This is a genomic window from Lacinutrix algicola (genome assembly GCF_001418085.1).
Taxonomy (GTDB): Bacteria; Bacteroidota; Bacteroidia; order Flavobacteriales; family Flavobacteriaceae; genus Lacinutrix; species Lacinutrix algicola.
In genome coordinates this window covers 1-57,671 of record NZ_LIQH01000042.1, presented here as the reverse complement: position 1 = coordinate 57,671, position 57,671 = coordinate 1, and the positions used below count along the sequence as shown (strand labels likewise).

Annotated in this window: 64 protein-coding genes; 44 read left to right on the top strand and 20 right to left on the bottom strand. The window is 30.3% G+C overall.

Annotated elements, in window-relative coordinates; genetic code table 11:
* Positions 1–67: 67 nt before the first annotated feature.
* The 5 genes from ASC41_RS15465 to ASC41_RS15445 form a co-directional block, all read right to left on the bottom strand.
* Complete coding sequence (locus tag ASC41_RS15465; protein ID WP_055437562.1) at positions 68–748, bottom strand: Lipl32 family lipoprotein; 681 nt, start codon at positions 746–748, stop codon at positions 68–70.
* Between the two features lie 36 nt (positions 749–784).
* Positions 785–1,402, bottom strand: coding sequence for an SIMPL domain-containing protein (locus tag ASC41_RS15460; protein WP_055437561.1), 618 nt, complete (start codon positions 1,400–1,402; stop codon positions 785–787).
* A 38-nt stretch (positions 1,403–1,440) separates the two neighbouring features.
* A complete protein-coding gene (locus ASC41_RS15455; RefSeq protein WP_055437560.1) occupies positions 1,441–1,860 on the bottom strand; it encodes a hypothetical protein in 420 nt (139 codons plus the stop codon).
* Positions 1,861–2,234: 374 nt separating this feature from the next.
* Positions 2,235–2,879 carry a response regulator transcription factor gene (locus tag ASC41_RS15450; protein WP_055437559.1) on the bottom strand — a complete coding sequence of 215 codons (645 nt, stop codon included), beginning with the start codon at positions 2,877–2,879 and terminating at the stop codon, positions 2,235–2,237.
* 4 nt (positions 2,880–2,883) lie between these two features.
* Positions 2,884–4,980, bottom strand: a complete 2,097-nt coding sequence (locus ASC41_RS15445) for a tetratricopeptide repeat-containing sensor histidine kinase (protein ID WP_055437558.1) — start codon at positions 4,978–4,980, stop codon at positions 2,884–2,886.
* A 239-nt stretch (positions 4,981–5,219) separates the two neighbouring features.
* On the opposite strand from ASC41_RS15445, the gene ASC41_RS15440 reads away from it, so the two are divergent.
* From ASC41_RS15440 to ASC41_RS15305, 27 genes are all read left to right on the top strand, one after another.
* Entirely contained in the window at positions 5,220–5,939 is a 720-nt protein-coding gene (locus ASC41_RS15440) for a hypothetical protein (RefSeq protein WP_152971490.1), read from the top strand.
* A 160-nt stretch (positions 5,940–6,099) separates the two neighbouring features.
* Positions 6,100–6,582, top strand: coding sequence for a hypothetical protein (locus ASC41_RS15435; protein WP_055437556.1), 483 nt, complete (start codon positions 6,100–6,102; stop codon positions 6,580–6,582).
* A gap of 162 nt (positions 6,583–6,744) precedes the next feature.
* Positions 6,745–7,143 (top strand): hypothetical protein, encoded by a 399-nt coding sequence (locus tag ASC41_RS15430; protein WP_055437555.1) that lies wholly within the window; start codon positions 6,745–6,747, stop codon positions 7,141–7,143.
* Between the two features lie 184 nt (positions 7,144–7,327).
* A complete protein-coding gene (locus tag ASC41_RS15425; RefSeq protein WP_055434618.1) occupies positions 7,328–7,699 on the top strand; it encodes a transposase in 372 nt (123 codons plus the stop codon).
* Between the two features lie 35 nt (positions 7,700–7,734).
* A complete protein-coding gene (locus tag ASC41_RS15420; protein WP_160318803.1) occupies positions 7,735–8,550 on the top strand; it encodes an IS3 family transposase in 816 nt (271 codons plus the stop codon).
* 51 nt (positions 8,551–8,601) lie between these two features.
* Complete coding sequence (locus tag ASC41_RS15415; protein WP_055437554.1) at positions 8,602–9,114, top strand: RDD family protein; 513 nt, start codon at positions 8,602–8,604, stop codon at positions 9,112–9,114.
* A gap of 143 nt (positions 9,115–9,257) precedes the next feature.
* A complete protein-coding gene (locus ASC41_RS15410; RefSeq protein ID WP_055437553.1) occupies positions 9,258–9,959 on the top strand; it encodes a hypothetical protein in 702 nt (233 codons plus the stop codon).
* A 193-nt stretch (positions 9,960–10,152) separates the two neighbouring features.
* Positions 10,153–10,797: a hypothetical protein gene (locus tag ASC41_RS15405; RefSeq protein ID WP_152971489.1), complete on the top strand. Its 645-nt coding sequence runs from the start codon at positions 10,153–10,155 to the stop codon at positions 10,795–10,797.
* A gap of 40 nt (positions 10,798–10,837) precedes the next feature.
* Positions 10,838–11,368, top strand: a complete 531-nt coding sequence (locus ASC41_RS15400; RefSeq protein WP_055437551.1) for a hypothetical protein — start codon at positions 10,838–10,840, stop codon at positions 11,366–11,368.
* Positions 11,369–11,555: 187 nt separating this feature from the next.
* On the top strand, positions 11,556–12,125 hold the full coding sequence (locus tag ASC41_RS15395; protein ID WP_055437550.1) for a hypothetical protein: 570 nt from the start codon (positions 11,556–11,558) through the stop codon (positions 12,123–12,125).
* Positions 12,126–12,292: 167 nt separating this feature from the next.
* Positions 12,293–13,015, top strand: coding sequence for a hypothetical protein (locus ASC41_RS15390; protein WP_055437549.1), 723 nt, complete (start codon positions 12,293–12,295; stop codon positions 13,013–13,015).
* A gap of 157 nt (positions 13,016–13,172) precedes the next feature.
* Complete coding sequence (locus ASC41_RS15385) at positions 13,173–14,027, top strand: alpha/beta hydrolase (protein ID WP_055437590.1); 855 nt, start codon at positions 13,173–13,175, stop codon at positions 14,025–14,027.
* Positions 14,028–14,182: 155 nt separating this feature from the next.
* Entirely contained in the window at positions 14,183–14,653 is a 471-nt protein-coding gene (locus ASC41_RS15380) for a hypothetical protein (protein ID WP_055437548.1), read from the top strand.
* A gap of 176 nt (positions 14,654–14,829) precedes the next feature.
* Positions 14,830–15,549 carry a hypothetical protein gene (locus ASC41_RS15375; RefSeq protein WP_152971488.1) on the top strand — a complete coding sequence of 240 codons (720 nt, stop codon included), beginning with the start codon at positions 14,830–14,832 and terminating at the stop codon, positions 15,547–15,549.
* 741 nt (positions 15,550–16,290) lie between these two features.
* On the top strand, positions 16,291–16,782 hold the full coding sequence (locus ASC41_RS15370) for a glycine-rich domain-containing protein (RefSeq protein ID WP_055437546.1): 492 nt from the start codon (positions 16,291–16,293) through the stop codon (positions 16,780–16,782).
* Entirely contained in the window at positions 16,782–17,600 is an 819-nt protein-coding gene (locus ASC41_RS15365; RefSeq protein WP_055437545.1) for a hypothetical protein, read from the top strand. The genes ASC41_RS15370 and ASC41_RS15365 overlap by 1 nt, the downstream gene beginning before the upstream one ends.
* Positions 17,601–17,762: 162 nt before the next feature.
* Entirely contained in the window at positions 17,763–18,293 is a 531-nt protein-coding gene (locus ASC41_RS17210) for a hypothetical protein (RefSeq protein WP_055437544.1), read from the top strand.
* On the top strand, positions 18,268–18,579 hold the full coding sequence (locus ASC41_RS17205; RefSeq protein WP_055437543.1) for a hypothetical protein: 312 nt from the start codon (positions 18,268–18,270) through the stop codon (positions 18,577–18,579). The genes ASC41_RS17210 and ASC41_RS17205 overlap by 26 nt, the downstream gene beginning before the upstream one ends.
* A gap of 454 nt (positions 18,580–19,033) precedes the next feature.
* Positions 19,034–19,858 (top strand): hypothetical protein, encoded by an 825-nt coding sequence (locus ASC41_RS15350; protein WP_055437542.1) that lies wholly within the window; start codon positions 19,034–19,036, stop codon positions 19,856–19,858.
* 163 nt (positions 19,859–20,021) lie between these two features.
* Positions 20,022–20,531: a hypothetical protein gene (locus ASC41_RS15345; RefSeq protein ID WP_055437541.1), complete on the top strand. Its 510-nt coding sequence runs from the start codon at positions 20,022–20,024 to the stop codon at positions 20,529–20,531.
* A gap of 148 nt (positions 20,532–20,679) precedes the next feature.
* On the top strand, positions 20,680–21,609 hold the full coding sequence (locus tag ASC41_RS15340; RefSeq protein ID WP_152971487.1) for a hypothetical protein: 930 nt from the start codon (positions 20,680–20,682) through the stop codon (positions 21,607–21,609).
* Between the two features lie 157 nt (positions 21,610–21,766).
* Positions 21,767–22,630 (top strand): transglutaminase-like domain-containing protein, encoded by an 864-nt coding sequence (locus ASC41_RS15335; RefSeq protein WP_055437539.1) that lies wholly within the window; start codon positions 21,767–21,769, stop codon positions 22,628–22,630.
* A gap of 162 nt (positions 22,631–22,792) precedes the next feature.
* Positions 22,793–23,383, top strand: coding sequence for a hypothetical protein (locus ASC41_RS15330; RefSeq protein ID WP_055437538.1), 591 nt, complete (start codon positions 22,793–22,795; stop codon positions 23,381–23,383).
* Between the two features lie 446 nt (positions 23,384–23,829).
* The gene (locus ASC41_RS15320) at positions 23,830–24,420 is read left to right on the top strand and encodes a hypothetical protein (protein ID WP_055437536.1); all 591 of its coding nucleotides are present in this window, start codon (positions 23,830–23,832) and stop codon (positions 24,418–24,420) included.
* Positions 24,421–24,480: 60 nt separating this feature from the next.
* On the top strand, positions 24,481–25,254 hold the full coding sequence (locus ASC41_RS15315; RefSeq protein WP_241489682.1) for a YqjF family protein: 774 nt from the start codon (positions 24,481–24,483) through the stop codon (positions 25,252–25,254).
* 280 nt (positions 25,255–25,534) lie between these two features.
* Entirely contained in the window at positions 25,535–26,026 is a 492-nt protein-coding gene (locus tag ASC41_RS15310) for a CIA30 family protein (RefSeq protein ID WP_055437589.1), read from the top strand.
* Positions 26,027–26,229: 203 nt separating this feature from the next.
* Positions 26,230–26,955 (top strand): tRNA-uridine aminocarboxypropyltransferase, encoded by a 726-nt coding sequence (locus tag ASC41_RS15305; protein ID WP_262494974.1) that lies wholly within the window; start codon positions 26,230–26,232, stop codon positions 26,953–26,955.
* 58 nt (positions 26,956–27,013) lie between these two features.
* Here the strand turns inward: ASC41_RS15305 and ASC41_RS15300 are convergent, their stop codons facing one another.
* Together ASC41_RS15300 and ASC41_RS15295 are read right to left on the bottom strand one after the other, a co-directional pair.
* On the bottom strand, positions 27,014–29,167 hold the full coding sequence (locus tag ASC41_RS15300; RefSeq protein ID WP_055437533.1) for a TonB-dependent receptor: 2,154 nt from the start codon (positions 29,165–29,167) through the stop codon (positions 27,014–27,016).
* Positions 29,168–29,745: 578 nt separating this feature from the next.
* Positions 29,746–31,020, bottom strand: a complete 1,275-nt coding sequence (locus tag ASC41_RS15295) for an NAD(P)/FAD-dependent oxidoreductase (protein ID WP_055437532.1) — start codon at positions 31,018–31,020, stop codon at positions 29,746–29,748.
* 1,577 nt (positions 31,021–32,597) lie between these two features.
* On the opposite strand from ASC41_RS15295, the gene ASC41_RS15290 reads away from it, so the two are divergent.
* The 4 genes from ASC41_RS15290 (at position 32,598) to ASC41_RS15275 (ending at position 35,158) form a co-directional block, all read left to right on the top strand.
* Positions 32,598–33,281 carry a lysoplasmalogenase gene (locus ASC41_RS15290; RefSeq protein ID WP_055437531.1) on the top strand — a complete coding sequence of 228 codons (684 nt, stop codon included), beginning with the start codon at positions 32,598–32,600 and terminating at the stop codon, positions 33,279–33,281.
* A gap of 251 nt (positions 33,282–33,532) precedes the next feature.
* Positions 33,533–34,027 carry an RNA polymerase sigma factor gene (locus ASC41_RS15285; protein ID WP_055437530.1) on the top strand — a complete coding sequence of 165 codons (495 nt, stop codon included), beginning with the start codon at positions 33,533–33,535 and terminating at the stop codon, positions 34,025–34,027.
* Between the two features lie 2 nt (positions 34,028–34,029).
* Positions 34,030–34,674, top strand: coding sequence for a hypothetical protein (locus ASC41_RS15280; protein WP_055437529.1), 645 nt, complete (start codon positions 34,030–34,032; stop codon positions 34,672–34,674).
* A 4-nt stretch (positions 34,675–34,678) separates the two neighbouring features.
* The gene (locus ASC41_RS15275; protein WP_055437528.1) at positions 34,679–35,158 is read left to right on the top strand and encodes a hypothetical protein; all 480 of its coding nucleotides are present in this window, start codon (positions 34,679–34,681) and stop codon (positions 35,156–35,158) included.
* A 71-nt stretch (positions 35,159–35,229) separates the two neighbouring features.
* Here ASC41_RS15275 and ASC41_RS15270 read toward each other — a convergent pair whose 3' ends face one another.
* Together ASC41_RS15270 and ASC41_RS15265 are read right to left on the bottom strand one after the other, a co-directional pair.
* A complete protein-coding gene (locus ASC41_RS15270; protein ID WP_055437527.1) occupies positions 35,230–36,036 on the bottom strand; it encodes a lysophospholipid acyltransferase family protein in 807 nt (268 codons plus the stop codon).
* A 44-nt stretch (positions 36,037–36,080) separates the two neighbouring features.
* Positions 36,081–36,722, bottom strand: coding sequence for an NUDIX hydrolase (locus ASC41_RS15265; RefSeq protein WP_055437526.1), 642 nt, complete (start codon positions 36,720–36,722; stop codon positions 36,081–36,083).
* Between the two features lie 2 nt (positions 36,723–36,724).
* Here ASC41_RS15265 and ASC41_RS15260 point away from each other — a divergent pair, with 2 nt between their 5' ends.
* On the top strand, positions 36,725–37,441 hold the full coding sequence (locus tag ASC41_RS15260; RefSeq protein ID WP_055437525.1) for a peptidylprolyl isomerase: 717 nt from the start codon (positions 36,725–36,727) through the stop codon (positions 37,439–37,441).
* A gap of 10 nt (positions 37,442–37,451) precedes the next feature.
* On the opposite strand, the gene ASC41_RS15255 is transcribed toward ASC41_RS15260, so the two are convergent.
* From ASC41_RS15255 to ASC41_RS15245, 3 genes are all read right to left on the bottom strand, one after another.
* Entirely contained in the window at positions 37,452–38,051 is a 600-nt protein-coding gene (locus ASC41_RS15255) for a trimeric intracellular cation channel family protein (protein ID WP_055437524.1), read from the bottom strand.
* Positions 38,052–38,082: 31 nt separating this feature from the next.
* Positions 38,083–38,535, bottom strand: coding sequence for a DUF1569 domain-containing protein (locus ASC41_RS15250; RefSeq protein ID WP_055437588.1), 453 nt, complete (start codon positions 38,533–38,535; stop codon positions 38,083–38,085).
* A gap of 61 nt (positions 38,536–38,596) precedes the next feature.
* Entirely contained in the window at positions 38,597–39,322 is a 726-nt protein-coding gene (locus tag ASC41_RS15245; RefSeq protein ID WP_055437523.1) for an RDD family protein, read from the bottom strand.
* A 35-nt stretch (positions 39,323–39,357) separates the two neighbouring features.
* On the opposite strand from ASC41_RS15245, the gene ASC41_RS15240 reads away from it, so the two are divergent.
* From ASC41_RS15240 to ASC41_RS15210, 7 genes are all read left to right on the top strand, one after another.
* Complete coding sequence (locus ASC41_RS15240; RefSeq protein WP_055437522.1) at positions 39,358–40,320, top strand: stage II sporulation protein M; 963 nt, start codon at positions 39,358–39,360, stop codon at positions 40,318–40,320.
* Entirely contained in the window at positions 40,317–41,240 is a 924-nt protein-coding gene (locus ASC41_RS15235; RefSeq protein WP_055437521.1) for a hypothetical protein, read from the top strand. Before ASC41_RS15240 ends, ASC41_RS15235 begins: the two co-directional genes overlap by 4 nt.
* Complete coding sequence (locus tag ASC41_RS15230; protein ID WP_055437520.1) at positions 41,233–41,952, top strand: DUF4129 domain-containing protein; 720 nt, start codon at positions 41,233–41,235, stop codon at positions 41,950–41,952. Before ASC41_RS15235 ends, ASC41_RS15230 begins: the two co-directional genes overlap by 8 nt.
* Complete coding sequence (locus ASC41_RS15225; protein WP_055437519.1) at positions 41,945–43,138, top strand: DUF4350 domain-containing protein; 1,194 nt, start codon at positions 41,945–41,947, stop codon at positions 43,136–43,138. Before ASC41_RS15230 ends, ASC41_RS15225 begins: the two co-directional genes overlap by 8 nt.
* Positions 43,139–44,206, top strand: a complete 1,068-nt coding sequence (locus tag ASC41_RS15220; RefSeq protein ID WP_083477232.1) for an AAA family ATPase — start codon at positions 43,139–43,141, stop codon at positions 44,204–44,206.
* Positions 44,206–45,537 (top strand): DUF58 domain-containing protein, encoded by a 1,332-nt coding sequence (locus ASC41_RS15215; RefSeq protein ID WP_055437518.1) that lies wholly within the window; start codon positions 44,206–44,208, stop codon positions 45,535–45,537. The genes ASC41_RS15220 and ASC41_RS15215 overlap by 1 nt, the downstream gene beginning before the upstream one ends.
* Positions 45,538–45,661: 124 nt before the next feature.
* Complete coding sequence (locus ASC41_RS15210) at positions 45,662–46,981, top strand: OmpA family protein (RefSeq protein WP_055437517.1); 1,320 nt, start codon at positions 45,662–45,664, stop codon at positions 46,979–46,981.
* A 76-nt stretch (positions 46,982–47,057) separates the two neighbouring features.
* On the opposite strand, the gene ASC41_RS15205 is transcribed toward ASC41_RS15210, so the two are convergent.
* Positions 47,058–47,537: a Dps family protein gene (locus ASC41_RS15205; RefSeq protein WP_055437516.1), complete on the bottom strand. Its 480-nt coding sequence runs from the start codon at positions 47,535–47,537 to the stop codon at positions 47,058–47,060.
* A 115-nt stretch (positions 47,538–47,652) separates the two neighbouring features.
* Between ASC41_RS15205 and ASC41_RS15200 the strand changes: the two genes are divergently transcribed.
* Positions 47,653–48,591: a hydrogen peroxide-inducible genes activator gene (locus ASC41_RS15200; RefSeq protein ID WP_055437515.1), complete on the top strand. Its 939-nt coding sequence runs from the start codon at positions 47,653–47,655 to the stop codon at positions 48,589–48,591.
* A 67-nt stretch (positions 48,592–48,658) separates the two neighbouring features.
* On the opposite strand, the gene ASC41_RS15195 is transcribed toward ASC41_RS15200, so the two are convergent.
* The 7 genes from ASC41_RS15195 to ASC41_RS15165 form a co-directional block, all read right to left on the bottom strand.
* Complete coding sequence (locus tag ASC41_RS15195) at positions 48,659–49,654, bottom strand: transporter family protein (RefSeq protein ID WP_193786901.1); 996 nt, start codon at positions 49,652–49,654, stop codon at positions 48,659–48,661.
* The gene (locus ASC41_RS15190) at positions 49,632–50,678 is read right to left on the bottom strand and encodes a cytochrome-c peroxidase (RefSeq protein ID WP_055437514.1); all 1,047 of its coding nucleotides are present in this window, start codon (positions 50,676–50,678) and stop codon (positions 49,632–49,634) included. Before ASC41_RS15190 ends, ASC41_RS15195 begins: the two co-directional genes overlap by 23 nt.
* Before the next feature lie 58 nt (positions 50,679–50,736).
* Positions 50,737–51,543, bottom strand: coding sequence for an MbnP family protein (locus tag ASC41_RS15185; protein ID WP_055437513.1), 807 nt, complete (start codon positions 51,541–51,543; stop codon positions 50,737–50,739).
* Between the two features lie 72 nt (positions 51,544–51,615).
* Positions 51,616–51,939, bottom strand: coding sequence for a hypothetical protein (locus ASC41_RS15180; protein ID WP_055437512.1), 324 nt, complete (start codon positions 51,937–51,939; stop codon positions 51,616–51,618).
* A gap of 147 nt (positions 51,940–52,086) precedes the next feature.
* Positions 52,087–52,284 carry a hypothetical protein gene (locus ASC41_RS15175; RefSeq protein ID WP_055437511.1) on the bottom strand — a complete coding sequence of 66 codons (198 nt, stop codon included), beginning with the start codon at positions 52,282–52,284 and terminating at the stop codon, positions 52,087–52,089.
* A gap of 145 nt (positions 52,285–52,429) precedes the next feature.
* Positions 52,430–53,227, bottom strand: coding sequence for a TIGR00266 family protein (locus tag ASC41_RS15170; RefSeq protein ID WP_055437510.1), 798 nt, complete (start codon positions 53,225–53,227; stop codon positions 52,430–52,432).
* 59 nt (positions 53,228–53,286) lie between these two features.
* The gene (locus ASC41_RS15165; protein ID WP_055437509.1) at positions 53,287–53,751 is read right to left on the bottom strand and encodes a DUF4442 domain-containing protein; all 465 of its coding nucleotides are present in this window, start codon (positions 53,749–53,751) and stop codon (positions 53,287–53,289) included.
* A 141-nt stretch (positions 53,752–53,892) separates the two neighbouring features.
* Here ASC41_RS15165 and ASC41_RS15160 point away from each other — a divergent pair, with 141 nt between their 5' ends.
* The 4 genes from ASC41_RS15160 to ASC41_RS15145 all read left to right on the top strand — a co-directional run bounded on the left by ASC41_RS15160 (position 53,893) and on the right by ASC41_RS15145 (position 57,638).
* Complete coding sequence (locus ASC41_RS15160; protein WP_055437508.1) at positions 53,893–54,339, top strand: DUF4870 domain-containing protein; 447 nt, start codon at positions 53,893–53,895, stop codon at positions 54,337–54,339.
* Positions 54,340–54,423: 84 nt separating this feature from the next.
* Positions 54,424–54,768 (top strand): PadR family transcriptional regulator, encoded by a 345-nt coding sequence (locus tag ASC41_RS15155; protein WP_055437507.1) that lies wholly within the window; start codon positions 54,424–54,426, stop codon positions 54,766–54,768.
* On the top strand, positions 54,761–56,611 hold the full coding sequence (locus tag ASC41_RS15150; RefSeq protein WP_055437506.1) for a PspC domain-containing protein: 1,851 nt from the start codon (positions 54,761–54,763) through the stop codon (positions 56,609–56,611). The genes ASC41_RS15155 and ASC41_RS15150 overlap by 8 nt, the downstream gene beginning before the upstream one ends.
* A gap of 196 nt (positions 56,612–56,807) precedes the next feature.
* The gene (locus ASC41_RS15145; RefSeq protein WP_083477231.1) at positions 56,808–57,638 is read left to right on the top strand and encodes a GIN domain-containing protein; all 831 of its coding nucleotides are present in this window, start codon (positions 56,808–56,810) and stop codon (positions 57,636–57,638) included.
* Positions 57,639–57,671 lie beyond the last annotated feature (33 nt).

Genomic DNA, 57,671 nt, shown 5'->3' with positions numbered 1-57,671 from the left:
AAAAAAACACCTCTTCATTTTCATGAAGAGGTGTTTTACTTAAACTATGAATGTCTATTTTGTTTTTTTATAGTCCTTTTTTAAGTTCTTCAATAGTTTTAGCCATAACAACACCAGGTAATTTTACTGGAGCAGCAACTTCTGCTAAAAATGTTCCTTTAACTTCTCCTGTTTTGTAAGTTGTAAAACCAATACGGTATAAACCTGCAGTTAAAGCTTTTGTAGGGCTTCCTGCTTCACTTTTATATCTTAATAGAGAGTTGTACTTTCTTCCGCTAGGTTGCTTTGGCATTTCGCCACTATCATCATTACTAGCAAGTGTAGTCCAAGTAGCGTTTTTAGCACCATCTACTGTAATATCTTCTTTTTTGAAAATAGTAGAACGTTCTAAAGTAATGTAAGTATCAAAATAATCTTTAGAATCTTTATTTGCAGTATAATCTGCAGAGCTTATAGCATTCTTTACTTTTGTTTTAGCCACAGGAGATAACATTCTTACTCCTAATTCTGGAGCAACAGCAGGCACCCATATGTATATGTAAGAGAATTTTTTACCATCTACTATTGCGTCTTCATTGCCATCGGCAGCATAACCTAAGTAAGATATAACATCTGTATAAGGTACTTTAATTGTTTTTGGTCCAATCTTTTTCTCGATAGAACTTCCAAACTTTTTTAATTTTTGAGCTTCTGCATTAAAAAGACAACAGAAAGTAAATACTGATAATACTACTAATTTAATTTTCATGATTTGTTATTTATTATATTAATTTATTGATATTCATTATTTCAATTCGAAAGAAACTGTTATTACATGGCTTTGTACTTTAGAAGTACCATAACTCTGTGCATGTTGTTCGCTTGTGTTCTGGTCTACAAGACTCACAATTTCACCAACAGTTTTATTCATTTTTTTTGCTAAAGCTTCAGCTTTATCTCTTGCATTATCCATTGCTTTTTTAGCAAGCTTTACTAATTCGTCTTTAGTTAATTTCTTAGCTTCTATCTCTGTATTTGCTATAGATGTTCCTGCTAATTTTAGGTTTATAATTTTTCGAACCTCTTCTTTATTCGTTGTTTTTAAGAAGTAATATTCTGTTACTCTACCCTGTCCATAAGACGACGCAAACTCGTAATACGTACTTCTACGAAACCTGCTAAAATCTATACCCAAATCTCCTAATCTATTTATGTAATTGTTCTTTACCTCGCTTACAGAGGCTACCTCTACTTCGCCTTGTCCTTCGTAAACAAGTATTTGTTGTAGCGAGATTAAAATAGTGTAGCTATTGTCTTCCACACTGGTTTCGGTTTCACCAACCACGGTAATTGTATTTCTGTGTTCTTGCGCTATTGCCGATACAGAGAATAGCACAGCCAATAAAAAGATTAATTTTTTCATGATAATTTTAATTTATGTTTTAGTTTACCTTTTTGTTTTTAGAAGAATAATATTGAAGCAACAATCATCCATGCACCTACAAATAGACCTACTATTCCTAATTTCCCTTGTTTTGGTGCTAATTTCTCTCTAAGCGCGATTGCTTTTTCTTTAGCAGCTTCGTTTTTAGATAGTACAAACTTATTGATAAGGCTAAATCCTAACATAAACCCAAGAACCGCTTCTACAACACTTCCTGCTAATAATGTTACCCACCAGATTGGGAATGTTGTAAGCCATCCTAAATTTAAAATTGAAAAAATAATTCCCCAAACACCATAAAAGCAAAAGATAAGTCCAATCCAACCTTGGTAAGGTTCTATTTTTTCTAACAACTCTTTTGCGTTAGGTTTTTTTGATAATAATAAAGATGGTACTGCGATAATGCTTAATAAAATAAGTGTAATTCCGAAAGTCATAATTTTGTTTTTTAATGGTTAAAATTTGTTTGTTTTTTTGAATAAAAACACCTGTTGTTTTTATATTATTTACTTGTGGTGTTTGTTATTCTCTGGTACAAATTTATGACAGATAAGTCCTTTATTTAACCCTGTTTTTAGTGAAAATGAATACCCTGAAAACAGGGTGTTTGCATTTTAAACACTAACAATCAATAATTTATAATTGAGTTTCGTTTTATTTTTAAAATAAAATAATAAAGAATAGCCAAACCAGAAAAAGTCTATTTTCTAGTAAACCTCTGGTGTACTTGCTTTTAAGAAAAAAGCAATAAAAAAGGGCGCTATTATAAAATAGAACCCTTAAAATATAGTTGTTAAAAAACAGGTGTTTATTATGACGATACGTAGCCTTTTTTAATGGCATATTTGGTAAGACCGGCAAGGTTTCTAACATTTAGTTTTGTAATCAGGTTTTTGCGGTAACTTTCTATAGTATGTTTACTTAAAAACAATTTATCTGCTATTTCTTGGGTGGTAAATTCTTCCGCAATTAGCGAAATCACTTCCACTTCTCTTTTTGTTAGTTTAATTTCTTTTTCTTTATTCTTTTCGAACTTATTTTTAAGGTAGATATCTTTAATCTCTTTAGAGAAATACTTCTCACCTCCTAAAATAGTTGCTATGGCTTTTAAAAACTCTTCTTTTTGAGCGTTTTTTTGAAGATAGCCATCTACATTACTTTCTATAAGCTCGTCAATAATTTTCGGATCATTATGCATACTAACCACCAGTGTTTTTATATTTCTGTTAGTTTTTTTTATCCACTTATTTAAAGCAATACCATCTACTTCAGGCATAGTGACATCGGTAATTACAAGGTCTATTTTTTCTTCGGTATTTATTGTAATGTATTTTTTAACATGTCCGCCATGCTTTGCCGTAAATAGAATGTTGTAATTACTTTCGGTTTTTAAAATACTTAATAAACCATCTAAAAACATTTTATGATCGTCGGCTATAATAAGGTTATGCTTCATTTATTTATGCTTTTAATGGGATTTCTATATGGATATTTGTGCCTCTATTCGCTTTAGAATCGATATGCAATATGCCATTATAATTTTCAATTCTATTCTTAATATTTGTTAAACCTATACCTAATGTGGTTTTCGACACATCGAACCCGATACCATCGTCTTCGTAAACAAAAAACAGACATTCGTTTAAAAGGTCTAATTGTATATCTATGGTTTCCGCTTTAGCGTACTTAAGTGTATTGGTGGTTAATTCTTGAAAAATAGAAAACAATTCGTTTTGTAAAATCTTGTTTAGGCTGTTGATATTTTCTTCGTCGTAAAATGAAACATTAAAGCTTATCTCACTCGCTTCCTCTACCGTATTAATGTATTCTTTAATTAGAAAAACAAACTCATTCTCTCTGATTTTTTTCGGTAATAAATTATGAGATATATTTCTTACTTGCTCGTAAGTATCGTCTAACTGACTGTAAATTAATTTTAACTTATCTGGATGATTAGAAAGCTGACTGAATTGTAATTTTATGGCCGCCAAATTACCACCAACACTATCGTGCATTTCTTGAGCAATCTTTTTACGTTCTTGATCCTGTCCTCTAACAGAAGCTTTAATTAGTTTTAATTCTTGGTCTTTTTTTAACGAAAGTACTTGTTGCTCGTTAATCTCTTTTTCTTTTAGATTAAGTAAACTTTGAGCCTGCAATTTTTGATAGTAGATAATTAAAAGTCCAGCAATAGGAACTAATAAAATGAAAAAAGCCACAAGAACAATGTATTTAATAGTCTTTTCTCTATCTAACTCTACTGCTTTTAAAGCTTCTTTTTCTTTTAATAATGCAATTTCATTTTTACGTTTTTCTACACCGTTTTGTAATTGCAATACCTGGTTTTCGGTTTGCTTTGCAATTATAGCTTCTTGGAGTTTATACTTTTCTATATCTGCATCTTTATTTTTTATATTTAAACTCTTATTTAGGTTTTCTATCTGTAATTGCTTTATCGTTTTTTCTTTTTCTAGCGTTTTAAATTTAACTTCTAAGTTATTAATCTCATTTTTTGTTTGCGAATTCTCGATAGAATCTTTTATCTTGTGATAGTGTTTACCGTAGCTATAAGCACTGCGATAATCGCCTTTTCTAATCGAGAGGTTTTCTAACATAAGATAGCTATTCATCTCAATATCTAAATTTCCCAAATTCACAGCTTTAATTAAAGCATTAGAAAAAATTAACAATGCTTCTTTGTCTCTTTTTTCATTGAATAATACAGTACCTATTTTACCTAAAATAATCAGTTCTAAATTATAAGATCTATTCTCTCTACTTATTTTCTTTGCTTCGTAAAAAGCCGTAAGGGCTTTGTCTGTTTCGCCTATACCTAAATAATTATCTCCTATATTAATAATAACATTTACTAAGGCTTGTTTTCTATGGGTGTCTTTCTCGCAAATGGCTTTTGCTTTCTGTAAATAGTTGTTAGCCTTTTCGTAATTAGAAAGTGACGAATAAATAAAACCTAAATTGATGTAACTTCCTAAAATAAGTTCTTCATCGTTAGAAAACTTTATACATTTATTAAAGAGTTCTAAAGCTTCTTTCGTTTTACCAAGTGTAACATAATTACTTGCCAGGCCATGCAAATGCGTGTAGTACAAGTTTGTTTCCTTATGTTTTTCACTAAGCTCTGCTCCCTTTAAATGCCACTTTTTACTTTCTTGATATAAACCTTTGTTTTTGTTATTTAAAGCAAGTAATTGATAAGATAATATGGTTAATCGCACACCTAAAGAATCTTTAATATTCTTTTTACTTTTAAGTGCTTTGTGTGTGTAATAAATAGACGAATCATTTGCTACATATTTATTATGGTAGTATGCCAGTAATAAATTAGTATTCGTTATGGCTTTACTAGATTTAAAAGTCCCTAATAATTTATGGGCTTGTTGGTATGCTTTTTTATCAGAACCATTATTATAATAGTAAAAAAGCTCATCTACTTTTCTCTCTTCACTTTCAATAATAGGCGATGCAGTTTGTGCTGTACCAATAGAAGTATAGCATACAAACAGAAAAGAAAAAAAGTATCGAAACTTTAAAAACATGCACAAATGTAGGAATTGCAAACCTTATAAGCATCCCCGAAAACAGGGATTTATAAGTTTTTTTTACAAAGTATAAAATACACAGTTCTGCATTTTTTTTTGTTATCTATTAATCTTAGCTTGCTGATATTAATAATTAAATTAATGAGGAAAACCGTAAGAATTGAATAATAGTTATGGTTTTCTTTATATATAAATATATGGTTAATAGTGACTATATATAATTGTTGCCATCAAGCTTGAAAAGAACATTAAAAACATACAAGTTATTTTTCTTGACATTAATTATGTCACTTCTTTTTGGTTGCAATAATCCCAAATATTCAGATGCGAAAATTGAAAAACAAGCTGAAAGAATTGCTGAGCAACTGAGCGAAAAAGATGTGAATATCTTTGAAAATTGGCGTTTCGAATATCGAGGTAAAGGCGAAATATGGAGAAAAATTAAAAATAACAGAGTTGATTTTCGCGCGTACTATTTTAAAGAAAATGATAGTGCCTCATTTATGATTTTTCCTAAACATTTGAAATCAACGGAATATCCAATTCTCGTTGATATTGACACTTCGAAAATTAAATCGAATATTTGGATAACTAAACTAAATAATGGCCAAATTAAAGTTAGTCCGTCATTTATGATTCAAGACGATTCTATTAAAAGAGAAGAATATAAAGAAACAGAACTATATGGAAATAAAAATCCTTTTAACGACCTAAAAAGACTTAGTGATTTAATTGATAAGTTCGGAATTGTTAGTGTTCGTCATAATGAATATGTCGGTGGTTATATTGAATTTTATTTAACTTACGAAGATGTTCTGACTTTCGTTCCAAATAATCCAAGTGTCAACTCGATTTATAAAAATGTCTGGAAAGACAATCTTGAAAGCGGAATAATGATTAATAAAAATTGGAATTTAAGAAAACTTGACCAACCAATACAACCAATTCAGCGATAGTAAGCCAGATGGCAACACCGTATATAATTTATTGCTGGCTTCTCGCCTACTTACGAAAGTCCTCTCGGACTTTCTTGGTCGGTAATTATTTACTAAATTAGTTGCTTAAAACACGCAACAAACCATATACAACAACGTTAGCACCAATTTGAAAACAACAATGAGAACATCAATATTTTTAGTTTTAATTTTAATCGTCTTTTCTTGTCAAAAGAAGAAATCTGAAATAACTCAAAGTGCGGAATTGAATACTGAAACGGAAATTATCAAATCCGAAAAATTAGTAATTAAGGACACAATTGTTTACTTAAGTGGAGATAATGATTTGGCTCTAATAAAACTGACTTTAATTCCAAATGGAACTTTTGATTTTTATATGAGCATTTATCCGGAACCAATGCACGACTCTGAACCTGAATCTGACATTATAAACGCAAACGGAATTTGGAGCGGAAATGAAAAAACTGTATTGCTGAACTTTGCGGAACGAAAAAAAGACACGTTGAATTTAAATGACCTTTTTGACTCAAATTATAAAGAAGGGAATGAATTTAAAGTTATTGACCAAAATACGGTTGAAATCGACTATACTTTGGAAAAATTAAATATTTGGGGCATTAGCTGTCACAAATCGGAAAAATAAAAACTGGTGCTAACACCGTATAAAAATAATTGCGGTTTAGTGCTTAATCAAAAGATCGTTGCGTGTTTGTAACGTCTGAATTTCCTTCGGAAATTCCTCGCATACAAACCCGCAACTATTCTTATACATCAACGTTGCCAACAATATGAAAAACCGAACGGAATGAATAAAATTTTTACTTTAATATTGATTTTTACTTTCGGATTAAGTTATTCTCAATCGAAAAAAGAACAAAGCGGAATTAAAAATGACTCAATCTTTATCGGAAATTGTGAAAGCGGAACAAAACGAGCAATAAAAGACGCCGAAAATAAAATTTATAATTCTTATTCTTATGGTCTAAAAATAAAAAAGGAAGACGACTGGAAATTCGATGAGTTTTATGAAAAATATATGGAATCGAAATATGGAATTTTGATTATTGATGGAGGTTGTTTAATTACACCTGATTCAAAATGTTACACGGATAAAATGAAAGAAATAATTACAGCGGAATTTGGCTCTGACATATTTAAAAAATCGAGAGAAGAAGCGAAAACAATATATAATAAAAGAGAATAAATACTGTTGGCAACACCGTATATAATTTATTGCTGGTTCTAGCCTGCTTACGAAAACCCTCGCGGATTTTCTATTCGGTTTTTATTTGCTAAATTACGTTCTTAACCACGCAACAAACCATATACAACAACGTTACCATACATTTTGACCCGTCCTGAAATAAGGCTACATAATTTTAAACATTATGTATAGAAATGACAAAGTAATTAGACGTTACAGTGAACCTTTTAAATTAAAAATCTTAGCCGAACTTACAATCGGAAAACACACAAAGAGTGAACTTTGTAAACTCTACTCTATTGCACCTACAACAGTAAATGTGTGGATTAAAAAGTATAATCGTAAAGACTTAATGAACACCAGAGTAAAAGTGGAAACAAAAGACGAAATATCTAGAATTAAAGCACTTCAAAAAGAGGTTGAACAACTTAAAAAACTACTACTTAAAAAGGATCTCGATGCTATGGTCCAGGATTGTTATCTGGAAGTAGCTGCTGAAGATCTTGGCTATAAATCAGTTAATGAACTAAAAAAAAAGCTAAGTATAAAGCCTTAAGTAAAGCCAAAAAGATATCTAAGGGATTTGCTACTTTGACAACTATAACCCATTGTTTTGGACTTAAACGTAATGCTTATTACAAGCATAAAAACAGAGCTGATAAGCGTTTAAACCTAGAACTACAGATTATTAATATCGTTAGAAAAAGACGCAAATCCCTTCCTAGAGAAGGCGTGAGAAAACTTGTAAAATCATTAAATGCAGATTTTAATAAAGCCAATATTAAAGTTGGTAGAGATACTTTATTTAATGTGCTTAGAAAAAATCAAATGCTGACACTTAGAAGGAAAACCAGTGCTAGAACTACGAACTCTTATCATCGTTTTTATAAATATAATAACATCATAAAAGACTTAGAAGTTACTAGAGCTAACCAAGTTTGGGTATCTGATATCACATACATTAGAACCATAAAGGGTTTTTGCTACCTGGCTTTAATAACAGATATGCATTCCAGGAAAATAGTTGGTTATGATATTAGTGATAGCTTGGAACTTAAAGGATGTGTGAGAGCGCTAAATAAGGCCATTTATCAAGCTAAAAGCATTAAACAACTTATTCATCATTCGGACAGAGGAATACAGTATTGTAGCAATGTATACACACAAATACTCAAAAGAAAAAAGATAGATATTAGTATGACCGAAGAAAATCATTGTTACGAAAATGCAATGGCAGAACGTGTAAATGGAATTTTAAAAGATGAATTTTATTTAGACCAGACCTTTGATAACGTGAGTCACGCTAAGAGAGCTGCAAAAAATGCGATTAATTTATACAATGAAGTAAGATTACATTTATCTTTAGATTATAAAACACCTAATATGGTATATAAATTATCAGCTTAATTCAATTTTAACCTGTAGCCATATTTCAGGACAAGACATTTGAGAAAAACGATGAACGAAACAAACTTAAATACTGAATTTAAAACTGAACCAAATATTAGCGACCGAATTTTCGCAGGAATTGTTGATTATATAATTATTTACGGATTTACTTTCTTCTTGATTTTTACAATCGGAGAACCAAATGACGAAGGTGGATATTCATTAAATGGACTTCCTGGACTTATTCCAATTTTATTTTGGGGAATAATGACTATTGGACTTGAACAATGGTTCGGAGCAACACTCGGAAATTTATTATTCGGATTAAAACCTTTATCAATCCGAAAATCAACTGACAACTCAACTTTTAGTGGAACGGACGAAAAACTGACTTTTGGACAATCTTTGAAAAGACATTTACTTGACCCAATCGATATGTTCTTTTTTGGACTAATCGGAATTATAACAATAAAAAATACAGATAAAAATCAACGATTAGGAGATATTTGGGGAAATACAATTGTTGTAAAAACATCTGAATTAAAGAAAACGGAAAAAAAAACGTATGGTAACACCGTATAAAAATAATTGCGGCTTAGTGCTTAATCAAAAGGTCGTTGCGTGTTTGTAACGTCTGATTTTCCTTCGGAAAATCCTCGCATACAAACCCGCAACTATTCTTATACATAAACGTTAGCAATAATTTAAAGAACACCTCGTAAACAATGAAAAGCATCTTAAGTTTCATATTTCTTCTGATAATCTGTTCGAACTCTTTCGGACAAAATGAATCTGATATTTCATTTAATCAAGACGAAATAGAAAGACTAAAGATTTACCCGAAAACGTTTCAATATGGAACTATACATCTTTCCGAAGAACAAAGACACGAACCTTGTTTTAGAGATTATAATAAGAACTCTTTAAAACTTGATATAGTAAATCCTAAAACAGGAAAAACTGCACCTCTAACAAATGGAAAAACCAAAAGAAAGAATCTAAAGGTGAAATTTGAGCGGATTATACTAAATCGAGAGAATAATGAAATAACAATAGAAGGAACGGTTAAAGGTGGCTGGTATGGAGCAGGTAGTGATGTTGACATTTATATCGGAGAAAAAGTTGACACCACTTCTCTACATATACTTTCACCAAATCTTCATTACACCATAATTCACGAAGGCAAGGAACTGAAAGAACCAATTGTTCTCGATACATTTCCAGCATTTTATTTAAGAAATTACGCTCATACAAAATCTGATGTAGGTCGGAATTATGACAAAAAAAGAGATTTTAAGATTGTATCTAAAATAAATAAAAATAGTGTTTTGACATTTGGTTTGAGTGTAAGCTACTCTGAGATTTTTGAAATTGGTAAATTACTCGCAATCCGAAATGACGATGATGAAAATTCTGAAAAAAAATAAACTTATGAGCGAAAAAACTATTGCTAACACCGTATATAATTTATTGCTGGTTCTAGCCTGCTTACGAAAACCCTCGCGGATTTTCTATTCGGTTTTTATTTGCTAAATTACGTTCTTAACCACGCAACAAACCATATACAAACACGTTGGCAAACATTTGATGAGAAAAACATTTTACATAATTACAATGATTTTGTTCTTTAATTGTGAGCATAAAACAAATATTGAGTATTTTAATGAATCGGAATTATTCCATTACAAATCCAGAAATGGATTAAACAAACCTGTTCTGAAAGAGATAATAACTTATTTCTCTAAAGACTATAATGTGGAATTAATTAAAAAAGGTGATACAATTCAAGTACACGGAACTCATAATACTGAAAAAGATGATTATGGATATTTTGGAGCATGGATTAGCAAAAAAGATTATTTATGTTCGGAAATTAAATGTGAAAAAAAAGTAATATTCCATCAAAATGAATTTCAATATTCATTCTGTTACGAAGATTTAGTTGATTATTTAGATAAACAGATCGCGAAAAGTGAAAAGGAAATAAAATATATAGGTTATATCAAACGAAAAGAAAATTTCTTAAAATACAAACATGGTATTGACAGTAGTTTTACTAAAAATGATGATGTATATATGATATCAGACTTAATAATGAATATTCCTTTTTCCATTTATGATAAATTCGAGAAAAAAGAAATTATCAAGGTTAGTTCTACAAATTTTCAAACTGGATTACTTGATTCTATTGGTTATGACCATTTTTTCTTTGACAAAAATAACGATACAATAGCCTCTATGTCTATAGTTTATATAATGCATTAAAAACGATTTACCAACATGGTTTTAATTTTAGAAAACAGAAATGATTAAAAATTTAGTTCAAAAAAACATCAAATTAATAGTTATATTAATCGGGATTTTACTCTTAAGTTTTATATACTTCTACAACTCTTATTATTTTGATTTTGATAAAATTGAGCATTATACATTTATAGAAAAAATAGATTATTTTGATATAGAAAATGACTCTGTAAAAATTGAAAACAAAGAATTATTATCCTCATTATTATTTGACAGAAAACCAACAAAATTGAACGGAATTGAATTTATTAATGAATTAGATAAGGTTGCTACAAAAAAACGTGATATTCCAATTTCTGACTTTCAAGAAATAAAAGAAATTTTTAAAGAGCAATCTTGTTCAGTTAACGTTGCTTATTCTTGTATATCAGTTTTTAGAGATATTTTAGTTTTTTATCAAAAAAATAAAGTAGTTGGAATCGCTAAAATATGTTTTAGTTGTAATGACCACCACATTATTGGAACAACTTCTAATACATCTGATTTTGGACAATGCGGAAAATACGAAGAACTGAATAAAATACTGAAATAAAAACGATTTGCCAACACTGTATAAAAATAATTGCGGTTTAGTGCTTAACCAAAGGTCGTTGCGTGTTTGTAACATCTGATTTTCCTGCGGAAAATCCTCGCACACAAACCCGCAACTATTCTTATACATAAACGTTGGCAACAATAAAAACTCACTCTTATGGATATAAAACTAAAAACCTGATTTTATGTATAATTTTGCAAAAGGGACTGAACTTCTTAATTTAACTGACCAAGAGTATCGAATTGAAATATCTAAAGAAATTAAAGGTCTTGAGTTTAATTTACCAACAATTTACAAGGTTTTTATAGAAAACTATATTGTTGGACGTTCAAAATTCAAGGAATTCAAATATCTCGATAAAAGATATAATGAAAAATTAGATTTTCTTGATATGTCATTCCGTCCAAAAAAGGACGATATTGCAGTTTATGCGTTGTTATCATTAAAAGAAATTATTCGTATAATGAACAACGAAAGTGGAAACTTTGATTTTGATGAAATTGATTTTAATAAAGTTATACCTATTGGAGAATGTCATGGACAAAGGTTACTTTTTGTTGGAATTGATTCTCAAAACTTAGATAGAATATTTATTGAAGACCTGCTTTCTGAAAACAAAATGAGTAAACTATCAGAAAATATATTCGATTTTGTATCTGATATTGAATTGTTTTATGAAGACTCTATTAATGGTTTTTCATCTGAACTTTACTACAAAAGATTAACTGAAAATTTCTGGAGAATAAAAGAATAAATTACAGTTGCCAACACCGTGTATAATTAATTGCTTGTTTTAAGCCTACTTACGAACATTCCTGCGGAATATTCTATCTGTGATTTATTTGCTAACTTAGTGCCTAAATCACGCAACTAACCATACACAATCACGTTGGCAACAAGCACAAAACATCACGTTGAAAAATGAAATACTTGATAATATTTATAACATTTTTTTCTATAACATCTACAAACTATGTTGATGTTGGAGACCCAAGTGTTCAAGCTGTTTGTCGAATAACGACTGAAAGTGGCGAAATACACGAAGGCTTTGTCACTCTGATAAATGGTGGTTATTACGGAATGCACTCAAACGGATTTTATTTATATCAAGACGACCATTATAATTGGACTAAATTATTTGACTTCGAATTGCATAATTTAAAAAGGACTGGAAAAACGAAATATAACATTGGGAATTTTAGTCCAGATGCAAAAGAAATTTATTTTATAGCTCATACTTGGGGTAATGATGTCTATTCTTCAAAAGAATCTAAAAAGATAATTAACGACTCTATTGGAAAGCACTTGATTAAGAAAACGGAATTAATCCATCAATATCGAATGTTCGATTCAATTCCTTTGTTTAAAGAACTGCCAAGAAGTTATCATTTAAATTATAATGAAACAGATTACAAAACAAAGAAAATAGCAATGAAAAAAGTTGTCGCTTTTGAAATTCTCAAGAATCCAGAATCAAAGTGGTTAGAAAAAATCGAACAGGCTCGAAAGATATATTTAGATGACAATAATGGAGAAGATTCAACTGGAGATTATCTGGAACCTATTTGGATACATGAATTGATTAAAGAGCCGAAAAGGTTTGAAGAGCTTAAAAAATATTTTAAGAATTGGAAAAATAGATAAAAGCCAGTTGCCAACACCGTATAAAATTAATTGCTGGTTTTAGCCTATTTACGAAAGTCCTCGCGGACTTTCTATCTGTGATTTATTTGCTAACTTTAGTGCTTAAACCACGCAACTAATCTTATACAACAACGTGAGCAATGCAAAAAAACATAGAATGAGAATAATAATCGGAACATTTTTAATTGGAATTTTAGGGATTTTAACTACTTCCTGTGAATCTCAAAAATCAACAACTATTTCAAAATCTGAATTTTTTACTGATTCTATTTACAGTAAACAGTTGAGTGAATATCGAAAACATAATGTCTATTTGCCAAAAGGGTTTGATAAAGACAAAAAATATCCAATCTTGTATGCAACCGATGGTAATGAAATAAAAGAAAAGAGTTTTTATAAAATAACATTAGATTCCTTAATCGACAATCGAATTATTAAACCCATAATATTAGTTGTAAGTCATTCTAATAATAAAATTGCTGATAGCACTAGTGTTACTATGGGAAATGGAGACAAAGTCTATTTACAATTTAGGAATTTTGAATATATTAATGATAATGCAAGCACAAGCAAAGATTCTTTACTGGCAAATAGATTTAAAAACCATATGCTCTACTTTAATAACGAATTAATATCAAACGTAGAAAATAAGTTTAACCAAAAGCTAAATAAACAAAACAGATATTTTTATGGTGTATCTAATGGCGCAGGATTTGGATTAAGTTTATTAAATAATTATCCAACCACAATTGGAACTTTTCTTTGTTTTTCAACATTTGGTGGAGATATTCAATCAAACACTTGGAAGCAGAATGTAGATTATCCTAAACTATATTTGGAGTTCGGAAGTAAAGAACCGTTCTTTCTAAAAGAAGATGCCGATTTTTTAAAATCAAAATATAAAGAGCTGAACTTATTTGCAGAAATTAATGAATATGATGGTGGACACGATTATAAAAAATGGAATGAAAGATTCATTGGTATTATAAGTCAAATATTAGCAACCGAATAAAGCACTGCTCACAACACCGTGTATAATTAATTGCTTTATTGAGCTTACTTGCGAATATTCCTGCGGAATATTCACGGGTTCGTAAAAGTTTACTAATTTAGTTGCTCAACCACGCAACTAATCATACACAACAACGTTGTGCTTAATATTGACAAATGAAAAACTTCCTATTTCTTCTATTAACTATATTTTTTTTAAGTTGTGAAAACAAACCTGAGTTAGATGGACTTTGGATTATTTTAAAATCCACGCACAATGGAAAAGAAATTTTTCCTCAAACGGTTTCTAGAAAAGCAAGAATAAAATACAATATTGCAGGATACGAAGGAAAAGAAATAATTCATTTTAAAACGTCTGACTCAACTGCTATTCTACCTGGTTTTAATTCAGATAAATTAGAAATTAAGTTTAATGCTAAAACTGACTTAATAAATTTTGAGTTAATCAATGAAGAATTATATCAAGATATAGAATTTGATTTGACAAAAAATGTATTCTTACAACAATTTAATCTAATAACTCAAACTCGACCCTACATTATCGAACTTAAATCTGATTCGACATATATTAAGTTAATTGATTTTAAACATATAATTGAAAACCAAGTAAATAACTTATTAAAATAAAATACTAAGCACAACACCGTATAAAAAAATTGCTAGTTTTAGCTAAACCAAAGTTAGTTGCTTGTTTGCTAGCTTCTGATTTTCCTTTGGAAAATCCTCGCACACAAACACGCAACTTTCCTTATACATAAACGTTAGCAATAATTATGAACAAACTAATTGCACTAATTTTAATTTTGTCATCATTCTCGTGTAATGCGCAAGAAAAGTGCATTGACAATGAAAATATTGGTTTAGGTGGAGATTTTAATTCAATAGATTACACTTTTAGATGTCCAACTTATAATTTTTCATTTACTGGTGATAAATCTAAAGAATGGAATATTCTGAATAACCCAATTGACATTAATCAAATAGCTGACAAAGTATTACCTATTAAAACTCGATTAGAGAATAAAATAAAAGAGTACGCTGGAGAAAAGTTGTTTTCTAAATTAGAATTTTATTCTGTCCAAATTAGCTATCCCGACAGTATTCAAAAGTTTAAAACAAGAGGACCATCTGTTGATATGGAAAAGTGCAATGCTAAATATTTTTTTGACTATTACTTTATACCAACAGATTCGATAAAATATTGTGTTGGAATAGCATTAGATGAAAACGAAAATATTGTGTCTGAATTCAATTTTCCATCAAAATCTGACTATAAAATTATTGATGATAATTTAGATTTATGTGAAGTAATAGAAATAGCAAAAGAAACGAACAATGAAATTGAGCCGATTGACAAAGTATCTTTTGAATTTGACCCAAAAAACAAAGTGTTTTACTGGTCAATAACTCAAAAAATCATCGATATGAAAGAAGGAGAAAATGAATATAATGCAATAGCGATTGATGCTGCTGATAAGACTAAAGTTATATCTTTTAAGCGAAAGACATTTATACAGTACTAAATAACTATTGCTAACACCGTATATAATTTATTGCTAGTTCTAGCCTGCTTACGAAAACCCTCGCGGATTTTCTATTCGGTTTTTATTTGCTAAATTTAGTGCTTAAACACGCAACAAACCATATACAAACACGTTGCCATTCATTGCGGAACGCACTCAAACTCGAAAAAAATGAACAAATTAATAACAAATAGAAACTTGATAATTGTGAATTTTGCAATTGTATCTTACTTTATACTGATTGGGCTGATTAACTTTTATGAAATAGATTTTGTATTAATTAGAGTTTTTAGAGAAATGTTGACAATACCATTTCTTATTGCACAAATTGTATTTTTAGTCATCGGAATAAATTATTTAATAAAAAATCAAAAGAATTCCTTAATAATAATTAGCGTTTTATTATTAGCTATTTGTTCTATCATTACAATCGGAAGTTTCTTTTGAAATCGGATTTGAGCAAGTTGCGGAACAAAAACTCAAAAAACATCTGACTGACCAAAGCAATACGCAACTGTTGCGGCAGACTTATTAGCGAAACGCAAAAAAAGAATTTGACAACTGACCAAAATTGTAAGAAAAAAAACAACGAAATGGCAACACCGTATATAAAAAATTGCTAGTTTTATCCTAAACCAATGTCAGTTGCTTTGTTTGTTAGCTTCTGATTTTCCTTCGGAAAATCCTCGCACACAAGCACGTAACTTTCCATATACATAAACGTTACCACCAATTACCAAAATGACCGAAGAACAAAATCAAATATGGGATAAAATTCAAAATTTCGAAATTGACGATATAGATTCTTCTTTCACATTTACGGATAGATTAGCTAGGGAAAATGACTGGTCAATCGAATATTCGTTGAGAACGATTTTGGAATATAAAAAATTTATTTTTCTAATTACTATTTCAGATTTTTCTCAGACACCTTCAGACCAAATTGACCAAGTTTGGCATCTTCATTTACTTTACACAGAGTCATATTGGATTGAACTTTGTAAGAATACTCTAAATAAAAACATCCATCATGGACCAACAAAAGGTTCAGAGGAAAGAACTTTATTTAAAGAACAGTATTTAAAAACACTTGAATTTTACGAATCATTATTTAATGAAAAGCCACCTAAAGACATTTGGCTTGATGTTGAAACAAGATTTAATGAAATTCACTTTACAAGAATTAATAGAAAAAGGAATTGGATTATACCTAAACTACTATTTAAAAATTAATGAAAATACTATCTCAAATAACACCTGCTGAAACAATGCTTGTTAAAGATTGTTCTTCTGTACAATTTAAAGATTTAATGAAATTTACCTTTATGGATTTACTTCTCAAAAAGGTAATTGAAATTAAGGAAACAAATAAAAAATCTCACCCTAGAGATAAATATATTAGGACTTATACATATGTGGTTTCAGGTAAAAATTTTAATAAATACAAACCAAAAAATCACGAATTAATTTATTTAAGCCCATTTATAAAAAGTCCATCAATTCAAATACTATTTAAGAATTTTATAAAAATGGCATACGATACTTCAAATGGAAGCTGGAGTTATAAAAAATCGACAAGAAGCAATCGAGAAATCAATCCATATTTTAAGCAATCATTTTTATTAAATATATTTAAGCTAAATAAATTAACAGACAACGGAAATAAACTACAAAAAGAAATATCAAACTATTTAAACGAAATTGACAAAAAAATAGACCATCTACTTCATAATGACAAAAAGAAAGGATTAGAGTTGTTACTCAGTATTGGAGGTAATATTTTTTTATTAAAAAACTTAGATTTTCAACTTTTAAAAACAATCGATAAAGAATTACTAAATCAACAGAAAGTTTTATATAACGACACTTATGATTCTGATTCTGATTGGTGGCTTTACATTGACTTTTTTGAAGATGATTATATGTTTGATTCATATTTTGATAGTTTTGATGACACCTTAGATTCGTTTGATTCTGAGTTTGATGCTTCAGGCTGTTCTTCTGACGATAGTGGCTGTAGTAGTTGTGGAGGATGTGGTGGTTGCGATTAAAAAACTGGTGGTAACACCGTATAAAAATAATTGCTGCTTAGTGCTTAATCAAAGGTCGTTGCGTGTTTGTAACGTCTGATTTTCCTTCGGAAAATCCTCGCATACAAACCCGCAACTATTCTTATACATAAACGTTACCTGCAAGCTGAAAAAAAAAACCGAATGAAGAAAACAATCCTACTTATTTTATTGACAATATCAATTACTTCGTGCAAAAGTCAAGAGGAAATTGATTTTAAAGTTGGCTACTTACCAAATTACAACTATACGTTAACTCAAAAACAGATTTCGGAAAACAATGTAAAATATATTGCATCTGACGAAATACTTCAAAATTTAAAAAATAACGGAGTTGAAAATCCTACTATAACTAAAGATACAAGTCTTTTAAAAAGTATTTCTAAAACAGGTAGACTGAAAGGAAACGAATTTCCGATTGACATAGAATTGTTAGAATCCAATAATCCATCTTTAACAAGCGGAACCAAATTTTTCGGAAAATCAGTTGACGGAAAGACTAAAATTGACTCAATTTATTCTTCGACAATGACAGAAGAAAAAAAGAGAACTTTACTTCCTGCAATGGAATCAATGATGAATCAAATCAAGTATCCTAATAGAAAAATTAAAGTTGGAGAAAGTTTTGAGCAGAAAAAACCCAATGTCAATGCCAATTGCAGATGTCACAATTGAAATGGAAATTAATTCAATTTACACTTTGAGAAAAGTAGAAAACGGAATTGGATATTTTGACCTTGACCAAGTTTATACTATAAAATCAGCAACTAAAGATTACGAAATGGAATTGGACGGAACTGGAAAAGGACAAATAAACTATGACATCGAAAAAGAATTCTTTACCAAATTCTATCTGGAAATGGAAATGAATTTAAAAACGGAATTAGAAGCATTTAGTATTGAATTACAAACGAAAAGTATAACAGACCAAACAACTGAAATAATAAAAGCCAGCAGGTAACACCGTGTATAATTAATGGCTAGTTCGAGCTTACTTACGAAAATCCTCGCGGATTTTCTATTTGGTTTGTATTTGCTAAATTAGTGGCTTAAACACGCAACAAACCATATACAAACACGTTGCCGTCCATTGCTCACTCGGCTCAAAAAACGGTAATTCACTCAAAAGTCGATTAAAGTAATAACGGTTTCCGATACATTAATTGCGCAATCTTTGCGTACGACTGACCTCACTCCCACGCAATCTTTGTTAAACCGATTTACTAAGCTTTGCGCAACTCTTAAGTAGATAAAATAATTCCTGTAACGTACGGCAACATTGTATAAAAATAATGCTTAATTTAGTCCTGAAACAATGGAAGTGCTTCTTTTGCTAGCTTCTGATTTTCCTGCGGAAAATCCCAGCAAACAAAAACGCACAATCCTTATACGTAACCGTTGTACAACATTAAAAAATGAAAACGAAAAACATACTTTTATTGACATTAGCATTAATTTGCTCAACTTCTATTATTCGTGCTCAAAGTGCGGAAGAAAGTCCGAAAATTAAGAAAACTATTCAGGCATCTTACAGTGCAAAAAGGACTGCTGAAATGCCACGAGATTCTGTATTTACAAATGACCATCTCGAAAGATATGATGTGTATGATGATAATGAAAAAATAATTGAATATGGTCAATATGATGGCGAAGGCAATATTTATGAAATTACTAAAATTAAAAAAGACGAAAGTGGGAATCCAATAAAAGGAACAATCTTCGATTCAAAAGGAAACTTGAAAAAATATTATGCTACAACAATTGACAATAACGGAAATGTTACAGAGTTTAAAAATTATAACACCGATAATGAATTGGTTTATTTACAAAAAAATGAATATGATACAAACGGAAATGTAACATCAAGAATTGGAGGTAATCCTAAATCAAATAAAGTCTTTAAAACAGAATTAGAATATAATTCTAAAAATGAGATGATAAAAAAAATAAAGTATAATTCAGATGGAACTGTAAAAGACACCAGAAATTACAAGTATGATGCAAATGGAAATGAAGTTGAATCCGAATTATTTAAATCTAATGGTGATTACACAAAATTTATTTCTACTTATGATGAGCGAAACAATATCTTAACACAATATTGGTACGATAAAGATGGAACTCAAAAACATTGGAATAATTGGGAATACAATTATGACAAACAAGGAAATTGGATAACCAAAAAAAGGTATTCGAAGGGAGAATTAGGTTTTGTATGGGAAAGAAAAATCGAATATTAAAAATAACGTTGTACAACACCGTATATAATTTATTGCTGGTTTCTTGCCTACTTACGAAAGTCCTTGCGGACTTTCTTGGTCGGTAATTATTTACTAAATTAGTGGCTTAAACCACGCAACAAACCATATACAACAACGTTGCCAACTATTTAACCCATCAATATTGAAAATAAGAAAAGTACAAATTAAAGAGAAGGTTAATGTCAAAAAAGCTTTAAACAAAAACAGCTATATAATTGTTCTATTTAGTCTTTTGTTATTTGTTGTTGATATTGATTTATTTAGCCCTGAACCAAGATTTTTTTCTTCAAATATTTTTATGTGGAAAGGATTAGCAATCGTATTTCAACTAATTTATATTATCAGTTTAATTCAATGGTACTACAAAAAAAAACGTATTGCGAATATTCTATCAAATGGAATAATCACAAAAGGTACCCTTATATCGACTGAAAAAATAAAATCTAATAGTGATGGTATTTCATTTTACATACATCTATATGAATATGAAGTCAATAACAAAAAATATGAAGTATCATTCAAAAACAAAAGTAGCAGTGTAAACTCTTACGATATCATTTATGAATCAAATGATCCTCAAAACGCTGTTCCTTATGCCGATTTAAAAGATAATATAAAAAGAATGATTGAAGAAAGTATCTTAATAAAATAAAAACAGTTGGCAACACCGTATATATTTAATTGCTTGGTCACTGCCGCCTTACGAAAATTCCGCTGGAATTTTCTATCTGTGATTTGTTTGCGAACTTAGTTGCTTAACCACGCAACTAACCATACACATCAACATTACCACACATATAATGAAACATTACAAACACATAACAAATTTTGGAATTCTATTATTGTTAATTCTTGTAATTAGCTGTAAAAATAAGTCAAAAAAAATAGACGCTGAAAAAAACGAAATCACAACTATTCAAAATGATGATTATGAACTCATAAAATCAAGTGAATCAAAAGCATTATTAATTGTATTTCCAGGTGGTGGTTCTACTTCAAAAGAAACTAAGCGAGATTTTAAAATTGTTGAGAAGGCAACAGAAAAAGGTATTTCGGTACTCTTAATGAATTTTGGCAGACACTTATGGATTGAAAAAGGTGATTCGGAACAGTTGTCAAATTTAATACTAAAAGCAATTAAAGATAACAACTTAAAAACAGGTAATACTTTTATTGGAGGTATGTCTATTGGTGGAACCGTAGCTTTAAGTCTTTCAGATTATCTATCCAAAACCAATTCATTATTAAAACCAAAAGGTGTTTTTGTCATTGACTCACCAATTGACTTATATGCACTTTACGAAAGTTCTCAAAAAGACATTGTTCGAAAAGACTTTTCTGAAGAACGTCTTGCAGAACCAAAATGGATAATCAATTATTTTGAAGAAGAGTTTGGAGGGAAAGATTCATTGCTTATCAACATTCAAAAAGTTTCGCCACTTACTATTAAAACTAATAATATAGATAATATCAAAAAACTAAAAAACAAAAAACTACGTTTCTATACTGAACCTGATACACTTTGGTGGAAAGAAAATAGACAGACTGACTTTGAAAGCACAAATGCTTACATACTTCAAAAAACCAATGAGCTATTAAATGATAGGAATTGGAATAATGTAGAGTTGATTCAAACAAAAGAAAAAGGCTACCAAAACGATGGCGATAGAAATCCACATAGTTGGTCAATCGTTGATACAGATAATTTAATAAATTGGATTTTAGAATAGCAAAATCGGAATAAAAACGTGTGGTAACACCGTATATAATTTGTTGCTAGTTGTAGCTTGCTTACGAAAACCCTCGCGGATTTTCTATTCGGTTTTTATTTGCTAAATTTAGTGTTTAAACACGCAACTAACCATAGACATAAACGTTGCCTACAATATGAGAAAAATTACATACTTATTCATAATCCTTATTTTCATAGGAACAATTAGCTGTAAAAACAATAACTCACCATTAAAACAAATTTATAAAATTGCTTTCGATCAAAATGAAAGTAAGTTAAGTTGTGAACTTATCTTCCCTGATCCAAAAACGAATACTAACCTTATTGAATTAAACGAAAAATATCATTTTGATTCAATGATTTCAGATTCTAAAAATGATATAGATAAAGCACTTATTTTAATGAATTGGACTCACAGTCAGTGGAAACACAATGGAAACAATAAACCTAAAGAAAGTAATGCTTTATATATTTTAGAACAAGCAAATAACGGAGAACAATTTAGATGTGTAGAATATGGAATAGTACTTTCAGCAACATTAAATTCTATTAGTATTCCAACAAGAACTTTAGGTTTAAAGACTAAAGATGTGGAAACAACAAAATATGGAGCTGGACACGTAGTTTCTGAAGCTTATATCCCAGATTTAAAAAAATGGGTCTTTATGGATGCTCAAATTAATTATATTCCTTACTTAAATGGAGTTCCACTAAATGCTGTTGAATATCAAAAAGCAATTATCGAAAACAAACAAGCAATTGAATTAAGAAATCAAAATGGTTTCATAGATAAAGAAAAAGCTATTGGTCAAGTTAATTGGGTTGCAAAATACCTTTACTATTTTGATGTAAGTTTTGATTCTTCAAAAAACAGAATAAATTGTCGTAACAAAAGTAAATTAATGTTAGTCCCTTTAAATGCAAAAGAACCGGCTGTTTTTCAAATAAAACACAAAATGACTAATTATCTTTACACAAATAACTTAAATGATTTTTATAAAAAACCCAAAATACTGTAGGTAACACCGTATATAATTTATTGCTAGTTGTAGCTTCCTTACGAAAACCCTCGCGGATTTTCTATTCGGTTTTTATTTGCTAAATTTAGTGTTTAAATACGCAACAAATCATATACATAAACGCTGTGAACAATTTGAGTAGCGATCTAGGAAAAACAAAAAATGGAGTTGTATAATAGAATTATTGAAATGATTGATGCGAATTTGATTCTCTGTCTGATTCCAATAATTCTGACTTTAATTCTTGTCAAACTAATTTTCAAAAACCGATTTGAAACAAAAAAAGCACTAAATTTAATGCGTTGGACAATTATCTTCTATGCAATAATTGCTTGGTCTTTCTATCTCATTGCAATGGCAATGACTGAAAAACCTAAAGAATACGCTTTTATTAATAGAGCAACTGGCCCTTACGCTTGGGCATATTGGATAATGTTTGTATCTGCTTTAATTTTACCTTTTTCTTTATTCATTAAAAAATTGGCGTCAAAATATTGGTACGTACTTTTAGTCGCATTTGGAATGAAAAGCGGAATATATTTTGAGCGTTTTATAATAATTGTAACTAGTTTTCATCGAGATTACTTGACTAATAATAAAAATGGCGAATTTGTTAATAGAAATGTTGAATTAATAGACTTACTCTCATTCGGAATTGGAATGATTTTTCTACAAGGATTTATAATTGCAATTTTAACTTTGGGGATTTTTGAAATAATAAAAAGAAAAAAAACTGTGCACAACATCGTATAAAATAATTACGGTTTAGTGTTTAATCAAAAGATTTTTGCATGTTTGCAGCATCTGAAATTCCTCAAACATAAACAGTCAGCCATACTTATGTTAACCGTAACAATTCTATTGGCAGAATAAAATTTAATTGAAAACAAAGAAAAATGAATAAAAGAAACTTTTTGTCAATAGTTATAATAATTGCAAGTATTTTAAGCATCCTAAATTTAGATTTTTCTAATATCTCGGAATCAAAGACAATTTGGTCACTTATTTTATCTTCGATAGTTATTATAGTAACATTAATTTCAATTTTCAATACTAAAAAAGAAAAGCACAAAAATTAAATTGAGTATCCAAAAAACTAACCTTTATAGTGAATTTAAAAATCTTTAATTTTTTAATCTCAATTGCAATTTAGCTCTTAAGGAATGCAACTAAATTTATAAAAAAAAGTTAGCAAACATATGAAACAAACTGAAAAAATTCTTGGAGGATTAATTATAATTCTAATGTTAGTTAGATTATTCTTCACTTTGCCGTATTTTAATATAACTATTACACTTCTAATTTTAGTATTATCGATGATGTATTTCGGATTTGGTTTTGCATTGTTAAACAATGTAAGATTGAGGTCTATTTTTAAAAAAGATTCTTACAAAGGAATAAGTACTTTAAGAATTTTAGGTGGAATTTTTACAGGCTTTATTTTATCATTTTTAAGCATATACTCGCTATTTAAATTTCAACGTTGGCCATTTGCCAATCAAGGTTTATTAATAAGTTTATGTGGTTTATTACCAATATTAGCAATCGTAATTTATAAAAGTATAAATTCAAAAAGCACTTATTATTCTAATCTCTTAACCAGACTAATAATGTTCGGAGTTATTGGAGCATCTCTTTATTTTTTATCTACTGAAAAAATATTAGAAATGCGAAATAGAGATTTCCCTGAATATGTTGAGGCAGAAAAAAAACTAATGAAAGATCCAGAAAATAAAGAATTACAACAAAAAGCACATGAAGAAAGAATGAGAATGAATACATTAAAATAAAAATTCGATTTAACATTACCTTATACAATTAATTGCTTGGTCTCTGGGCATTTAATATAGATGAAAACTTTGCAACGTATTAGAGAAATGACAATTCGAGAGATACTAAATACAACAGAACACAGACCTTGGAAAATGCCAAATGAAAATTGGAAATTTTATCAAGAGTGGAATAATGCAATATTTCTTCATTGGCAAGTGGAATTATCCGAATTGAAAAAATTTATTCCAAAGGAACTCGAAATTGACCTTTTTGAAGGAAAACCTTGGATTTCCGTAGTTGCTTTTACTATGGAAAACATAAGACCTAAAAATTTACCTGCTTTCCCACTCATTTCAAATTTTGATGAAATTAATATTCGAACTTATGTAAAATTAAATAACAAAACTGGAGTGTATTTTTTAAGCATTGAAGGTGGAAAAAGTTTATCGTGCGAAATTGCGAAAACAATGTCTGAACTTCCTTATAGATTTTCAAAAATAAAAAGAACTAAAAACCAATACAAATCTTATAACTCGGAGTTTAATGACAAATTGAATATACAATTTGAAATTGGAAAAAGATCTACAAAAAAAACGGAGTTAGAAAAGTGGTTAACTGAAAGATATGCTCTTTTTCAAGATACAGAAAATTCAATAAACGAATTTGAAATTCATCATTTAGAATGGTCAATTAATGAACTTGACTTGAAAAATTTAGAGTTTAATTATCCGAGATTTAACAAACTAATCAAAAACAAACCCAACAAAATTCAATACTCAAAAGGAGTAAAAGTTATTGCTTGGGGAAAGAACAAAAAAGGAAAAACTAGCTATAACAACATAAAAGAATAATTCCGGTTTTTTAATAATTATAGAGTTAAAACAAAAAATGAATTTACACACATATTGCAAATCTTGTAAAAAGGATATTAAAATAAAATCGAACGCTTCTACTCGACCAGATTTACAAATGGAAAAGTGAAATAAATTCATATATAATTAGAAGAAAGTAAAATTATCTGAATTAATTCTCAATCAATTATTATTTTGTTTAAATTTATACAAATATTATTAAACAAATTATACTTGGGTAATGAAATATTTGATGTGTATATTATTTTTTTTACAAGGAATGAATTCTAAAATGATTTTTGATTTTAATAAAGATTCAGACGTTCAAAAATGGAATGTTGTTGACGATGTGGTAATGGGCGGAAGATCATCAAGCCAATTTAAACTCAACTCTGACGGATTTGGAGTTTTTGAAGGACATGTGTCTTTAGAAAATAATGGAGGTTTCTCATCAGTTCAATATAACTGTAATAAAACTGAAGTAAAAAATTACAAGAAAATAAAAATCAAGTTAAAAGGAGATGGTAAAGATTATCAATTTAGAGTTAAAGATAATTCAGGAAATTATTATTCCTATATCACTACGTTTTCTACTTCAAATAAATGGGAAGATATTGAAATAGCTTTGAAAGATATGTATCCTTCTTTTCGAGGTAAACGATTAAATGCTCCTAATTTTTCACATGATTTTATAGAGCAAATCGTGTTTTTAGTTGGAAATAAAAAAGATGAAAACTTTAAACTTATAATTGATACAATAGAATTAATTTAAGAATCTTATAACAACTTTACTTAACACTCTAAAATTAGCTTGTAATAGTTTTATTTCTATTTCCTCATCTTAACTGGTAATTAAGGACTAAGTTTTATCTTAATTACGAAAGTCATCACTGTATTTTTTATTCAATTTTTATTTGTTACATTACGTGCCTAGCCATACAGTTATAACCGTCTAAAAAAAATAAAAGAGCCAACTTGCAAGTAGAAATAAAAAAACCAAGAATAACATGCTACAAATGCATGAGACCTTCAAGTACATGTATTTGCAAACACATTAGCCCTTTACAGACTAAAACTCGTTTTATAATTCTTATGCACCCAAAAGAGTACAAAAAAGAAAAAAACGGTACTGGACACATAACGAACCTTCAACTTGAAAATTCAGAAATTATAGTTGGTGTCGATTTTACTAATAACAATCGTGTAAATAAAATATTGGCTCAGGAAAATAGTCCTTCATTTTTACTTTATCCCGGAAAAGATAATTTCAACCTATCTATGAGTAAAAGTTCTGAAATGAATTCTTTTATGGGTAATAATCCAAACATCTTTCTTATTGATGGCACATGGCCTTGCGCTCGTAAAATGCTTAAACTAAGTAAGAACTTGCAAAAGCTAAAAAGAGTAAGTTTTGACAATAAAATAAAATCAAAGTTTATTATCAAGCAACAACCAGAGTCTCTTTGCCTTAGTACAATTGAGTCTGTTTATACTGTATTAAACTTACTTAAAGAAGGTGATTTAGAACAATGTGAAACTAAAGACTTCCTTATTCCTTTTGAAAAAATGATTGAACATCAACTAGATTATATTTTAAACCCAAATAGTAAAAACTATTCTTCAACTGTAAACAAAGAGATTACTCCTAAGAACATGTATAAGAAAAATACTGAAAGAAATATTATTTTTGAACAAGGATAGGTGTATGATAGTAAAACCTTCAAGAATTTGATACAATTAAAGTAAATCTGTAATATTCTTACAAATTATCCAACTGGTTATCAGTTCCGTTTTCACTAATAGTCCAAAAGAAACCTACAAAGAAGAATTGATCTGCAGCAGGTTTTAAAGCACGTCTGGCAAAATTATTATTAATATCTGGTGTGTTTGCATATTGATAACCGTTTACATTTTTAAAACCTAAGGCATTATTTACAGAGAAATATAGAATTTTCTGCGGACTTAATAAATATGCCCAATTAAGGCTTAAACTATTGTAACTTTGAGTCTTTGCGTTTAAAAAACCATCTTCGTTCGGGTTAGTATAAGTTCTACCTGAAGCATAAGCGTAACTAAAACCCACTTGACTTTTCCAGTTTTCTACCCAGTATTTTCCAACCACAGATACATTGTGCTTGTTTGCAAAATTAGGCTGTGCTGCTTGGGTATAGTTGTTATAATCGCGTTCTGTATCTAAATACGAGTAACTTACCCAATAGTCTATATTTTTTATACTCTTATTATCACGATAAAAGAGATCTAATCCTTTAGCAAATCCGTTACCGGAATTATTATAATTTGCATCGAAACTTGCAAACTCTGTATCGTATTTAATTAGGTTGTTATAGTTTTTATAATACGTTTCAGCTCTAAAAATCCGACCATCATTATTGTATTGGTAGTTTAAAATATAATGTTGTGTTTGCTGTGCTTCTAAGTTTTGCTCAAACTTTAAAATACTAGAGTTTGGGTTTTGATAAAAATCGCCATATGCTAAAGACACTTGGCTTTTAGCTCCTGTTTTATAAGCTAAAGAGAATCTTGGTGCTATAGTCGCTTCTTTAAAAAGCTCGCTATATTCTGCACGCAATCCTGCTTTTAAGGCTAGTTTTTTAGAGAAAATAACATCGACTTCTGTAAAAGCAGCAGAGATATTATTTTTAAAACCGTAATCTAGAGGCTGTATAGTTTCATTTTGGAACATTTCGCTAAAATGAGTTGTAAAATACTCTGCACCAAAATTTAATTTAAAGCGGTTGTTAAAGCTTTTGCGAAGTTTAAGCTTTGCGTGGATTGATTTTTCGGTATCATCGATAGCATCGGCATTAATATTCACTTTGTTTTTAGCATGTGTATAACTAATTCCTGATGCCAATGTCCATCTGTTTTTTAGTTTTTCAGTGTAAGAACCATTAAGATAAAGATTAGAATTATCTAGTTTAAAACATAAACCTTCAGGATTATTAATATCCTCTTGGGTTAATTCAAAATTACTTTTATCGAAAGCCGAATACAATTTCAACATGCCATTATTAGTTTTATATCTATAAACTGCTTCTCCAGAAATAGTCTCGAAAGGTTTGTGCCATTGGTTTCTATCGTTAAAAATCGCCTGATAAGGTGCTAAATTTATATACGATGCATTTACACTTAACGAGCTTCGCTCCCACTTTTGTGTGTTACCAAGTGTAGCGCCAAGCGACATAATACCGATATCGGTTTTTTCTTGAGTAGGCTCGTCGATAGTACTTAAAAGTAATACGCTTGATAAAGCTTGACCATATTCTGCACTATAACCACCTGTAGAAAAAGTAATACCATCGAATAACAATGGCGAATAGCGTCCGCGAGTTGGAGTATTATTTGCTGATGGTGTGTAGGGTGTAAACACACGAATACCATCTATAAATATTTGGGTTTCTTCGGCTTCACCACCTCTAACAAACAGTCTACCATCTTCGGCAACGGTTGTCGTTCCTGGTAATGTTTGCAATGCACCAACAAAATCGCCAAGTGCGCTCGCTGTAGTAACCACATCCATAGACGTTAAAGCTGAAACTTTACTATTGTCTCCTGCCGAAAAAGTTCCTGCAGAAAGCACTACGGTATCGAGTGCATTTACATCGTCTCGTAAGGTGATTTTTAGACTGTTTAAAGTAGAAACGTCGCTTGACATCATATAGGTCTCGAAAGAAATATAAGACACGGTTAACGTTTGTGTGTCGCTTTCGGTCGTTTTAAAACTAAATTGTCCTTCTGCGTTTGTAGTGGCTCCATCGTAAGTACCATCAAGATATACATTTGCACCTTCTATTGGATTATTTTTTACGTCTGTAATTGTTCCGTTGATAGAGGTTTGCGCTGAAAGCTGTAAACTGATTAGTGTGATGAAAATGGCTATAAAAGACTTCATAATTGGTTCGTTAATTTTAATTGATAGCACAAAGATGTGTTTGCACTATCGTTTTTAAAACTTATACTTACTGAACTGTCTTTTTTTTATGCTGGAATGTTTGCTGGATTTGATTTTTGGATTAATCGATTAGGGTAATGGATTAATTAGATTTTTGGATTTTTTGGATTGTTTGATTAGTTCGATTCCACAGTACTGTCATTCCTGCAAAGACTGGAGTCTATTATTCGTCTTTACTTCTCTTAATTATGGATTCCTGCCTGCACAGGAATGATAAAGTGGTTGAATAGATTTTAGCGTCGTACAGTGTTTATATTTAATTAGTTGATGAATAAACAAATGGATACATTAGATTATTGGACTACTCGATTAATGAAAAAAATTAATTCTATTTGTCATTGCGAGAACGTAGCAATTCTTTCATTAGATTATTGAATACTTCGATTCCACGATCCTGTCATTCCTGCGAAGGCAGGAATCTACTATTCTTCTTTACTTTTCATTCATTATGGATTCCTACCTTCGCAGGAATGACAAGAATAGATCTTAATGCCTTAAAACACTTAGAAACAAAAAACCTATTTCTTATTATACGGTCTTATTATTAGCCTTGCAGCTTTATCGAAATTAATATAATTATAAGTCCAATTAAAAAATACAATCACTCTATTTCTAAAACCTACAAGAGACATTAGGTGTACAAACATCCAAACAAACCAAGCAAAAAAACCTGCAAATTTATAATGTTTTAAATCTACAACAGCTTTATTTCTACCTACGGTAGCCATAGAACCTTTGTCGTTATAGATAAACTCCTTTAGTGGTTTCTTATCTATTAGTCTTAGTAAGTTTTTACCTAATAGTTTTCCTTGTTGTATTGCTGGTTGTGCTACTTGCGGATGTCCTTTGGGGAAAGCTTCGGTTTCCATTAATGCAATATCGCCAAGTGCAAAAATAGAATCGTAACCTTCTACTTGATTATATCTATTTACTTTATAACGGTTAGAGTGTTCCATTACAACTTTGGCATCCAGGCCTTTTACTGGACGACCTGTTACTCCTGCTGCCCAAATTAAGGTTTCAGACTGTAAAACCAAATCTGAATTGGTAGTTACCGTTTTACCGTCATAATCTTTTACAAATGTGTTACAATGTACTTTAACGCCTAATTTATGTAAAAACTGTTCTGCTTTTTTAGAGGCATGCTCACTCATAGGTGGCAATACTCTTGCGTTACCTTCTAGCAAATGTATTTGCATTCTATTGGCGTCTATATCTTTATAATCTCTTGGCAAAATGTGGTTTTTAAGCTCTGCAATTGCTCCCGCAAGCTCTACTCCTGTTGGTCCGCCACCAACTATCACAAAATTTAATAATGCTTCGCGATCTGCTTTATTATTACTAACTGCTGCACTTTCAAAATTTTGAAGAATTAAACTACGAATATTAAGTGCTTGAGGCACTTTTTTCATTGGCATACTATGGGCTTCAATTGTTTTATTACCAAAGTAATTTGTTTTAGTTCCTGTCGCCAATATTAAATAATCGAAAGTAAGCGTTCCAATATCGGTATGGATTATTTTTTTGTTAGCATCTATTTCTTCAACTTCCGTTAAACGGAAATAAGTATGCTTATGATTTTTTATAATTTTTCTTAATGGATAAGCAATAGAATCTGGCTCTAATCCTGCCGAAGATACCTGGTATAATAAAGGCTGAAAAGTGTGGTAATTCCGTTTGTCTATTAACACTACTTGTACATTCTTGTTTGCTAAAGATTTAGCCATACTTACACCTGCAAAACCGCCACCTACAATGACAACTCTGGGTAATTTAGATTCTGGAATATTCATAAAGTAAGATAATAAAAATAGAGAATCAAAGATACAGATTACTGCTTACAAAGACTATTGATTATAAGTTAAACAAATGACTAGATTATTGGATTATTCGATTTTTGGATTTTTGGATTAGCTCGATTCTACTTGTCATAGTGAGGAGAGACGAAGGAACGACGTGACAATCTTTTGTTGAATTATTGTTTTTTTGGTTTGCTGGATTGCTGAACACTTCAATTCCGAAATACTGTCATTCCTGCGAAGGCAGGAATCTATTGTTCTTTTTTACTTCTCTTTATTATGGATTCCTGCCTGCGCAGGAATGACAATGTGGTTGAATAGATTTTAGCGTAATGAATCTTAGCGTAATGAATTATTAATATTTAATTAGTTGATGGATGGATATAATAGATTATTAGATTACTCGACTTGTTGGATTGTTAGATTAGCTTTATTCTACTTTTCATTGTGAGGAGGGGAGAGAAGAAAAAACAACGCGGCAATCTTTTGTTGAATTATTGTTTTTTGGATTGCTGGATTACTGAATACTTCGATTCCGCAATACTGTCATTCCTGCGAAGGCAGGAATCTATTATTCTACTTTGCTTCTCTTTATTATGGATTCCTGCCTACGCAGGAATGACAATGTGGTTGAATAGATTTTAGTGTAATGAATTGTTTATATTGAATTAGTTGATGGATGGATATAATAGATTATTAGATTACTCGACTTGTTGGATTGTTTGATTAGCTTTATTCTACTTATCATTGTGAGGAGAGAAGAAGAAAAAACGTGGCAATCTTTTGTTGAATTATTGTTTTTTTGGATTGCTGGATTACTGAATACTTCGATTCCGGAATACTGTCATTCCTGCGAAGGCAGGAATCTATTGTTCTTTTTTCACTTCTCTTTATTATAGTTTCCTGCCTGCGCAGGAATGACAATGTGGTTGAATAGATTTTAGCGTAATGAATTGTTAGTATTTTATTAGTTGATAGATGGGCATAATCGATTATTGGATTACTCGACTTGTTGGATTGTTTGATAAGCTTTATTCTACTTATCATTGTGAGGAGAGAAGAAAAAACAACGCGGCAATCTTTTGTTGAATTATTGTTTTTTTGGATTGTTGGATTGCTGAACACTTCGATTCCGCAATACTGTCATTCCTGCGAAGGCAGGAATCTATTATTCTACTTTGCTTCTCTTTATTATGGCTTCCTGCCTGCGTAGGAATGACAATGTGGTTGAATAGGTTTTAGCGTAATGAATTATAAATATTTAATTAGTTCATTGATGGATATAATTGATTATTAGATTACTCGACTTGTTGGATTGTTAGATTAACTTTATTCTACTTATCATTGTGAGGAGAGAACAAGAAACAACGTGGCAATCTTTTATTGAATTATTGTTTTTTTAAATTTTTGGTTTGCCCGATTGGTGAATACTTCGATTCCGCAATACTGTCATTCCTGCGAAGGCAGGAATCTATTATTCTTTTTACTTCTCTTTATTATGGATTCCTGCCTACGCAGGAATGACAAAGCATTTTAAATTACATACTTTTACATCACTCAAACTAACTTTAATGAAACCAACCTCATCGTTTTCCTTTTACATTGTATTTGCAATTATTGTTTTATTTGAAACACTACTTGCTAATTGGCTAGACCTAGATTGGATACATTACATATCTAAACCATTAGTTGTTATTAGCCTTATTCTGTTTTATAAAAGACGTAGCAAACTAATAAATACAAACATTAGAATACTTACAATTTTAGCATTGGTATTTTCGTTATTTGGAGATGTGCTTTTATTGTTTGTTAAACATTCTCAGTATTTTTTTATATGCGGATTAATTGCTTTTTTAATAGCTCATATATTCTATTGCTTGGTATTTTTAAAACATAGAAACAAAACCAAAAGTCCCTATGGTTTTATTGCATTACTTTTAGTTTATGCATTAGGATTATTTTGGTTGTTAAAATCGGGATTAAACAATTTATTAATTCCTGTAATTTTATACATGCTTGTAATTTTAGCAATGGCAACTTTGGCATACTTGAGACATGGAAAAGTTAATGTGCAAAGTTATAATTTGGTGTTTTATGGCGCGTTGGTTTTTATGATTTCGGATAGCCTTTTAGCACTTAATAAATTTTATTCACCACTACCTTTTGCAGATTTTAGTATTATGTTTACTTATGCTTTGGCACAATTGCTTATTGTTAAAGGCCTACTGTTTCAAGATACTAAAAAACCACTATAGAGAACGCCTATACAAACAATTAAAACGAATAATATCAGGTAATTAAAATCATTATATAAAGTTTTAATTTAACACTAAATTCCAAGTTTATGATGATTTGCGTTAGGGGTTGTAGCGGCATCCTTTTGTTTTTTTCGACAAAAGATATAGCGTAAAACCCGACCTTTAGGTAACGCCCAAAAAATTAATATTATATATTTTGTAACAAATTATATTTTTAAACTACTTATATAGTAACCTAACCAAAAACATTGAATAAAGAACTCGAACATAGTTTTGTAGAACTGCTGGAAAAACACCAGAACATCGTACACAAAGTCTGTAGATTATACACTAATAACTACGACGCACATAACGATTTGTTTCAGGAAATTACTATCCAGTTATGGAAAGCTTACCCGAAATTTCGTGGTGATGCAAAGTTTAGTACTTGGATGTATCGTGTGGGTTTAAATACCGCAATTACACTTTACAGAAAGTCTAAACGTACTATAAATACGACTCAGTTTGATACTGTGCAGTTTAAAATTAAGGCCGAGGATTACGATGATACTGAGGAGCAACAATTAAAATTATTATACAGTGCTGTTCACCAATTAAATGATATTGAAAAAGCGTTAGTTTTCTTGTATTTAGAAGACAAAAACTACAAAGAGATTAGTGAAACAATGGGTATTACCGAAGTAAATGCCAGAGTGAAGATGAATAGAGTGAAAACGAAGTTAAGAACCATTTTAAATCCGTAATTATGGATGAATTAGAATTATTAAAGAAAGATTGGCAGAAGGAGGATAACAATGATTTTCCTGTTTTGAGCTATAAAGAAATATACAAGATGATATTAAAAAAATCGTCTTCGATAGTGAAGTGGATTTTTATTATTAGTCTGCTTGAACTGGTGTTTTGGCTTGCACTCTCGTTTATTTTTAAAGCGACGAGCAAAAATGATCAAATTACAGATCTTGAATCGACGACTATTTTTATAGTTTTATCTGTAATATCTTATGCTGTATTAGTGTACTTTTTCTACAGATTTTACATGAATTATAAAACGATAAATAGCACGGATAACGCCTCTACTTTAATGAAAAACATTTTAAAGACTAGACGTACCGTTAAACAATATGTGTTTTTTAATCTTGGTTATTTAGTGATTAGTATGGCTATTCTATTTCCATACATTCTAGATCACGATCCTAAAACAAAAACAATTATAGAAAGTGCTACTGCAAACGGCGACCTCTTTAAATTCTACTCTGCAATGATTGTAGGTACCGTATTAATTGTTGGTATTGTTATAGTAATATTACTTTTATTTTATTGGTTAATTTATGGTATTCTTTTAAAACGATTAAACCATAACTATAACGAGTTAAAGAAACTAGAGGTTTAAGTTTATGATAAATAAAACTATTATTTTTCTTAAAAATCTCGCCTCTACCACTAACAGTAAGAAGGAAGTTAAGACTTATAATCGTTTTATTAATATGCTAAAGGATATAGCGCGTAGAGATTTAACAGATGTTAATAAACATGCTATAGAAACTGAATTGGCTATTATAAATATTGAAGCTAATACTGATGATTTTAAAACCTTAAAAAAGAAACTTAATGCTTTTATCTGTTATGCTAAGAAGAAGCTAAATTTAACTTCTGAAGGGCATTACATGTCGCTTGGGATCACTTTAGGTCTCTCTATAGGCATGGCTTTAGGAATGTCTTTTGGTATCCCTTTTAGCGAAGACAAAAACTTGGGTGTAGTTTTTGGAATGAATATAGGTATGATAATTGGCATGGCCATAGGTATGGCTATAGGCGCTTACAAAGACCAAGAAGCAAAAAAAGATAATACCGTTTTAAACAGTAAAGCTTCTTAATAATTTAAGAAGCTTTACTGTTTACTATAATTTTTATTGCGTTAAGTTTTTAGAGATTACTTTAAAACTTATTATTCTCCAAGCCACTCTCGTTTCTTATTTAACTCTTCTTGGGCTAATAATTCTTCTTGAGGAATTACTTTTAAAAATGAAGGATGTTGTTCGATTGCGTATTCTATTTTTTCTACAATACTTGCTATCGATTCGTTTTCGTAATCAATATCTAAAGGTTCTTTAACCTCGAAAGATTGATACACGTTTTTCTTTTTAATATACAGTCCTTTTTTATCGAAAGAACGTCTAAAACCATCTATTACAATTGGCACTACAATTGGCTTATAGCGTTTTATAATATGTGCTGTTCCTTTACGAATAGGTTTAAATGGTGTAGTTGTCCCTTGTGGAAATGTAATTACCCAACCATCGTCTAAAGCTTTAGAAATAGCAGAAATATCACTCATTTTAACCTGACGGTTTATATTCTCTCCTTTGCTTCTCCAGGTACGCTCTATACTAATAGATCCTGTGTAAGCAAATATTTTAGGCAACAAACCAGATTTCATGGTTTCTTTAGCTGCAACATAATACAAGTTTAACTTAGGATTCCATAGGTAACCCACGTTTTTAATAGAATCTCCTCTATTACTTAAACTAGCATTAAACACATGAAACATAGAGAATACATCTGCAAAATACGTTTGATGATTAGAGATAAACAAGACGTTAGTGTCTGGTAAGTTTTTTATAATTTCGGAACCTTCTATCTGCAGATTATTAAAGCCACGAAAGCGTCTGTGTGAGAGCAGTCCAAGGATTCTAATAAGCCACTTTTTTAGAAATAATATATGTCCGAAAGGATTTCGTTTAAATAAACCCATAATTTTTTTTAGTTCTTAAGATTAACAAATGTAGCAAAATCGAACTATTTAAAGCTAGCCTTTAACAAGTCTTTCACTTCACTTAACATCATAGCTGTTGCTCCCCAAACTAAATGGTTGTTTAATTTATATGCTGGAACACTAGCTTCTAGTCCGTTAGCAAGCGTTACCGTTTTGGTTGTTATAATATTATCGTCTAAAAAATTAGTTAGTTTAACTTCTAAAAGTGCCTCTACCTCTGTGTCTTGCTTAATAAATTCTGGTGTATTTTCTACAAAACCCAAAAATGGTTTAACATAAAAGTTACTTGGCGGAATATACATTTGCGTAAGCTCTTTTAAAACAGTGATTGTATCTTGCTTTACTCCTATTTCTTCTTCTGTTTCACGTAAAGCAGCTTCTTTATTAGTTTCGTTAACTTCTAATTTTCCACCAGGAAAACCTACTTGTGCAGAATGGACACCTTTATACGTTTTTCTTAAAATTAAAATAAGATACGTTTCACCTTCTGTATTTGGGTAAAACAAAGCCATTACAGCACTTTTCCTTGCTTTTTTAATTCTTTCAGCTTGCTGCTTAATTAAATCTCTTCTGTAAGGAGGCGACATTTTAAACTGTGAGGTTTCGGCTGGCAGCGGTAAATTTTCTATTTTTACGATAGATTTTAAAAACGATTCAAATTTCATTTATGAGAGGACTTCTAATACTTGCTATATTACTATTATTTAATTGTGAAGATAAACAATCTAAACCTAAAACTGTCGAGAAAATTATAACTAAAATTGACACCATAAAACCTGAGATTGAAAAAATAGCAATAGAAATAGACAGCTCTAAACTAAGCTTAGAAGAGCGCTACTTACCCTTAAACGATAAGAATGCTATGGATTTTTTTCGTGAATATGGTAAAGTTCACAAAGAAAACAAAGTGCGTATTTTTACTCAATATGGAACTATAGATTTAGAGTTATTTAACAACGTAGAATACCATAGAGCAAACTTTATATTTCTTACTAAAAACAAAATATTTGATGGCACACAGTTTCATCGTGTGGTTAAAAACTTTGTTATACAAGGTGGAAATAGTGATGAACCAGAGGTTTTAAAAAAACGTGGTAAAATTGGGCGCTACCTTTTACCTCCAGATGTTAGACATGGTTACAAACACAAGCGTGGTATTATCTCTATACCTAGTGGAGAAATTGATGACGCTTATAAATTAGCATCTCCTTTCGAGTTTTTTATTACACAAAGCAATCAGTATCATTTAGATGGAGAATACACTGCTTTTGGTCGTGTTACAAACGGTTTAGATGTGGTAGATAAAATTGCAGAACAAGAAGTTGATGGAGGCCATTGGCCAATGCATAATATTTATATTGATAAGGTCGAAGTTTTAAAATAGCTTAAAGTGACTATCTATACAAATTAGGCAATCGTAATTTAAATTTCACAGCTAAAATTCTTATAATTATAACTACTAATCCGGCAATTATAAATACAAGGTTCCCTTCTATTGGTAGACGTTTTATTATAAAGTAAACAATACCTCCAAGAATACAAGCTGTTGCGTAAACTTCTTTCCTGAAAATTACAGGAATTTCATTACATAAAATATCACGAATTACTCCTCCAAAGCAAGCAGACATTGTACCTAATGCAATACAAATAATTGGGTGCAAACCAGCATTAATACCTTTCTCTATCCCTACTACTGTGTACAAACCTATTCCAATGGTATCGAATAAAAATAATGATTTACGTAAATAATCTATTTTAGATTTAAAAATTACTGCTAAAATTGTGGATATTAAAACCACGTAAACAAAGGTCATATCCTTCATCCAGCTTACTGGTGTATCTCCAATAAGCACATCTCTTAAAGTACCTCCGCCAACAGCTGTTACAAATGCAATTATAAGAACACCAAAAGCGTCCATTCTTTTATTAAGAGCAATTAAAACTCCAGAAATAGAGAATGCTAACGTTCCTAAAATATCTATTATGTAAAACATTGATTACTTGATTGTTTTCTTATTGAAATAATTATACAGCAAACTGCGTTAAGTGATGCTCTAAATGCTTGTAAAAAGAATTATTCCACTCTTTTGCTGTTAACTTACCAAAAGAATGAGATTCTTTACCTTCAAAATAATCTTCGTCAAGCTCTTGTGTTTTTAGTATATAATCTACCAATCGTTTCTTTTCAACTTCAAATGCTCTTGGATCTGTAATTATAAATTGTGGAGCTGTACGTCCGTTTTTAGTATACGGCTTTTCATTTACAACTGCTTTTTTTACAAACAGTTTTAACATCGTTTTTACAAAAGCATTGGGTTTTACATGCATAACTGTGTAAACCATTTCGTAAGAAACAGAACAATGTGCTAACATTTGCGAAACAGACATTTTCCCCCAACTTGGTTGTGTTGCTTCAGTTAAATTATTAATTCTATTAACAACCTCGTTTGTAATTTCTTTATTGAAAATGTTTTTCATTTTATCTATTTTTAAAAGCAATTTACCCTCCTTTTTAACAAAGTCAAATTGACTACTCTTCTTACATGCTTTGCGTATAGTAATTGTAATCTTTTAAAATGGTTTCTACAAAATCCTTATCGTACATCTTGCTTTCTATATTTAAAATCTCACATATTTTTTTCCTTAAAAGAATAAATGTCTTATAGTCGTTAGTCTTCTTAGCGATTGTAAAAGCTTCCTTAATTATTCTAACGTCTTTGTCTTTTAACTGCGTTACATTAGTAAAAACAGGTTCATAATCTTCAACTAAATCTTCTAATATGGTACTTGAAATTTTATGCTTATTTTTTGTTGAAATTACCACTGTACCGGCAGCAGAATCTCCTACACGTTGTTTTTTATCTGAAAACAGAATACTTAACACACCTATAGAAGCAAAAAACATCCAGATATCTATTAAGCGTAACATCCAACGTACAAATAAATTATACCATTGTGTTGGTGAGCCATCTATGCGTACCACTTTAATTTTCATTATCATTTTACCAATGGTTCTGCCTTCAAATATAATATGGCATAACACCGAATAAAATAATGCAGGCAAAGTAATTAAACCTAATAATCCTCTTTTTCCCCAATCATCGATTTCAAAAATATCAGAAATAGAAACTAAGTTTTCCATTATAGACATATAGGTAAACAGAATAATACCGTCTATTAAAAAAGCAAGTAATCTTTCTCCTAAGCCAATAAGTTTATAATCTAAGTTTACATTTTGCGCAGTGTTAATTGCTAAATTGCTCATGGAAATGTATATTCGTTAAAATTATTATTTATTATATGCGCGAGGCATCTTTTGTGAAGCAAAATAAGGAAAAATGGATTGCATTTGAAAAATCATTGCATAATAATCTTAAAATAAATCCAGATACTTTAGCTTCTTACTATATTCAACTTACAAACGATTTGTCTTATGCGCAAACATATTATCCTGATAGTAAAACTTTAGCGTACTTGAACTCGTTAGCTTCAGAGGCGCATCAGAAAATTTATATTACAAAAAAAGAAACCAATAATAAGATCGTTTCGTTTTGGAAATATGAGTTTCCCTTATTTTTTAAACAATACCATAAAACCTTACTTTATACTTTTCTGTTTTTTATGGCAGCTGTAGTTATAGGAGCTGTTTCAACTATAAACGATGATAGTTTTGTGCGTTTAATTTTAGGCGATGCTTATGTTAATATGACAATTGAAAACATTGAAAAAGGAGAACCAATGGCTGTATATAAAAGCAGTGGAGAAATTGGGATGTTTTTAGGTATTACAATTAATAACATAAGAGTTGGAATATTTGCCTTCGCTATGGGTATTTTATTTAGCGTTGGTACCATTTATGTATTATTTAGCAATGGTATTATGCTTGGTGCTTTTATTACTTTTTTCTACAATTATGGTGTTTTAGAAAAAACATCTACTGTTTGGTTACATGGTACCATTGAGATTTCTGTAATTGTAATCGCCGGATGTGCTGGGCTTGTTATGGGAAATAGCTTTCTGTTTCCAAAAACATATTCTAGGCGTGTCTCCTTTATGAAAGGCGCAAAAGATGGTCTAAAAATAATTGTGAGCACCTTCCCATTTTTTATTATTGCTGGTTTTATTGAAGGTTTTATTACAAGATATGGCGATAATATGCATTGGATAATTTCTTATAGTATTATATTAGCTTCAGCAGCATTAATCAGCTATTATTATATTTTCTATCCTATTATACTTAACCGAAAATTAAAAATTAATTGAAAACAAAATATATAGAATTACGTACCAGAAATACTTTTGGATCCATTATCGACAACTATTTTACTTTTTTAAAATATAATTTTAAAGATTATATTAATCTGTATTTAAGATACAACGCATTAAGTGTCATTTTTGTATTACTATCTAGCTACCTATTAGTAACAGGTTTTATGGGTTTAGCAAGTAGAGATTTTAGATTTGGAATGGGAAGCGACCAAACCGAAACACAATTGTATTTAGGATTTGGAGCTATACTACTAGTCTTAATTTATTTTATTACTGCTTTAATTAATTATAGCTTTTCCAGTTCATATATTACACAGTATGTAAAGACTCAAGGAAATCAAACCTCTAAAAATATATGGGACAGTATAAAAGATAATATTGGAAATATATTTCTATTTATTCTATTAGGTATCTTAATCTATATAGGATACTTTGTTATCTCATTAGTACTTGCCTTTATTCCCATAGTTGGTACTTTAGTACAATATGCTGTTAGCTTTGTCCTTTCTACTATGTTTGGCATTGCTTTTATGGCTATATTCTCTAACAACTTATCTACTGTAGAAGCTTTAAAAGAAGGCTGGGATTTTTCGATTAACAATTTTTTAAAAATAGTAGGTTATAGTTTTGTTATTGGTTTTTTAAACCTAATGATAGTGACTTTAATTATAGCAATACCTGGATTCATTTTATCTATTTACATTTACTTTTCGGCGGAAAGTAATATCGATATTGTAACCAGTAATTTTGCAAGCATTTTATTTACAATCTCATTTGCTATTTTCCTTTTAACGCTTATTTTCTCTCAAGCATTATCACAATTAGCTTACGGTGTACTTTTCTATAATTTACATGAAGAAAAGTACAACACCTATTTACAAAGTAAAATAGATTTGATTGGCAAAGATGAATAAAGCACTAAAAATCAAATACCTGCTATGCTTGACTTTTTTTAGTTTCACTTCTTCGAATGCGCAAGACTTAGAAATTAAAAAAGATTCTTCTGCTGTAAATGTTACTTATTTTAAAGATAATATAAAGGAACGTTATACAGGCAGCGATTTCAACTACACTATTAACGATACCGGTGGTATTAATTTAGTACAAACTATTTTTAAAAAATTCTTTGGATGGCTTCAAGATATCTTCGGAATAGATATAGATGTTAACTACCAAGTTTTAGAATATATAGTATATGCCATATTAGGTATTGGCGCCTTATTTTTACTTATTCGTTTTCTAATGCAAACACCAATAAGTAGTGTGTTTAAAAATGAAGCTCGCACCATAGATTCTATTCATTTTACTGAAGAAACCTTAACCGAAACTAATTTCGAAAAGCTTACTAAAAAAGCTATTAAAAAAGGAAATTATAGGCTGGCTACACGCTACCTTTATTTAAGAGCTTTACAACAACTCTCTAAGAAAGAAATAATAAAATGGAATTTCGATAAAACCAATAGCGAGTATATAACCGAAATTAAAGACCACAATACTAAAGACTTATTTAAACGCGCCTCTCATATTTACGATTATGTTTGGTATGGTGAGTTTGCTATAGACGAAGAGAAATTCGTTCAAAATCAAGAGCTTTTTAATCAATTAAATAAGGCAACTAATGGATAAACGCTCAAAAATAGCATTGTACAGCATTGGCGCAATTATCTTGTTAATGATTATTGGAGAAATTGCCAAACCTAAAGCCTTAAGTTGGAGGGATTCTTATAATTCTCAAGATAAAATTCCATTGGGTTGTTATGTTCTTTTTAATGAATTAGAAACATTCACTGATAAAGATATTATTACCAATACAGAAGATTTTTACTCTAGTTATAAAGACATAGATTCTACAAAAAAATCTACTGCAATTTTTATAAATAAAAATGTTTCTTTTTATGAAGAAGAAGCAGATGCTTTACTAAAATATGTAAACCAAGGAAATACAGCATTAATATCTACTACTAGTTTTTATGGTAAGATTGCAGATACCCTTAACATTGAAACTAGAAACATACAAACAAGTTTTACTAAAAAAGAAACAGAACAAAAATTCACTAACCCTAGTTTAACAGATAATAAAACCATTTTTAAAGATGTTATCGAGAACAGTTATTTTGTCTCTATAGACACATTAAACACAACTGTTTTAGGTACTATTTATAACGATGAATTAGAGGAAGAGGTTAACTTTATAAAAGTTAAATTTGGAGAAAACAACGGTGCTTTTTTAATACATACAAATCCTTTTGCTTTTACTAATTACCACTTACTAAATAACAATGAAGATTATGCTGCAACCGTTTTATCTTTCCTCCCAAAAAATCAAATAATTTGGGACGACTATTATAAATCTGGCCGAAGAGTAATACAAAGTCCGTTGCGTTATATTTTATCGCAACCGTCTTTAAAATGGGCTTTCTATTTAACATTAACAACCTTAATAATATTTGTATTATTTAAAAGCAAGCGTACCCAACGTATAGTTCCTGTTATAGAACCACTAGAAAATACAACGGTAGAATTCACAAAAACTATTGGCGGATTATATTTTCAGAATAAAGAATACACAAATATTATAGATAAGAAAACAACCTTTTTCTTAGAAACCATTAGAACACAATACTATTTAAACACTACCAATTTAAATAGTGATTTTATAGAAAAACTTGCTCTTAAATCGGCAACATCACTAGCAGATGTAAAAGCATTAATAGATTTAATAAAGTATTGCAAGCAAAAGCAAGTACATACAGAAAACGACTTAATTGTATTGAATACTAAATTAGAAGAATTTTTAAATAACGAAAATTAAATGGAAGATCAAAACAACCTAGAAAACCAAAATATAGACGCTACAAATAAGACTAATAACGAAGCCGAAGTTAATACTACTGCCGAAACAAATAGTAACGAAACATTTAATAGTCGTATAGATTTAGCGCCATTACAAAACGCTGTAGAAAGCGTAAAGAATGAGATTTCTAAAGTTATTGTTGGCCAAAGCAACATGATAGAATTACTTATTATTTCTATACTTGCAAATGGACATTCTCTTATAGAAGGTGTTCCTGGTGTTGCAAAAACTGTAACAGCAAAGTTACTTGCAAAGACCTTAGATGTCGATTTTAGTAGAATACAGTTTACTCCAGATTTAATGCCTAGTGATATACTTGGAACGTCTATTTTTAATGTAAAATCTCAAGAGTTCGAATATAAAAAAGGACCTATTTTTTCTAATATTATTTTAATTGATGAAATAAACCGTGCGCCTGCAAAAACACAAGCGGCATTATTTGAGGTTATGGCAGAACGCCAAGTCACTATAGATGGCAGCCGTTACATTATGGAAAAACCGTTTTTAGTTTTTGCTACACAAAATCCAATAGAGCAAGAAGGAACCTATAGACTTCCAGAAGCACAATTAGATCGTTTCTTATTTAAAATTGAAGTAGATTATCCGTCTTTAGAAGAAGAAATAGAAATACTTGTTGGTAACCATAATAGTAAAGATTCTATAGATTTCGATAATATTACTAAGGTTTTAAACGCTAAAGAAATAGCAAAATACCAAGACATTGTAAAATCTATTCTTATTGAAGATAACTTAATAAAATACATAGCATCTATTGTAAATAATACAAGAACAAATGCTAATCTCTATTTAGGAGCATCACCAAGAGCCTCTATTTCTATTATGAATGCTGCTAAAGCCAATGCAGCCATTAATGGTAGAGATTTTGTCACTCCAGACGATATTAAACGTTGTACAAAAGCTGTACTAAAACACCGTTTAGTACTTACTCCTGAACGCGAAATGGAAGGCTTTACAAATGCTAAAGTAATAGACCAGATTTTAGAAACTATAGAAATTCCGAGATAGTGAAATCATTTTTTAAAAATAGTTATTTAACCTCTCGATTTTTTTTAATCGTAGGAATCATTATTGCCTTATTTATCCTGGCATACATTTTTCCTGGATTATTAAGTATCATAAAAATGCTGTTTTTTGTTTTCTGCGGATTAATTATAGTAGATTTTATTATTCTTTATAAGCAGAAAGGAATACATGCAACCCGTGTATTGCCAGAAAAATTAAGTAATGGCGATGATAATGAGATTGCAATATCTATAGAAAATCATTATAACTTTAAAACTTATATTAAGTTAATCGACGAGCTTCCTTTTCAATATCAAAAAAGAGATTTCAATATTGATACAATAGTAGAAAAAGGAGACTCAAAAAAAATAAAATACACACTACGTCCTTTAGAACGTGGCGAATATCATTTTGGAAATCTAAACCTTTATACCAACTCTCCTATTGGACTCGTTTCTAGACGTTACAAATTTGGTAAAGACGAAATGGTGCCCAACTATCCATCTTTCTTACAATTAAGAAAGTATGCGCTTATGGCATTTACCAATAAACTTTCGGAATATGGTCTTAAAAAAATAAGAAGAATTGGTCATACCATGGAATTTGAGCAAATTAAAGATTATGTTCCTGGTGATGATATTAGAAATATTAATTGGAAAGCTACTGCAAAACGCGACCAATTAATGGTTAATCAATTTCAGGATGAGAAATCTCAACCTGTCTATTCGGTTATCGATAAAGGACGTGTAATGCGAATGCCTTTTGAAGGTTTAAGTCTTTTAGATTACGCCATAAATGCAACGCTTGTAATTAGTAATATCGCACTAATGAAACAAGATAAAGCTGGTATGTTTGCGTTTTCTAGAAATGTAAGCAATAGAGTTGTTGCACAACGTAGACCATCTCAAATGAATACCATTTTAGAAACCTTATACAATTTAGACACAGATTATGCCGAATCGGATTTCTCTAGACTTTATATAGACGTAAAAAGAACCATTAACCAAAGAAGTCTATTCTTACTTTATACTAATTTTGAAACACTAGATGCGCTACATAGACAATTAGGTTATTTACAAGCTTTGGCAAAAAACCACTTATTAGTTGTTATTTTCTTTAAAAACACTGAATTAGATAAGATTACAACTAAAAAAGCAGATAATACTTTCGAAATTTTCGAAAAAACTATTGCTGAAAAATTTATCTACGAGAAAAAACTTATTGTAAACGAGCTTCAAAAACACGGTATCTACTCTATTCTAACTACGCCTCAAAATTTAACGGTAGACACCATTAATAAATACCTAGAAATTAAAGCTAGAGGCTTACTGTAAAGCATTATTGTAGTATTTTAACTAAGCTTTAAGCACTTTAATCGCTTAAGTTTCATTTATTTTTTATTTTCTAATTTTTAGTATATCTTGCTATAGCTATTAATTAATTTTCAAATAAAACCCAATGAAACCATTTGGCTATATTCTTATTGCAATTGTTTCAGCTTTAAGCTTTCACAACGCAAATTCTCAAACTATAAACAATCCTTGGACCACTAGTTTTGGGACTAATGCTATTAACAATCCTGTTCGAGAACAAGAAGCTGGCTTAGGCCGTTTTAAAACTTGGAATCTTAATCCTGCAGGTTTTAGATTATCTGCTGGACGCTTAATAAAAAACAGAATCACTTTTGAAGCTGTCGCATCACTTAATAGCTTAGAAGAAAATTATCCTACAGAAGAAACTCTAGATGCCGAATATCCATACATTGCTCTAGATGGTATGTTTAAATATCAATTTACTAATGGACTTGGGATATTAGATCCTTATGCTACAATTGGTGGAGGTTACACTTGGCTAGATACAATAGGAGCCGGAACAGTTAATGGCGGAATTGGTACAAATATTTGGATTGGAACTTCTTTTGGTTTTAATATTCAAACAATTTATAAACACGCTTTCGAAGATTATGGTTTAAAACACTGGCAACATTCTGCTGGAATAATATTTAGATATGGCGGAAAAGACACAGATAAAGATGGTATAAACGATGACAAAGATGCCTGTCCGGAATTATTTGGCTCGTTTGAAACTAATGGTTGTCCAGATGCAGATAAAGATGGCGTAATTGACAGCGAAGATCTTTGTCCTAATAATTTTGGTCCAGCAAATATGCGTGGATGTCCAGATAACGATGGTGATGGCACACCAGATAAATACGATAAATGTCCAGAAGTAAAAGGAGCGATTAATGATGATGGCTGCCCAGTTTTTGATACGGATAAAGACGGTGTAATAGACAGTAGAGATAAATGCCCGCAACAACCTGGACCTGCCAGTAATGCTGGATGCCCAACAAAAGAACAATTACAGCAAAAAAGCCTAATACAACGCCAAGAGCAAACAGAACGAAATAATGCTATAAAATTAAAAGTGACAAATGAGTTAAAAGAGTTTGCACAATCTATAACGTTTAACAATAGTAAAGCAACTTTAACAAGTACAGGTATGGCTGCTTTAGATAATATTTCGAAAGTTATGCTTACGCAACCAAACATGAAATTTCACATTACAGGACATACAGACAACCTAGGAAGTAAAGGAACTAATATGTTATTATCTGAAAAAAGAGCTAATGAAGCCAAAACCTATTTAATTTCTAAAGGTGTAAATGCTAAAAGCCTAACATCACAAGGTTATGGAGAAGAAAAACCTGCTGTAGATAATAGTACTGCAGAAGGCAGATTAAAAAACAGACGAATAGAAATTTTTATTGTTAATTAATCTATTAAATACGTTTTAACTAAACAAAAAAAAGCGACCTAATGGTCGCTTTTTTTGTTTTATATAAATTCATTTATTAGATACTCTCTCCTAACCAAGCATTCATCATCCAAAGCGTTTTTTCTTGCTCCGTAATAAAATCACTAATCATAGAACTTGTTCCTTCATCATTAGCATCTCCAGCCTTATCAAGCACTTGTCTTTCTAACTTTAATAACTCCGCTAAAGAGTTTACAATTAAATGTACTGCATCACTATCTTTAGATATGTTTTTTCCAACTGGCACTTTTGCTTTTTTAATATAATCATCGAAAGTATGTAAAGGTGTTTCACCTAAAGTAAGCACACGCTCTGCTATTAAATCGACTTTCAAGTTGGCATCCGTATACAACTCTTCAAATTTAACATGCAAATCGAAAAAATTCTTTCCTCTAATATTCCAATGTATACCTCTTAAATTCTGGTAATAATTTTGGAAATTTGCTAATAAATCATTCAAATCACCTGCGATTTCTTTAGTCTTTTTTGCGTCTAATCCTAAACTATTTAATGCCATAATATTTGTTTTTTATCTGTGTTATTTAATACTCAAATTTACGATTAAAATAAATGCTAATTAGTATAGTTTTTATTGATAGATTTTATATTTTTATAGTTGAAAACTATATCCAATGACAATCACACAACTAACATATGTTCTTGCAGTTGCAGAACAACAGAATTTTACAAAAGCAGCAGAAAAGTGCTTTGTTACGCAACCAACTTTAAGCATGCAAATTCAAAAATTAGAAGATCAATTAGATATTTTAATTTTCGACAGAAGTAAAAAACCAATAGAACTAACTGGTGTGGGTAAAAAGATAGTTAGTCAGGCTAGAAATATTGTAAACGAATCTCATAGAATACAAGACATTGTAGATCAACAAAAAGGTTTTATTGGAGGAGAATTTAAACTAGGAATAATACCAACGGTAATGCCAACATTACTACCAATGTTTTTAAAAACTTTTATTAAGAAGTATCCTAAGGTTAAACTTAAAATAGAAGAACTTACTACCGAAGAAATAATAACTAGAATTAACGAAGGACATTTAGATGCTGCCATTGCTGCAACTCCTTTAGAAAATGACTCTATAAAGGAAAGAGTCCTTTATTTTGAGCCTTTTATGGCATACATACCACAAAGCCATCGCTTAAGTAGTAAAAAAACAATTAGCACTGAAGATCTAGATATTGAAGATATGCTTTTGCTTGAAGACGGACATTGTTTTAGAGATGGTGTTATTAATTTATGTCGCGCATTTAAAGCTCAAAACGAGGATAGTTTTCAAATAGAAAGTGGTAGTATAGAAACACTAATTAAACTCTCTAACGAAGGACTAGGTATGACCTTACTCCCATATTTACATACTCTAGATATTAATGAAAAAACAAGAAATAATTTAAAAGAGTTTAATGCACCTTCTCCAGCTAGAGAAGTGAGTATTATTTATCATAAAAGTGAATTAAAAATGCAAATTATTGAAGCATTACAAGATGTTATCTCTGGAATAATTAGAGGCGCAATAGCATTTCAAAATGTTCAAATAATAAGCCCTTTACCAAAATAGGTCTATATTAAAACAACAAAAAGACGCGCTCTATAGCGCTTTTGTTGTTTTAAATAGTTAATAAATTTTATAAAGCAAAATTTACATAGACTGAAAAACGTTGCTTTGACTCTACATTATCACCAAATAAACTTTGGCTTACTGGTAAAGTATAACTTGCTCCAAATATAAACTTCTCTATTGCTAATTCCGATCCTAACGAAGCATTAAGAATGTTTCCATCTGTGTCTTGCAAGGTTTCACCATATTGCTTTATAGAATCATAAACATCGCCAGAAAGTCCTACAAATGGCATTATATTCATTTTTTCGGTAGAAAAAGCAGTAAACATATTAACGGCATAACTAAATTGATTACCAAATTGGTATTCGTTCTTGTTCTCGCCTTTTAAATAATAACTTAGTAGTGTATTTACTCCTATTTTATTCCCGCCATAGTTATAGCCTAAAGAAAAAACACCGTCTACGCTTCCTGTTCCTACTTGAAAACCTGGATTAATGTTGTCTGTCAAACGTTCTTCAAATTTACCTGTTGGTAATTTCACACCCAAACCAAACTGTATAGAATGTCCTGAAGGTTGCTTTTCTGAATTAAAATCTACAGCTTCACCTTCTTTTTTCTTCTTATAAAAAGCTAATTTATACCAACCTATTAAACTACTATCTCCTAAACCAGAGATGTTTTCGGTTGAATTTGTATAACTTCTATTTAAATCTTGATATGGTAAATTTGCTGTAACATAAAAAGCATCTGTAATAGGTATTTGTGCCCATAACTGATATGTATTAAAGGTTTCTTCACTTTTAGGTGAATTATCGAAAATGCCATTTTTAGATTCAAAACTTTGATAGATATAACGTACACCTATAAAATTTGCGTTGCTTAATGTACCAAACCCAAAACTCCCACTACTTGTCGAGCAACCACATAAGTCGCAAAAAAAAGAAAATGTTTCATGATTGGAACACGAGCCTTTAATCTCGTGAGCATTAACTTTAGAAATACCGAAAGCAATAAATAAAGCTACTATTACTATTTTATTAATATTCTGAAAATCTTTCATCTTCTAAAAATTCGTGATCTGTTAATGTCTTTAAGAATGCTATAATGCTTTCTTTTTCGTAATCTGATAAATCAATACCATAACTACCATCTGGTTTTAATAGTAATGGATCTACATTGCCATTATCTGTAATCCCAGAATCGTAAAAATCTAGAACAGCTTCTAATGTTGCAAAGCGTCCATCGTGCATAAAAGGATAACTAACTTCTACATTACGTAAACTTGGAACTCTAAAAGTGTATAAATCGTCTGGATTATTTCCTATTTCATAACGGCCTTTATCGTTTAATTGCGGATTAATAGACAAACCATTATTTCTAAAATTTTGGTCTGTAAATAAATCGCTAGAATGACAAGATGCACATTTTACATCAAAAGTATTTAAGCCATCTTGCTCTATTGATGAAAGTGTCATGTTTTCTTCATTTCTAACATACTTATCATATTTAGAATTTGAAGACACCATGGTAAGCATAAACTGAGATAACGCTTTTAAAATGTTTTCTGAGTTTATTTCACCATCAGCAAAAGCACGAGTAAACTGCTCTTGATAGTAAACATCTGTACTTAATTTTGTTACAATATTACCCAATGTCTCTCCCATTTCAAGATCACTGGTAATAGGTATTATAGGTTGTAAATCTAAATGTGTAGCTGCACCATCCCACATAAATGAAGTTTGATAAGCCAAATTTTGCATAGGCTGCGCATTCCTTAATCCAATACCTCCATTTACACCGTGACTTAAATTGTGTCCGTGATGCGTGAAAGCAAAAGCTTGCTCGTGGCAAAAAGCACAAGCGATAGCATTATTAGAAGATAATCTACCTTCGTAAAACAGTTTTTTACCAAGTTCGAAACCTGCATCTGTTAAAGGATTATTGTCTAAATTATAAGTGATTTCTGGAAAATTTGAAGGCCAATCTACAGTTAAAGGAACAGCTTCGTAAGCTACTACTTCTTCTGAATTTGAACACGAACAAAATACCATTATACTTATAAAAAAAAGAAGTGTTTTTTTCATAATTATTGATATAGTAAAACCATTGAAGGCTAAACACCTTCAATGGTTTAATTGCTAATTAATCGTTGTGTACGTGGTGTACTTCAAACATTCCATTAATGTTATCTGCAATAATTGGAGTTTCGTTTACATCTGTATGTACTTGATCGTAACCATCGGCAAAATTAGCTGTAGTTGAACCATCGAATACTTTAGAAATATCTGCTTTTATATGTACTTCTGGCGAAGTAGTTTCTCTAACCAATACTGTATTTGGAAATGGTAATGTAACCTCACGGTAGTTATCTAAAGATGTTCCAACACTTCCCATGTGTACGCTTAATGGCTGATCTGTAACCGATGATGTAGAAAAAGTACCATCTAATCTAATAAACTTGTAACCTGAAGCCCAGCTCCACATCATACCTTCGTCTGTAGCTTCATCTAAAAAATCTCCTTGCCCAGCTGCTCCTAAAGCAAAACGGTCTTGATCTATACCAACACCAAAGGTGATTTCAGTATAATTTGCAGCATCTACATTATTTAATGTAATATAAATTTCTCCTGCATTATTACCATCTGCTTCATTAACAATAAAGACGTTATCTTCTGTTGGATACATAAAAGTATTACCTTCAGAATCCTTAACTCTTACGTTACTAATAATGTATTTTAAAGTTTCTAATTGAAAAGATTCTCCGTTAGATTTGTTATATGTAGTACCAAAGATAAAATCACTATCTCCAACACCGTTGTCGAATTTTAATATTAATTCTCCTTTTTGTCCTTCTAATCCTTCTGTACTAGAAATTGAATCGTCGTCTGATGAGCATGCAAATATTGTTGCGCATAGTAATAGCGCAAATGTAAATTTTAAAGTTTTCATTTGTTTAAATTTTATTAATTGTAATTGTAATTTTTAGCCTTATAAAGAATGTAAGACTAGACGAAATAAAAATTAAACTATAGGAGGTTTAAAGTGTGTGTGCTCAAAAGAGAATGAGTACAATTGTTCTTGTAGTGTGTTTTTTCTTAATTCTTTTTTTAAAGATTTTTTTATGTCTTTATCGTAGTTATAGTCTACATAAAACACAGGGAAAAAAGATTCTGCTAAACTATTTAAAGTCGCATCTCCATCATTATCTGTAGTGGTTGCTATTTGTTTTGCTAAATGACACTTACCATTACATTGTAATTGTGGCTTTTCTTTATTTACACAATACGTTTCTATTATATAATCTATGTTTAATTCAAAATAAGCAACATAACCAACAAAGTACATTGGTCTAATTGCAAATGAAACAAAGAGTAATATGGCGAAAAAAGATTTCAGTGTAAATTATTTATTTTTTTGCAAATATAAAGTTGAAAAGTAAAATTTACTAATTATTAACTATTAAAAAAAGCGACTACAGAGAGTCGCTTTTTATTATACTTTAATATAGACTAAACATTGGTTTAAATCCGGGTTTTCATTTATTAAAGATTCTATATAAATTTTTAGTTCTTCAATTTCGTAAGGTAATAAACGTTGAAGTGCTTTTTGTACCTCCTTACAAAACAAGTTAGCATCAAAACTAACTTTATTAAGTATAGTTTTGGTGTACTCGAACATTGCTCTAGCCATAATAGTTTGTGTTTAATTAAATAATAAAAGTAGATTTACAGAATAGGCAAATGGTTTATAAATTCGATTAAATGTAGTGAAAAAATTCAATTAAAGAAGATGATATTCTTTATTTTGATTGTTAATTTATTCACAATTAACAAATTTAGAACCTATTATCACCATCTAATAAATCTCCTAATCCACCTAAAATACTACCTTCTCCTTTACTCTTTCCTCCTTTTGGAATACTTGATAAAACACGACCTGCTAATCTACTAAATGGTAAGGATTGAATATAAACTGTACCAGGCCCTTGCAGTTTTGCAAAAAACAAACCTTCGCCTCCAAAAACAGTGTTTTTAATTCCTCCAACAAACTCTATATCGTAATTAATGCCTTGAGTAAAACCAATAATACAACCGGTATCTACACGTAACGTTTCTCCTGCTTTTAATTCTTTTTTTGCAGTCGTTCCACCAGCATGAACAAATGCCATACCATCACCTTCTAGCTTTTGCATTATAAAACCTTCGCCTCCAAAAAGTCCACGACCTAGTTTTTTACTAAACTCTACACCTATACTTACTCCTTTTGCTGCACATAAGAAAGCATCTTTTTGACAAATAAACTTACCTTTAAACGCTGTTAAATCTATTGGAATAATTTTTCCTGGATATGGAGATGCAAACGAAACGTTTCGTTTTCCATCTAAATTATTATAAAAAGCGGTCATAAATAAGCTTTCACCTGTAAGAATACGTTTTCCTGCACCTAGAATTTTACCAAGAAAACCTTCATCTTTTTGAGAACCGTCTCCAAAAATGGTTTCCATTTTAATACCATCGTCCATCATCATAAAACTACCAGACTCTGCAACTACACCTTCTTGAGGATCGAGTTCTATCTCTACGTATTGCATTTCTTCTCCGTAAATTCTATAGTCTATTTCGTGCGCTGTCATCTTATTAAGTTTTTAGTTATACTTTATATGTAATGGTTTTTATTAAAATGTTACAGTTTTTATTTTTTAGGTTGTTTAACTCTTACAGACCATTCAAAATTAAAAGTAGAAACCACTACTCCATCTTGGTTAGTACCTATAGATTGCATCCAGAATGATTGACCTTCTCCAGTCTCTATAGATTTATTTAATGCTGCATCAATTAAATGTCCATCTACACAAGAAAACACAATACGTCCTGTAGCTTTTTTTGTAAAACTTGCATTATTGTTGGTAACCAACATAGACACTTGCTTTCCAGATTCTCTAATTTTACCAAGTACTAATGCACCTGTTGATAACTCTGCTGCCATACCTTGAACTGCCCAAAACATAGATTTAAATGGATTTTGATTAATCCAACGGTGTTTAACTCTCACTGTGCAAGAGTTATCTTTAATTGTTGTTACACGTATTCCTGTAAAGAATACAGAAGGCAATTTAAAGAGATTGAAAGTGTTTATTTTACTTGGTGTAAGCTTCATATATTATTAGATTTCTTCAAAACTATCGAAAATATTTTACATTTCAATATGTTAAAAATTTGTTAATATTTAGTACTATGCGTAACACAATACCTTTTTAAAGACATATATTTGTATAAGCAACTATTATATACTTTTAAAATGGAAGAAAAAAATCATACTAATATCGCAACCTTTATTCATCTATCTACCTTTTCAAGATTTCTTGTTCCTTTCGGGAATTTTTTAGGTCCATTAGTGTTATGGGTAATAAACAAAGAGAAGTCTCAATTTATAGACGAAAACGGAAAGCAAGCATTAAACTTTCAAATAAGTATATTAATCTATTCTTTAATTATTGGATTAGTAACTATTCCGTTTTTTGCCTTTAGCATATTTAGTGGTTTCGATTTTATGGATTTTAATTTATTCGAAGGCATTCATTTAAACCTTAGTAAACCTTCTCCTCTATTTTATATCGGTGGTTCTTTAGGTTTTTTAGCAGTAGTAGGCTTTGTTCTTGAGATCGTTTTTATTGTTAAAGCAAGTTTAAGAGCAAGAGACGGAGAAATTTATGAATACCCATTAAGTATTAAATTTTTAAAATAAATATAGCTGAAGTTATTTTCAGTTTCATCAATAATCAATCAATCAAAAAATGAACAGTTTAACAACATTAAATCGCATGACAATATGAAGATAGAAAACACAAAAGCACAAATGCGTAAAGGTGTTTTAGAGTATTGCATTTTATCTGTATTAAAAGACAAAGACGCATACGTCGCTGAGATTTTAGGCACTCTAAAAGATGCTAAGTTACTGGTAGTAGAAGGTACAATCTATCCTTTACTTACACGACTTAAAAATGCAGGTCTTCTTAATTACCGTTGGGAAGAAAGCACCTCTGGACCACCAAGAAAATACTATGGATTAACAGAAACAGGGCAATTGTTTTTAAAAGAACTAACCACTACTTGGGACGAATTACAAACAGCAGTTAACATTGTAACACCATCAAAAAACAACACTAATGAATAAAACAGTCAACATAAATTTAGCAGGTATATTTTTTCACATAGATGAAGATGCGTACTTAAAATTACAGCGCTATCTTGAGGCTATAAAACGTTCATTTACAGATTCTCAAGGACGATCAGAAATAATTGCAGATATAGAATCTCGTATCGCAGAATTATTTTCGGAACGTATATTAAACGAAAAACAAGTTATTGGAAACAAGCAAGTAGACGAGGTGATTACCATTATGGGACAGCCGGAAGACTATCTTGTAGACGACGAAATATTTGAAGACGAACCAAAGCAAAGAACACATACTACAGGTAGATCAAAAAAATTATATAGAGATACCGAAACGTCTTATGTAGGTGGTGTATCTGCAGGATTAGCCCATTACTTTGGCATCGATGCTTTATGGGTTAGAATTATCTGGCTAGTATTAGTTATTGGTGGTTTTGGAACAGGAATATTAATTTACATTTTACTTTGGATATTAGTACCAGAAGCAAAAACTACTTCTGAAAAGATATTAATGACTGGAGAAAACGTAACCATTTCCAACATCGAAAAAAAAATTCGTGACGGCTTTGGAACAGTTTCAGATAGTGTTGGTCAAAATCTTCAAACCGCTGGAGACAAACTAAAAGAAGGTTTTGAAAGCGCAAGCGATAATATTTCTAATTCTGTAAAAAATATAGATGTTAATAAATCTACTAACAGAATAAAATCAAGCTCGCAAACGTTTTTCGATACCATCGCAGACATTTTTATGTTCTTTTTAAAACTGTTCGCTAAGTTTATTGGTATAATATTAATGTTTACTGGAGCCGTGGGATTTATTGCAACTACTGTTGTTTTTATTTCTTCAATATTTATGGGACGAATGGATCAAATTCATCTTGGAAATTCAGATTTAGTATATCTAGCTGAAGCATCAAGCACTCCTATTTGGTTAGTGTTCTTAATAGTATATTTTTTAATTGGTATCCCACTATTATTACTTTTCTATCTAGGTCTTAAAATTCTAGTAAATAACCTAAAATCTATTGGTAGTGTAGCCAAGTTTACACTTTTAGGAGCATGGTTATTGTCTTTAATTGGAATTTGCATTATTGGTGCAAAACAAGGTTTATCGTACAGTGAAAAAGCACCTTCTATTTCAACAGAGAAATTAGAGAGCATAACTAAAAAAGACACGTTATACTTATCTATGAGAAGTAACGAAACTTATTCTGATAGTAATAATAACAACTTTAATAGTTTCGACACAGCTTTTAACGATAATGGAGATAAAATAACTTTTGCTAGAAGCGTAGCATTTAAAATTCGCTCTACTAGAGATAGTGTTGCTAAAGTTAAGATTATGAAAACAGCTAGAAATTCATCTTTTGAATCGGCAAAAGTATTAGCCGAAAACATAAGCTACGAATACGAACTAATAGGTAACGAGTTACTTTTAGATAATCATATTCTTATACCTAATGACGATATTAAAAGAAGCCAGAGAGTAGAAGTTACTATTTATTTACCAGTAGGAACAACGCTTTTTCCAGATAAAAACACTCACAGGTTTCATACTAATAACTGTTTACTATCTAAAACAAAAGAAGGTCATTTTCTAACCGTTTCTAACGGAAAATTATTATGTAACGATTGTAATGAAGACAATGATTACGACGATTTTGAGATAGATGTAAACATTAATAAAGATGGTGCAAAACTTAAAATAAACTCTGAAGGCATTGAAGCAACAAGCAATACTAATTCGTTAGAAATTAATGAAAATGGTGTAAAAAGTAAAACTAATAACGTAGAAGTTAATATAGATGAAGATGGTATTAAAATAACATCAGACAAAGAATAGCAATAACCAATAAAAACAGAAATTATGATAACCATAGCAGAGTTTTTAATTGCATTAATACTAAATATATTCGTGTAAAAACAACCAAAAATTAACCAACCAAAAACCATCCCATTCTTTATAAAAAGTTTGGGATGATTTTTGTTATATATTTGCTGAACAATAAATAAGTGTTCCGCTTTCTCGGAAAATAAATATGAAAATAAAAATACATTACCTTATTATCACTTGCTTAATAGCCTTTTCTGGATTTTCTCAAAGTACAGAAAAAATAAAAGGAAGTAGAAATGTTACTACGCAAACTACAGAAATAGATCCTTTTAATAGATTAGTAATTAGTGACGATTTTAAAATTAATATAAAACAAGGTGAAACACCATCTGTACAAGTAGACACAGACGATAATTTACATGAGGTTATAGCCTTTAATGTACAAGAAGGTAGTTTAAGTTTTAAAACAAACAAAAGGATTACCTCTAGTAAGAAAATGGAAATTACCGTAATATTTAATGACTCCTTGAATATTATTGAATTGAAAGAAGATGCAGAATTAAGAGGTGCAAGTACTATTAAGGTTGAAAACTTAATAATAAGAGCTAAAGAATCTACTGAAACGTATTTAACTATTGAAGCTGAATCTTTTGAATATATTGGAGCAGGAAAAACAAAAGCTGAACTAAATGTAACGTCGAAATCGACAATTTTAGACCTAAGTGACAATACATCTATTGAAGCTTTAATAAACTCTGGAACTATTACAATAGAAATGTTACAACGTGCCAATGCTAAAATTGAAGGAGATGCAAGCGAGTTAATAGCTAACACAGATAATTCTTCTATTTTAAAAGCCGAAAAACTAACTGTAGAAACCTGTAATTTAATTACTGAAGGCAGAGCTGATGTACATGTAGAAGCGACAAAAAAATTAATAATTGAAGCTTCAGGAACGTCTGAAACATACATTTATGGTAGTGCAAAAATTGAATTGGAAAAATTTGAAGACGATGCTATTCTAAGAAAGAAATAGAAAAACTAGTTAATAGTAAAGCATAAAAAACAA

Excerpts from the sequence above, each read along its gene's own strand:
- ASC41_RS15465 (WP_055437562.1), bottom strand. The coding sequence starts at position 748 with ATGAAAATTAAATTAGTAGTATTATCAGTATTTACTTTCTGTTGTCTT.
- ASC41_RS15460 (WP_055437561.1), bottom strand. The coding sequence starts at position 1,402 with ATGAAAAAATTAATCTTTTTATTGGCTGTGCTATTCTCTGTATCGGCA.
- ASC41_RS15455 (WP_055437560.1), bottom strand. The coding sequence starts at position 1,860 with ATGACTTTCGGAATTACACTTATTTTATTAAGCATTATCGCAGTACCA.
- ASC41_RS15450 (WP_055437559.1), bottom strand. The coding sequence starts at position 2,879 with ATGAAGCATAACCTTATTATAGCCGACGATCATAAAATGTTTTTAGAT.
- ASC41_RS15445 (WP_055437558.1), bottom strand. The coding sequence starts at position 4,980 with ATGTTTTTAAAGTTTCGATACTTTTTTTCTTTTCTGTTTGTATGCTAT.
- ASC41_RS15435 (WP_055437556.1), top strand. The coding sequence starts at position 6,100 with ATGAGAACATCAATATTTTTAGTTTTAATTTTAATCGTCTTTTCTTGT.
- ASC41_RS15430 (WP_055437555.1), top strand. The coding sequence starts at position 6,745 with ATGAATAAAATTTTTACTTTAATATTGATTTTTACTTTCGGATTAAGT.
- ASC41_RS15425 (WP_055434618.1), top strand. The coding sequence starts at position 7,328 with ATGTATAGAAATGACAAAGTAATTAGACGTTACAGTGAACCTTTTAAA.
- ASC41_RS15415 (WP_055437554.1), top strand. The coding sequence starts at position 8,602 with ATGAACGAAACAAACTTAAATACTGAATTTAAAACTGAACCAAATATT.
- ASC41_RS15410 (WP_055437553.1), top strand. The coding sequence starts at position 9,258 with ATGAAAAGCATCTTAAGTTTCATATTTCTTCTGATAATCTGTTCGAAC.
- ASC41_RS15400 (WP_055437551.1), top strand. The coding sequence starts at position 10,838 with ATGATTAAAAATTTAGTTCAAAAAAACATCAAATTAATAGTTATATTA.
- ASC41_RS15395 (WP_055437550.1), top strand. The coding sequence starts at position 11,556 with ATGTATAATTTTGCAAAAGGGACTGAACTTCTTAATTTAACTGACCAA.
- ASC41_RS15390 (WP_055437549.1), top strand. The coding sequence starts at position 12,293 with ATGAAATACTTGATAATATTTATAACATTTTTTTCTATAACATCTACA.
- ASC41_RS15385 (WP_055437590.1), top strand. The coding sequence starts at position 13,173 with ATGAGAATAATAATCGGAACATTTTTAATTGGAATTTTAGGGATTTTA.
- ASC41_RS15380 (WP_055437548.1), top strand. The coding sequence starts at position 14,183 with ATGAAAAACTTCCTATTTCTTCTATTAACTATATTTTTTTTAAGTTGT.
- ASC41_RS15370 (WP_055437546.1), top strand. The coding sequence starts at position 16,291 with ATGACCGAAGAACAAAATCAAATATGGGATAAAATTCAAAATTTCGAA.
- ASC41_RS15365 (WP_055437545.1), top strand. The coding sequence starts at position 16,782 with ATGAAAATACTATCTCAAATAACACCTGCTGAAACAATGCTTGTTAAA.
- ASC41_RS17210 (WP_055437544.1), top strand. The coding sequence starts at position 17,763 with ATGAAGAAAACAATCCTACTTATTTTATTGACAATATCAATTACTTCG.
- ASC41_RS17205 (WP_055437543.1), top strand. The coding sequence starts at position 18,268 with ATGCCAATTGCAGATGTCACAATTGAAATGGAAATTAATTCAATTTAC.
- ASC41_RS15350 (WP_055437542.1), top strand. The coding sequence starts at position 19,034 with ATGAAAACGAAAAACATACTTTTATTGACATTAGCATTAATTTGCTCA.
- ASC41_RS15340 (WP_152971487.1), top strand. The coding sequence starts at position 20,680 with ATGAAACATTACAAACACATAACAAATTTTGGAATTCTATTATTGTTA.
- ASC41_RS15335 (WP_055437539.1), top strand. The coding sequence starts at position 21,767 with ATGAGAAAAATTACATACTTATTCATAATCCTTATTTTCATAGGAACA.
- ASC41_RS15330 (WP_055437538.1), top strand. The coding sequence starts at position 22,793 with ATGGAGTTGTATAATAGAATTATTGAAATGATTGATGCGAATTTGATT.
- ASC41_RS15320 (WP_055437536.1), top strand. The coding sequence starts at position 23,830 with ATGAAACAAACTGAAAAAATTCTTGGAGGATTAATTATAATTCTAATG.
- ASC41_RS15315 (WP_241489682.1), top strand. The coding sequence starts at position 24,481 with ATGAAAACTTTGCAACGTATTAGAGAAATGACAATTCGAGAGATACTA.
- ASC41_RS15310 (WP_055437589.1), top strand. The coding sequence starts at position 25,535 with ATGAATTCTAAAATGATTTTTGATTTTAATAAAGATTCAGACGTTCAA.
- ASC41_RS15300 (WP_055437533.1), bottom strand. The coding sequence starts at position 29,167 with ATGAAGTCTTTTATAGCCATTTTCATCACACTAATCAGTTTACAGCTT.
- ASC41_RS15295 (WP_055437532.1), bottom strand. The coding sequence starts at position 31,020 with ATGAATATTCCAGAATCTAAATTACCCAGAGTTGTCATTGTAGGTGGC.
- ASC41_RS15290 (WP_055437531.1), top strand. The coding sequence starts at position 32,598 with ATGAAACCAACCTCATCGTTTTCCTTTTACATTGTATTTGCAATTATT.
- ASC41_RS15280 (WP_055437529.1), top strand. The coding sequence starts at position 34,030 with ATGGATGAATTAGAATTATTAAAGAAAGATTGGCAGAAGGAGGATAAC.
- ASC41_RS15275 (WP_055437528.1), top strand. The coding sequence starts at position 34,679 with ATGATAAATAAAACTATTATTTTTCTTAAAAATCTCGCCTCTACCACT.
- ASC41_RS15270 (WP_055437527.1), bottom strand. The coding sequence starts at position 36,036 with ATGGGTTTATTTAAACGAAATCCTTTCGGACATATATTATTTCTAAAA.
- ASC41_RS15265 (WP_055437526.1), bottom strand. The coding sequence starts at position 36,722 with ATGAAATTTGAATCGTTTTTAAAATCTATCGTAAAAATAGAAAATTTA.
- ASC41_RS15260 (WP_055437525.1), top strand. The coding sequence starts at position 36,725 with ATGAGAGGACTTCTAATACTTGCTATATTACTATTATTTAATTGTGAA.
- ASC41_RS15255 (WP_055437524.1), bottom strand. The coding sequence starts at position 38,051 with ATGTTTTACATAATAGATATTTTAGGAACGTTAGCATTCTCTATTTCT.
- ASC41_RS15250 (WP_055437588.1), bottom strand. The coding sequence starts at position 38,535 with ATGAAAAACATTTTCAATAAAGAAATTACAAACGAGGTTGTTAATAGA.
- ASC41_RS15245 (WP_055437523.1), bottom strand. The coding sequence starts at position 39,322 with ATGAGCAATTTAGCAATTAACACTGCGCAAAATGTAAACTTAGATTAT.
- ASC41_RS15240 (WP_055437522.1), top strand. The coding sequence starts at position 39,358 with ATGCGCGAGGCATCTTTTGTGAAGCAAAATAAGGAAAAATGGATTGCA.
- ASC41_RS15230 (WP_055437520.1), top strand. The coding sequence starts at position 41,233 with ATGAATAAAGCACTAAAAATCAAATACCTGCTATGCTTGACTTTTTTT.
- ASC41_RS15225 (WP_055437519.1), top strand. The coding sequence starts at position 41,945 with ATGGATAAACGCTCAAAAATAGCATTGTACAGCATTGGCGCAATTATC.
- ASC41_RS15220 (WP_083477232.1), top strand. The coding sequence starts at position 43,139 with ATGGAAGATCAAAACAACCTAGAAAACCAAAATATAGACGCTACAAAT.
- ASC41_RS15210 (WP_055437517.1), top strand. The coding sequence starts at position 45,662 with ATGAAACCATTTGGCTATATTCTTATTGCAATTGTTTCAGCTTTAAGC.
- ASC41_RS15205 (WP_055437516.1), bottom strand. The coding sequence starts at position 47,537 with ATGGCATTAAATAGTTTAGGATTAGACGCAAAAAAGACTAAAGAAATC.
- ASC41_RS15200 (WP_055437515.1), top strand. The coding sequence starts at position 47,653 with ATGACAATCACACAACTAACATATGTTCTTGCAGTTGCAGAACAACAG.
- ASC41_RS15195 (WP_193786901.1), bottom strand. The coding sequence starts at position 49,654 with ATGAAAGATTTTCAGAATATTAATAAAATAGTAATAGTAGCTTTATTT.
- ASC41_RS15190 (WP_055437514.1), bottom strand. The coding sequence starts at position 50,678 with ATGAAAAAAACACTTCTTTTTTTTATAAGTATAATGGTATTTTGTTCG.
- ASC41_RS15185 (WP_055437513.1), bottom strand. The coding sequence starts at position 51,543 with ATGAAAACTTTAAAATTTACATTTGCGCTATTACTATGCGCAACAATA.
- ASC41_RS15180 (WP_055437512.1), bottom strand. The coding sequence starts at position 51,939 with ATGTACTTTGTTGGTTATGTTGCTTATTTTGAATTAAACATAGATTAT.
- ASC41_RS15175 (WP_055437511.1), bottom strand. The coding sequence starts at position 52,284 with ATGGCTAGAGCAATGTTCGAGTACACCAAAACTATACTTAATAAAGTT.
- ASC41_RS15170 (WP_055437510.1), bottom strand. The coding sequence starts at position 53,227 with ATGACAGCGCACGAAATAGACTATAGAATTTACGGAGAAGAAATGCAA.
- ASC41_RS15165 (WP_055437509.1), bottom strand. The coding sequence starts at position 53,751 with ATGAAGCTTACACCAAGTAAAATAAACACTTTCAATCTCTTTAAATTG.
- ASC41_RS15160 (WP_055437508.1), top strand. The coding sequence starts at position 53,893 with ATGGAAGAAAAAAATCATACTAATATCGCAACCTTTATTCATCTATCT.
- ASC41_RS15155 (WP_055437507.1), top strand. The coding sequence starts at position 54,424 with ATGAAGATAGAAAACACAAAAGCACAAATGCGTAAAGGTGTTTTAGAG.
- ASC41_RS15150 (WP_055437506.1), top strand. The coding sequence starts at position 54,761 with ATGAATAAAACAGTCAACATAAATTTAGCAGGTATATTTTTTCACATA.
- ASC41_RS15145 (WP_083477231.1), top strand. The coding sequence starts at position 56,808 with ATGAAAATAAAAATACATTACCTTATTATCACTTGCTTAATAGCCTTT.